The 57,328-nt window shown below is 59.7% G+C and carries 54 protein-coding genes and 1 pseudogene (1 of these 55 cut by a window edge); 11 read left to right on the forward strand and 44 right to left on the reverse strand.

Annotation, left to right across the window (positions count from 1 at the left end; translation table 11 throughout):
- Window positions 1-534: 534 nt before the first annotated feature.
- Both AAAX32_RS07255 and AAAX32_RS07260 read left to right on the forward strand, forming a co-directional pair.
- The gene (locus tag AAAX32_RS07255) at window positions 535-1,188 is read left to right on the forward strand and encodes a DUF1648 domain-containing protein (protein ID WP_349100382.1); all 654 of its coding nucleotides are present in this window, start codon (window positions 535-537) and stop codon (window positions 1,186-1,188) included.
- Between the two features lie 551 nt (window positions 1,189-1,739).
- On the forward strand, window positions 1,740-1,943 hold the full coding sequence (locus tag AAAX32_RS07260) for a ribbon-helix-helix domain-containing protein (RefSeq protein WP_349100383.1): 204 nt from the start codon (window positions 1,740-1,742) through the stop codon (window positions 1,941-1,943).
- Window positions 1,944-1,947: 4 nt separating this feature from the next.
- Here the strand turns inward: AAAX32_RS07260 and AAAX32_RS07265 are convergent, their stop codons facing one another.
- Genes AAAX32_RS07265 through AAAX32_RS07290 form a run of 6 tightly spaced genes read right to left on the reverse strand, consistent with a single transcriptional unit; the run spans window position 1,948 to window position 6,784 of the window.
- Complete coding sequence (locus AAAX32_RS07265) at window positions 1,948-3,345, reverse strand: HAMP domain-containing sensor histidine kinase (protein WP_349100384.1); 1,398 nt, start codon at window positions 3,343-3,345, stop codon at window positions 1,948-1,950.
- 26 nt (window positions 3,346-3,371) lie between these two features.
- The gene (locus AAAX32_RS07270) at window positions 3,372-4,034 is read right to left on the reverse strand and encodes a response regulator transcription factor (RefSeq protein ID WP_316369581.1); all 663 of its coding nucleotides are present in this window, start codon (window positions 4,032-4,034) and stop codon (window positions 3,372-3,374) included.
- 45 nt (window positions 4,035-4,079) lie between these two features.
- Window positions 4,080-4,457 carry a hypothetical protein gene (locus AAAX32_RS07275; protein WP_349100385.1) on the reverse strand — a complete coding sequence of 126 codons (378 nt, stop codon included), beginning with the start codon at window positions 4,455-4,457 and terminating at the stop codon, window positions 4,080-4,082.
- 16 nt (window positions 4,458-4,473) lie between these two features.
- Window positions 4,474-5,289, reverse strand: a complete 816-nt coding sequence (locus AAAX32_RS07280) for a lantibiotic ABC transporter permease (RefSeq protein ID WP_349100386.1) — start codon at window positions 5,287-5,289, stop codon at window positions 4,474-4,476.
- A complete protein-coding gene (locus AAAX32_RS07285; protein ID WP_349100387.1) occupies window positions 5,289-6,059 on the reverse strand; it encodes a hypothetical protein in 771 nt (256 codons plus the stop codon). Before AAAX32_RS07285 ends, AAAX32_RS07280 begins: the two co-directional genes overlap by 1 nt.
- The gene (locus AAAX32_RS07290) at window positions 6,056-6,784 is read right to left on the reverse strand and encodes a lantibiotic protection ABC transporter ATP-binding protein (protein ID WP_138374932.1); all 729 of its coding nucleotides are present in this window, start codon (window positions 6,782-6,784) and stop codon (window positions 6,056-6,058) included. The genes AAAX32_RS07285 and AAAX32_RS07290 overlap by 4 nt, the downstream gene beginning before the upstream one ends.
- Window positions 6,785-7,180: 396 nt before the next feature.
- On the opposite strand from AAAX32_RS07290, the gene AAAX32_RS07295 reads away from it, so the two are divergent.
- The 6 genes from AAAX32_RS07295 (at window position 7,181) to AAAX32_RS07320 (ending at window position 12,037) form a co-directional block, all read left to right on the forward strand.
- A complete protein-coding gene (locus tag AAAX32_RS07295; protein WP_349100388.1) occupies window positions 7,181-7,885 on the forward strand; it encodes a CDP-alcohol phosphatidyltransferase family protein in 705 nt (234 codons plus the stop codon).
- Window positions 7,886-7,951: 66 nt separating this feature from the next.
- Entirely contained in the window at window positions 7,952-8,386 is a 435-nt protein-coding gene (locus tag AAAX32_RS07300) for an FHA domain-containing protein (protein WP_192934514.1), read from the forward strand.
- Between the two features lie 3 nt (window positions 8,387-8,389).
- Complete coding sequence (locus AAAX32_RS07305; RefSeq protein ID WP_349100389.1) at window positions 8,390-9,268, forward strand: MerR family transcriptional regulator; 879 nt, start codon at window positions 8,390-8,392, stop codon at window positions 9,266-9,268.
- A 40-nt stretch (window positions 9,269-9,308) separates the two neighbouring features.
- Window positions 9,309-9,839, forward strand: a complete 531-nt coding sequence (locus AAAX32_RS07310; protein WP_349100390.1) for an adenine phosphoribosyltransferase — start codon at window positions 9,309-9,311, stop codon at window positions 9,837-9,839.
- Between the two features lie 32 nt (window positions 9,840-9,871).
- The gene (locus tag AAAX32_RS07315) at window positions 9,872-10,993 is read left to right on the forward strand and encodes an NlpC/P60 family protein (protein ID WP_349100391.1); all 1,122 of its coding nucleotides are present in this window, start codon (window positions 9,872-9,874) and stop codon (window positions 10,991-10,993) included.
- Between the two features lie 177 nt (window positions 10,994-11,170).
- Window positions 11,171-12,037, forward strand: a complete 867-nt coding sequence (locus AAAX32_RS07320) for a DegV family protein (protein WP_349100392.1) — start codon at window positions 11,171-11,173, stop codon at window positions 12,035-12,037.
- Window positions 12,038-12,092: 55 nt separating this feature from the next.
- Here AAAX32_RS07320 and AAAX32_RS07325 read toward each other — a convergent pair whose 3' ends face one another.
- Both AAAX32_RS07325 and AAAX32_RS07330 read right to left on the reverse strand, forming a co-directional pair.
- The gene (locus AAAX32_RS07325; RefSeq protein ID WP_199411392.1) at window positions 12,093-12,704 is read right to left on the reverse strand and encodes a DUF1836 domain-containing protein; all 612 of its coding nucleotides are present in this window, start codon (window positions 12,702-12,704) and stop codon (window positions 12,093-12,095) included.
- 153 nt (window positions 12,705-12,857) lie between these two features.
- On the reverse strand, window positions 12,858-13,796 hold the full coding sequence (locus AAAX32_RS07330) for an FAD-dependent oxidoreductase (RefSeq protein WP_349091206.1): 939 nt from the start codon (window positions 13,794-13,796) through the stop codon (window positions 12,858-12,860).
- A gap of 117 nt (window positions 13,797-13,913) precedes the next feature.
- Here AAAX32_RS07330 and AAAX32_RS07335 point away from each other — a divergent pair, with 117 nt between their 5' ends.
- Window positions 13,914-15,215: a glycosyltransferase gene (locus tag AAAX32_RS07335; RefSeq protein WP_349100393.1), complete on the forward strand. Its 1,302-nt coding sequence runs from the start codon at window positions 13,914-13,916 to the stop codon at window positions 15,213-15,215.
- 392 nt (window positions 15,216-15,607) lie between these two features.
- Here the strand turns inward: AAAX32_RS07335 and dut are convergent, their stop codons facing one another.
- The 3 genes from dut to AAAX32_RS07350 are packed head-to-tail and all read right to left on the reverse strand — an operon-like array spanning window position 15,608 to window position 17,000.
- On the reverse strand, window positions 15,608-16,051 hold the full coding sequence (gene dut / locus AAAX32_RS07340) for a dUTP diphosphatase (protein ID WP_035138481.1): 444 nt from the start codon (window positions 16,049-16,051) through the stop codon (window positions 15,608-15,610).
- Window positions 16,052-16,055: 4 nt separating this feature from the next.
- Window positions 16,056-16,499 (reverse strand): transcriptional regulator NrdR, encoded by a 444-nt coding sequence (gene nrdR / locus AAAX32_RS07345; protein WP_022093781.1) that lies wholly within the window; start codon window positions 16,497-16,499, stop codon window positions 16,056-16,058.
- Between the two features lie 51 nt (window positions 16,500-16,550).
- Window positions 16,551-17,000, reverse strand: a complete 450-nt coding sequence (locus tag AAAX32_RS07350; RefSeq protein ID WP_349100394.1) for a LysM peptidoglycan-binding domain-containing protein — start codon at window positions 16,998-17,000, stop codon at window positions 16,551-16,553.
- A 163-nt stretch (window positions 17,001-17,163) separates the two neighbouring features.
- On the opposite strand from AAAX32_RS07350, the gene lexA reads away from it, so the two are divergent.
- Both lexA and AAAX32_RS07360 read left to right on the forward strand, forming a co-directional pair.
- Window positions 17,164-17,808, forward strand: coding sequence for a transcriptional repressor LexA (gene lexA, locus AAAX32_RS07355; RefSeq protein WP_040359862.1), 645 nt, complete (start codon window positions 17,164-17,166; stop codon window positions 17,806-17,808).
- A pseudogene (locus tag AAAX32_RS07360) lies at window positions 17,808-18,512 on the forward strand (heparan-alpha-glucosaminide N-acetyltransferase). The gene lexA and the pseudogene AAAX32_RS07360 overlap by 1 nt, the downstream one beginning before the upstream one ends.
- Here the strand turns inward: AAAX32_RS07360 and hflX are convergent.
- From hflX to thiI, 33 genes are all read right to left on the reverse strand, one after another.
- Entirely contained in the window at window positions 18,497-19,786 is a 1,290-nt protein-coding gene (gene hflX, locus AAAX32_RS07365) for a GTPase HflX (RefSeq protein WP_195363354.1), read from the reverse strand. The pseudogene AAAX32_RS07360 and the gene hflX sit on opposite strands and share 16 nt — an antisense overlap.
- Window positions 19,786-20,724, reverse strand: coding sequence for a tRNA (adenosine(37)-N6)-dimethylallyltransferase MiaA (gene miaA / locus AAAX32_RS07370; RefSeq protein ID WP_349100395.1), 939 nt, complete (start codon window positions 20,722-20,724; stop codon window positions 19,786-19,788). The genes hflX and miaA overlap by 1 nt, the downstream gene beginning before the upstream one ends.
- Window positions 20,724-22,094, reverse strand: a complete 1,371-nt coding sequence (miaB, locus tag AAAX32_RS07375) for a tRNA (N6-isopentenyl adenosine(37)-C2)-methylthiotransferase MiaB (RefSeq protein WP_349100396.1) — start codon at window positions 22,092-22,094, stop codon at window positions 20,724-20,726. The genes miaA and miaB overlap by 1 nt, the downstream gene beginning before the upstream one ends.
- 49 nt (window positions 22,095-22,143) lie before the next feature.
- Entirely contained in the window at window positions 22,144-22,461 is a 318-nt protein-coding gene (locus AAAX32_RS07380) for a stage V sporulation protein S (RefSeq protein WP_006235982.1), read from the reverse strand.
- A 74-nt stretch (window positions 22,462-22,535) separates the two neighbouring features.
- Complete coding sequence (locus AAAX32_RS07385) at window positions 22,536-23,621, reverse strand: ATP-binding protein (RefSeq protein WP_349100397.1); 1,086 nt, start codon at window positions 23,619-23,621, stop codon at window positions 22,536-22,538.
- Between the two features lies 1 nt (window position 23,622).
- Window positions 23,623-25,173: a ribonuclease Y gene (rny, locus tag AAAX32_RS07390; protein WP_055309902.1), complete on the reverse strand. Its 1,551-nt coding sequence runs from the start codon at window positions 25,171-25,173 to the stop codon at window positions 23,623-23,625.
- Between the two features lie 257 nt (window positions 25,174-25,430).
- Complete coding sequence (locus tag AAAX32_RS07395) at window positions 25,431-26,123, reverse strand: regulatory protein RecX (RefSeq protein ID WP_082437769.1); 693 nt, start codon at window positions 26,121-26,123, stop codon at window positions 25,431-25,433.
- A gap of 11 nt (window positions 26,124-26,134) precedes the next feature.
- The gene (gene recA, locus AAAX32_RS07400) at window positions 26,135-27,283 is read right to left on the reverse strand and encodes a recombinase RecA (protein WP_022094695.1); all 1,149 of its coding nucleotides are present in this window, start codon (window positions 27,281-27,283) and stop codon (window positions 26,135-26,137) included.
- Between the two features lie 257 nt (window positions 27,284-27,540).
- Window positions 27,541-28,071, reverse strand: a complete 531-nt coding sequence (locus AAAX32_RS07405; RefSeq protein WP_349100398.1) for a CinA family protein — start codon at window positions 28,069-28,071, stop codon at window positions 27,541-27,543.
- Between the two features lie 12 nt (window positions 28,072-28,083).
- Window positions 28,084-28,722 carry a CDP-diacylglycerol--glycerol-3-phosphate 3-phosphatidyltransferase gene (gene pgsA, locus AAAX32_RS07410; RefSeq protein ID WP_349100399.1) on the reverse strand — a complete coding sequence of 213 codons (639 nt, stop codon included), beginning with the start codon at window positions 28,720-28,722 and terminating at the stop codon, window positions 28,084-28,086.
- Between the two features lie 9 nt (window positions 28,723-28,731).
- Window positions 28,732-30,081 carry a 30S ribosomal protein S12 methylthiotransferase RimO gene (gene rimO, locus AAAX32_RS07415; protein WP_349100400.1) on the reverse strand — a complete coding sequence of 450 codons (1,350 nt, stop codon included), beginning with the start codon at window positions 30,079-30,081 and terminating at the stop codon, window positions 28,732-28,734.
- A gap of 27 nt (window positions 30,082-30,108) precedes the next feature.
- Window positions 30,109-30,606 carry a YajQ family cyclic di-GMP-binding protein gene (locus AAAX32_RS07420; protein WP_022094699.1) on the reverse strand — a complete coding sequence of 166 codons (498 nt, stop codon included), beginning with the start codon at window positions 30,604-30,606 and terminating at the stop codon, window positions 30,109-30,111.
- Between the two features lie 26 nt (window positions 30,607-30,632).
- Window positions 30,633-32,144 (reverse strand): RodZ domain-containing protein, encoded by a 1,512-nt coding sequence (locus tag AAAX32_RS07425; RefSeq protein ID WP_349100401.1) that lies wholly within the window; start codon window positions 32,142-32,144, stop codon window positions 30,633-30,635.
- Window positions 32,144-34,921 carry a DNA translocase FtsK 4TM domain-containing protein gene (locus AAAX32_RS07430; RefSeq protein WP_349100402.1) on the reverse strand — a complete coding sequence of 926 codons (2,778 nt, stop codon included), beginning with the start codon at window positions 34,919-34,921 and terminating at the stop codon, window positions 32,144-32,146. The genes AAAX32_RS07425 and AAAX32_RS07430 overlap by 1 nt, the downstream gene beginning before the upstream one ends.
- Window position 34,922: 1 nt before the next feature.
- Window positions 34,923-36,593: a ribonuclease J gene (locus AAAX32_RS07435; protein ID WP_006235967.1), complete on the reverse strand. Its 1,671-nt coding sequence runs from the start codon at window positions 36,591-36,593 to the stop codon at window positions 34,923-34,925.
- Between the two features lie 640 nt (window positions 36,594-37,233).
- On the reverse strand, window positions 37,234-39,465 hold the full coding sequence (locus AAAX32_RS07440) for a polyribonucleotide nucleotidyltransferase (RefSeq protein WP_349100403.1): 2,232 nt from the start codon (window positions 39,463-39,465) through the stop codon (window positions 37,234-37,236).
- A gap of 149 nt (window positions 39,466-39,614) precedes the next feature.
- A complete protein-coding gene (gene rpsO, locus AAAX32_RS07445) occupies window positions 39,615-39,893 on the reverse strand; it encodes a 30S ribosomal protein S15 (protein ID WP_035138510.1) in 279 nt (92 codons plus the stop codon).
- Between the two features lie 138 nt (window positions 39,894-40,031).
- Window positions 40,032-40,781 (reverse strand): DNA repair protein RecO, encoded by a 750-nt coding sequence (gene recO, locus AAAX32_RS07450; protein ID WP_349100404.1) that lies wholly within the window; start codon window positions 40,779-40,781, stop codon window positions 40,032-40,034.
- A 15-nt stretch (window positions 40,782-40,796) separates the two neighbouring features.
- Window positions 40,797-41,864, reverse strand: a complete 1,068-nt coding sequence (era, locus tag AAAX32_RS07455) for a GTPase Era (protein WP_349100405.1) — start codon at window positions 41,862-41,864, stop codon at window positions 40,797-40,799.
- Between the two features lie 12 nt (window positions 41,865-41,876).
- Window positions 41,877-42,254, reverse strand: coding sequence for a diacylglycerol kinase family protein (locus AAAX32_RS07460; protein WP_035138512.1), 378 nt, complete (start codon window positions 42,252-42,254; stop codon window positions 41,877-41,879).
- A gap of 9 nt (window positions 42,255-42,263) precedes the next feature.
- A complete protein-coding gene (gene ybeY / locus AAAX32_RS07465) occupies window positions 42,264-42,773 on the reverse strand; it encodes an rRNA maturation RNase YbeY (RefSeq protein WP_349100406.1) in 510 nt (169 codons plus the stop codon).
- Entirely contained in the window at window positions 42,770-43,756 is a 987-nt protein-coding gene (locus AAAX32_RS07470; protein ID WP_349100407.1) for a PhoH family protein, read from the reverse strand. Before AAAX32_RS07470 ends, ybeY begins: the two co-directional genes overlap by 4 nt.
- Complete coding sequence (locus tag AAAX32_RS07475) at window positions 43,737-45,029, reverse strand: MiaB/RimO family radical SAM methylthiotransferase (RefSeq protein WP_349100408.1); 1,293 nt, start codon at window positions 45,027-45,029, stop codon at window positions 43,737-43,739. Before AAAX32_RS07475 ends, AAAX32_RS07470 begins: the two co-directional genes overlap by 20 nt.
- A 9-nt stretch (window positions 45,030-45,038) precedes the next feature.
- Window positions 45,039-46,187, reverse strand: coding sequence for a molecular chaperone DnaJ (gene dnaJ / locus AAAX32_RS07480; RefSeq protein WP_117635252.1), 1,149 nt, complete (start codon window positions 46,185-46,187; stop codon window positions 45,039-45,041).
- A gap of 81 nt (window positions 46,188-46,268) precedes the next feature.
- Complete coding sequence (locus tag AAAX32_RS07485; protein ID WP_349100409.1) at window positions 46,269-47,372, reverse strand: DnaJ domain-containing protein; 1,104 nt, start codon at window positions 47,370-47,372, stop codon at window positions 46,269-46,271.
- A gap of 58 nt (window positions 47,373-47,430) precedes the next feature.
- Window positions 47,431-48,663 carry a radical SAM family heme chaperone HemW gene (gene hemW / locus AAAX32_RS07490; RefSeq protein ID WP_349100410.1) on the reverse strand — a complete coding sequence of 411 codons (1,233 nt, stop codon included), beginning with the start codon at window positions 48,661-48,663 and terminating at the stop codon, window positions 47,431-47,433.
- Between the two features lie 2 nt (window positions 48,664-48,665).
- On the reverse strand, window positions 48,666-49,709 hold the full coding sequence (gene dusB / locus AAAX32_RS07495; protein WP_349100411.1) for a tRNA dihydrouridine synthase DusB: 1,044 nt from the start codon (window positions 49,707-49,709) through the stop codon (window positions 48,666-48,668).
- A gap of 4 nt (window positions 49,710-49,713) precedes the next feature.
- Window positions 49,714-51,525, reverse strand: coding sequence for a translation elongation factor 4 (gene lepA, locus AAAX32_RS07500; protein ID WP_040359843.1), 1,812 nt, complete (start codon window positions 51,523-51,525; stop codon window positions 49,714-49,716).
- 96 nt (window positions 51,526-51,621) lie between these two features.
- Window positions 51,622-51,888: a 30S ribosomal protein S20 gene (rpsT, locus tag AAAX32_RS07505; RefSeq protein WP_022094714.1), complete on the reverse strand. Its 267-nt coding sequence runs from the start codon at window positions 51,886-51,888 to the stop codon at window positions 51,622-51,624.
- Between the two features lie 133 nt (window positions 51,889-52,021).
- On the reverse strand, window positions 52,022-52,984 hold the full coding sequence (gene holA / locus AAAX32_RS07510) for a DNA polymerase III subunit delta (RefSeq protein WP_349100412.1): 963 nt from the start codon (window positions 52,982-52,984) through the stop codon (window positions 52,022-52,024).
- Window positions 52,985-53,062: 78 nt separating this feature from the next.
- The gene (locus AAAX32_RS07515) at window positions 53,063-55,366 is read right to left on the reverse strand and encodes a DNA internalization-related competence protein ComEC/Rec2 (RefSeq protein ID WP_349100413.1); all 2,304 of its coding nucleotides are present in this window, start codon (window positions 55,364-55,366) and stop codon (window positions 53,063-53,065) included.
- On the reverse strand, window positions 55,363-56,076 hold the full coding sequence (locus tag AAAX32_RS07520) for a helix-hairpin-helix domain-containing protein (RefSeq protein ID WP_349100414.1): 714 nt from the start codon (window positions 56,074-56,076) through the stop codon (window positions 55,363-55,365). Before AAAX32_RS07520 ends, AAAX32_RS07515 begins: the two co-directional genes overlap by 4 nt.
- A gap of 213 nt (window positions 56,077-56,289) precedes the next feature.
- On the reverse strand, window positions 56,290-57,328 hold the 3' portion of the coding sequence (thiI, locus tag AAAX32_RS07525; RefSeq protein ID WP_349100415.1) for a tRNA uracil 4-sulfurtransferase ThiI. 206 nt of this gene lie beyond the right edge of the window; only the last 1,039 of its 1,245 coding nucleotides appear in the window; its start codon lies beyond the right edge, outside the window; its stop codon occupies window positions 56,290-56,292.

Genomic DNA, 57,328 nt, shown 5'->3' on the forward strand with positions numbered 1-57,328 from the left:
GGATGGAGAAGGCTGCAGCGAGAACGAGCGTACAAATCCATACGGCCTTGTCTCTTAGGATTAGTTTGAGAAGAAGTCGACAGTACATTTAGAAGCACCTACGTTCCTCAAAGAATTGTTAGATTAATAATGACAGACCGGATGAAGATACGTGCGACGGGGGCGAGGCGAATGGCTGAACGGTATCGATATGCGGGTTCAACGGAATCACATTGACCACATAGATTATTAACTTGCTTGACTTGTAAACCTAATCGTCCTGTCATCATATTCAACTTCGAAAAAAGGGGAATGAGGGCATCCCGATGCATCGAGTATTACTGGAACCCTGGCGATACGCTGAATGATTTGTGACGAATAGTCATGTCCATCAAGAAGGCTCGACGCTTCGGGCAGCTCGTCAATCGATATATCAATTCTTGGAGACATATATTCCTACCATTTTTAAAGAAACAACGGCGGTAATCGCTATCGCGATTGCGCCAATAATACTGAGCGCCATCTATTTATACTTAATTTAAGGCGGAGTGGAATGTGGGCGCGCAAGGAGATGCGGAATCGATGAGAGCCTCAAAAAAAATTACTGCAGTGTTATCATCTTTCATCCTCTCTATTCTTCCATTTCTGATTCTATGGGCGGCTTGGTCAGTCCTCCCTGATACAATTCCCGCTCATTGGAGTGGGGGTGTGGTTGATCGATGGGGTAATAAGCTTGAATTGCTGGTTGTTCCGCTGTTTTCTCTGATTGGTTCTATTGCAATTTCTGTGTACCTTATTGTTTCCACGCGGCGAAGAGAGTTCGCGGATTTCTCTGTTCGAATGCAACGGGACTTTGTTGCGTGCTATATTTCTAGTCTTCTTTTATCGACAACCTGCTCAGTGATAATTGCCGTTTGGGTTCAGTTGATTCTTACGCAAAACACTGCGGTTGATGGGGGGCTTGGACTATCGATCCTGTATTCCCTTCCCGGGCTATATGTGATCTTGTGCGCTTTGCCGCCTTTTTATGCGAGCGGCGAGAGCAAAAAGGCAGAGCGCCTGATAACAGTTCTTATTGGCGGCGCGGAGATTGTTCTTTGTGGAATAGTGCTTGAAGGTTCGGCTGCCTCTTATGCGATGATTGGACTGATGATTCTGTTCTGTGCGTTTGAGATTGTGTCACAGGTAAGGGATAGCCGGTCCTTATGAGTTGAATTACGCGCGTGCGGATATAAAGGGTGGCATGTTAAATTTGTTGAAAACTCTGACATGCGCTGCCGACTTCATTAAAATCGATTGCCAATCAAGTCTTCCTATATATGCGAGCCCTGGGAAGCTGCGCTGTGAACCTGAGACCGCTATCGATCGGCCCGGTGCACCGGGCCGCTGTCCTCGAGCCGGCATCAGCTTGCCGATCTCAAAACGTATGCCGTCCGGTACGACCAACAGCCGAGTCTTGCGCCCAGTTCGAGCAGCGCCAGAACCCCGTGCCGGAACCCACGCAGCCGATGGCAGGGGAATTCAGCCGCGGCCATCGAGGAGCCGACCCAGGGACGGCGCCCCCAGTCCTCGAAAGATTTCCACCGCCCCCTACAGGCCTGGATTGATTTAACAGTTGATTTAATCCGGCTGAACAAGCCGAGCATGGGCCGGTTGACAAAATGTAAGGTAAAAAAGCAGATACGACCGTACGCCGGTGCGGGGTTCGGGTGATGTGATAGAAAGTAATACACGTATTACATCTAACCGGGAGGTGCATCATGGCAACCGCCACCGCAGCCCTGAGAACCCCCGAGGACCTCGCGAACAGGTACGACCGCCTGGCGAAGTCGACGGGCCGCACGAAAACCTTCTACATGACGGAGGCGCTTGCCGCAGAGATAGGCAGGCTCGAATACGAGTACGGCCTCATGAATTATCCGGGAAGCGTTTGGTTGCGAGGTATGCCACTGTGCGGGGCCTGATTCGTTAGGCCCCGCACAGTGGGACCGCGATGGTGGCCACCGCACCGCCCGAGGGGCCGTTGGCGAGCGAGACGGAGCCCCCGTGGGCGCTCGCGGCCTCGGAGGCGACGTGGAGGCCGAGCCCGTAGTGGCGACCTCCGTCACGCGAGGAGCGGGAGGAGTCGTCCGTGAAGAGGCGCTCGCAGCCGCGTTCGAGGGCGGCGGGAGAAAAGCCCGGTCCGTCGTCGGCAACCTCGATGACGAGGTGCCCGCCCGCGACGTCGCAGGAGACAGCCACGCGCGAGCGTGCGTGCTCGGCGGCGTTGGCCACGAGGTTCGCGGCGGCTCGCGCCAGGGCGGTTCGGTCGAGCGGGGCCTCGGGCGCGCCCGCGACAGCGGGGCCCGTGGCCGCGTCGAGCGTCACGCCTCGCGCCCGGGCGATCTGGGCGGCCTCGGCGAGGACCTGCTCGCAGAGCTCGGCCGGCCGCATGGGGGCCCTCTCCGCCCCGCCGGACCCGCGCGAGGCCTCGATGAGCAAGCGCACGTAGCCGTCGAGCCTTTCGACACTGCCGGCTATGTCGCGCGCGGCGGCCGCGAGGTCGGCGTCTTTCTCGTCTTCCAGCTCCTCCGCCACGAAGTCGGCGTTGGCGCGCAGCACGGTGAGCGGCGTCTTGAGGTCGTGGGCGAGCGACGCCATCTGCTCGCGCTGCCCCCGCTCCGCGGCCCAGCGGGCCTCGAGCGACTCGGCGAGGGAGGCCCGCATGGCGTCCATCGCGGCGAGGACGTCGTTCACCTCGCGCACGTTGGTGCTGCCGACCGCGAAGTCGAGCTCCCCCGCGCCGACGCGCCCCGCCGTCTCCGCGAGCGGCGCCATCTTGCGCGAGATCACGCGGCTCGCGCGGCGCGCCACGAGCGCGAGCGCGAGCGCGCTTCCCGCCGCGGCGCCGACGAGCATGAGGTTCTGCGGGTTGGGAAGCAGGCCGGCGAGATCGCGCGAGACCCACTGCGGCAGGTACTCGCTGACGAGCGCGCATGCCCCGCCGTCCTTGAGCGGGAACGCGGCGTAGGTGAGGCCCGAGCCCCCGCCCTCGATCTCCACTGTGCCCGGATCAGCGGCGAGTGCCGTACGGGCCATTTCCGTCGCGTCCTCGAGCCGCGTGCCCTCGAGGTCTGTCATCAGCACGTATCCGTCCTTGTTCAGGATGAGGTAGCGGTACGCCGTCGGCACGTCCTGCTGCCCGCAGACGTCGTCGCGTGCCAGGCCCTCCGCGACCTCGCGCGCATTGGCCGGCCCCCAGCTCGCCTCGTAGACGAAGCCCACATTGATCGCCGCGGAGAGCGCCATGAACGAGGCGAGCCACGCCGTGGCGACCGCCGCGAACGCGTAGGCGAAGTAGCGCGCGATGACGAAGGAGAGCGGCATGCCCCCGCGACCTCGCGCCCCGGTCCTCAGAGCTGCCACTTGTACCCCATCCCCCAGACGGTCGCGATCGGATCGGCGCCGGCCTCGGAGAGTTTCCTCCGGGCGCGGCTGACCTGCATGGATATGGCCGCGTCGTCGGCGTCGCTCTCCCAGCCGAGCACCGCCTCGCGGATCTGCGCGCGGCTCATGACCTGCCCGGGGTGGCGGGCGAGGTACTCGCAGATGGCGTACTCGGTGGGCGTGAGCGGCACGGCCTCGCCGCCCACGGCGAGGCCGCGCGCCCCGAGGTCGATCCGCACCTCCCCGAAGGAGAGGGCGTGCGAGCGCGGCCGGCGCTCACGGCGTAGATGGGCCGCGACCTTGGCGCGCAGCTCCGCGGCCCCGAAGGGCTTGCGGACGTAGTCGTCGGCGCCCAGGCCGTAGCCGGCCACGGCGTCCTCCTCGGCCACGCGCGCGGTCAGGAAGATGATGGGCCCATCGAAGTCCGGGCGGATCTGCCGCACGAGCTCGAAGCCGTCGAGCCCCGGCATCATGACGTCGCAGAGCACGAGGTCGAAGCGCGAGAGGTCCGTCCCCGGGACCGCCGTCGGGTCCGCTGCCTTGACGACCTCATGGCCGTCGCGGCCGAGGACGCGCGCGAGCGCGTCGAGGATCGCCCGTTCATCATCCACTGCCAGTATCCTCGCCATGTTCGACCTCCTGAAATTCTCGTCGGAATTGTACTAGCGCCGCGCTCAGCGGTCCAGAGCCCTGCGCGCAGCCGCGGGTGCCTCGGCCGCGTCGCACGCGCGGTAGCGCACGCCCGAGCCGCCGCGCGCCTCGATCTCGAGCCAGCCCTCGCCGTCCGACTCCCGCCCGAAGAAGATGAGCTGGAGCTCTCGGACATTGCATCTGTCGTCCGCCGCGTCCACCAGGTAGACGTAGTTTGCCCCCGCCCCGGTGGCGTTGGCGTAGGAGCTCGCGTGACTGCCGGACTCGGGCGCGGGCGCCCACATGACGATCTCAGGGTTGGGCAGCACGCGGTCGGCGATCGAGCGCAGCGCCGACCCCCAGCCGGCGTCGAGCAGGGCATTCCCGCCCAGGACGAGCGCTGCGGAGAGGAGGGCGAGCATGGCGGCGAGCGGCCTCCTACGCATCTGCCCTCCCGTCCTCGAAGCGGCAGAACCAGGCAAGAAGGACGGCGTCGGCTGCCAGGGTGAGCACGAGGCCAGCGAGCGCAGTCGTGAGGAGTGGGCCCGCCGCGCGTGCGGCGTCGATGAAGGCCTCCACCCCGAGCGACCCCAGGCGCGCGGGCCAGGCGAGCGGCACCCAGCTCAGGGGCGTCGCCAGGGCACCGGTGAGCTCGCCGGTCATGAGGCCGTGCGCAAGTCCGCCCACTGAGAAGAACGCGAGGAGCATACCCGCAGCGCCGGCGCCGATGGCGGCGTTGCGGCCGAGGCGCAGGGCCACGCCGAGCCCCAGTGCGTAGAGGGGCAGGCTGCCCAGCACGATGCCCGCCCAGGCGGCTGCAAGCGGAGCGGGCCCGAGCGGCAGGCGCCCGGCGACGGCGAGCACAGCCCCGAACACGCCGAGCGCCACGGCCAGCGCGCCCGCGCCGAGCGCCGCAAGGGCGAGCAGCTTCGCCGCGACGGCCCGCCCGCGCGAGGGGACCGCCGTGAGGTTGGCGAGGCGCCCGGCAGCGCGCTCCTCGTCCACGGCGAGCCCGCAGACGATGGCGGACATGAGCGGCATGAGGGCGCCGAGAAACTGGACGTAGGCGTCCGCGCCCAGCGCCGGGTCCCATCGGGCTATGGAGAAGTACTCGCCGCAGGCAAGACCGGCTGCCAGGCCGCAGACGAGATGCACCGCCGAGAGCGGGGAGCGCGCCAGGCGCAGGGCCTCGGAGAGCAGGGCCCGCGAGAGAGTCATGCGCGGCGTCGGGTCGGAGAGTCGTGTCATGGCCATTACCTCTCCTCGGAGCGCGCGAACCAGGCCGCGCCCGCCGCCGTGAGCGCGGCGAACGCGAGCGCGCTGACCGCAAGGCCCGCCAGTGTGAGCATGCCATCCGCCGCGAGCGCCCCGCCGAGCGCCATGTCCGCCGCGAGTGGCTCACCGCTCGGCAGCACGGGGATGAAGCTCGTGGGGATGACCATGCTCGCCGACGGCGGAAAGAGCTGCGGCAGCGGCACCAACGACCAGGCGAACCCACCCACGAGTTGCGCGGCGAGCGGGCAGAAGATGCCCGCGAGCATGCCGAGCCGCGCCGTGAGGAAGAGCCCTGCGGGGATCATCCACGCCGCGGTCACCGTGTTGACGAACGCGCAGAGGAGCATCGTGAGCGTGCCCGCGACCGTGAGGCCCTGCGAGGAGAACGCCGATCCCGCGAGGTAGATGCCGAAGACCACGAGGTTCGAGAGCGTGCAGAGCGCGAGGCACCAGAGCGCCTTGGCCCACCAGGCGCGCCCGAGCGGGAAGCCCAGGCCCAGCAGCCCCCGCATCCGCGTGCGAGCGTCCGCCCGCGAGACGCACGCCACCACGAGCGAGAGACACACGGGCAGGAAGAGCGCGTACCAGTAGTTCCACGCGCTGAAGATCTGCACGCCCTGGTAGGGTATCGCGCCGAGCAGCGGCATCGGCAGCGCCATGAGCACGGCCAGGCGAACCGGTGCCGCGTGGCGCGACTTCAGGGCCTCGGCGCGCAGGCCCGCGAGCAGGCCGCCTTTCTCGCCCGTCATGCCGCCACCTCCCCGCGCGCTCGTCGCCCCTCCCGGCAGACGCTCATGAAGAGTTCCTCGAGGTCCTGCCCGGGCCGAAGCGCATCCTCGTAGGCGAGGCGCCCCCCGTAGATGATGCCGATGGTGTCAGCCATCTGCTGCACCTCGGAGAGGATGTGGCTCGAAACGATCACCGTCGTACCCGCCGCCGCGAAGCCGCGGATCTGGTCGCGCAACTCCTCGATGCCGATGGGGTCGAGGCCGTTGGTGGGCTCGTCGAGCACGAGTAGGCGTGGCCGGGCGATCAGCGCCAGCGCGAGCCCCAGGCGCTGCCGCATGCCCATCGAGAAGCGCCCGGCGCGCTTCTTCCCGGTGTCCGCGAGGTCCACGGCGGCGAGCACCTCATCTATGCGGCTCTCGGGAAGGCCCAGCAGCGTGGTGCGCACGCGCAGGTTCTCGCGCGCGGTGAGGTTGGGGTAGAGCGGCGCCTCCTCGATGAGGCTGCCGATTGCGTAGAGGTCCTCGCGGCGCCAGGCGTGCCCGGCAAAGAGGATCTCCCCGGCCGTCGGCCGCAGCATCCCGCAGATCATCTTGAGCGTTGTCGACTTGCCGGCGCCGTTGGGGCCGAGCAGCCCGTACACCTCGCCCTCGCGGATATGAAGGCTCACGTCGGCCACGGCGTCCTGCGCCTGGTCGCCGCGGCCGAAGCGCTTGGTGAGCCCGCGCGTCTCGAGCATGTAACCCATGGGTTTATCCTTTCTCCTTCGGAAGCGCGGGCCGAGTCGCCGTGCCCGCGCGCCTTGCCTTTCGGGTTCATCATCCATGGTGGGACGCGTTTCTAACGAAGCCGTAACGGCCGTTGGGTTCTTTTAGCGCCAACCCTTCTCGACCCGCACATCATGATTAATCTGCTTAAGGCAACAACTTTCCCGATCGATGTAATCACCGAATCAAAACGTGTACATCACCCTCCAAAACCGACATTTTTCGGCATGTTTGGAGGCTGATGTACACGAATGTGAAATCCACCGCCGCCCAAAAGCGCCTTCCTCATGTCTGGACTCTCTATGCTTACGCTGGATAGACATCGCCGGAACGGGTATAGTAGCGAAAGTTTTGTCGTTAACCAGCGGGGGAGTCCTGTGGGCATCAAAAAGAAGATCAAAAAGGAGCTTATCGGCACTTCCGATTACCCGTCGAATAAGATCTTTACGATCTCCAATTTCATCACCTTTACGCGCCTGATCCTCACCCTGGTATTTCTGTACCTGTTTGTGACGGATAACAACCGCGTCATCGCCATCGTTATCTACGCCGTTGCCGCCTCTACCGACTGGATGGACGGTCAGATCGCCCGCATGACCAAGACGGTCTCGTGGCTCGGCAAGGTCATGGATCCCATTTGTGACCGTGCGCTGCTGTTCACCGGCGTACTTGGGCTGGTGGTCCGCGGAGAGCTGCCCATCTGGGTCTGCGTGCTCATTATTGGCCGCGACATCTATCTGGGCATCGGCACGCTTATCGTTCGTCATTATCACCGTCGCCCCATCGATGTCGTCTTTCCCGGAAAGATTGCCACTGCACTGCTCATGACCGGCTTCTCACTCATGCTGCTCGGGTTCCCCGTTGTTGGCGGCCTGCACCTTTTACCTCCGACACTCGCGGCCTTCCCGGGTCTCAACGGAAGCTCGGTGCCCCTCGGCATCTTCTTTGTGTATGGCGGCGTGATCTTCTCCATGCTCACCGCTGTCATCTACTCCATTAAGGGCGGAGCGGCCATTAAACAGGCTCTCGCGCATCCCGAGGACGAGGACATCGACTTTCTGAACCCTGAAATCGAAGACTGATTCTTTGGGGTATGATTACGTACGGTTCATTATTTGCGGCTCGTCCGCGATAAGTTAGGGGTTGTCATGGACAACATGGTTAACAATATGCCTCAGAATGATAAGACTGCTGACGCTACCTGCGTATTCCGCGTGCCTTCAAGCGACGTCACCGTTCCCGACCTCATGGCCAACGTGCGCATCACCGCCCCCGTTCTGTCCATCGTCAAGGGTCCGCAGACTGGTGCCGCCTTTGAGCTCGAGGACGACGTGACCACCATCGGCCGCGATCCTGCGAACGGCATCTTCCTCAATGACATGACCGTTTCGCGCAGCCACGCGCGCATTATTCGTGAGGGGCTCCAGGCTCGCATCGAGGACTTGGGCTCGCTCAATGGCACCTGGGTCGACGGTGCCATCGTCAATGCAGCCCCGCTGCACGATGGTTCATCCGTCCAAATCGGTACTTTTACGCTCATCTACCACGAGAGCACGCCGGAGCGCATCGAAACCGGTGAATAGGGCATGGCCGAACGCAACTATCTGAGTATCGGCCAAGTCGTCAACCTTCTTCGAGGCGCATACCCCGATCTTTCGAACTCAAAAATTAGATTTCTAGAGGATGAGGGGCTCATTACCCCTCATCGTACGCCTAAGGGATACCGTCAGTACTCCAAAGAGGACGTTGACCGCCTGGAGGTCATCCTGCACCTGCAGAAGACCCGCTATATGCCGCTCAACGTGATTAAGCAGCGCTTGGAAAACGCCACGGACTTGTCTACGCTCGCCTACGAGGTGGGCCTACTGTCCGATGTTCCGCTCAAGACGGAGCCCAAGGAGACCAAGCAAAAGCTGCATCCCATTGAGACCATTCCCGATATGCTGGGCGTCGAGATTTCGTTTATACGCTCGCTCGCCGAGAACGACCTCATTCGCATCATCAAGAGTCCGCAGAATCGTGAGCTCGTCGATGGTCGCGATTTTCCAATCATCCGCTACTGCTCCGAGCTGTCACGCTTCCATATCGAGCCCCGCAACCTGCGTCAGTACGTGTCTTCCGCCAACCGCGAGTCCTCGATGTTTGAGCAGGTGCTCGTGAGCATGCTCGGAATGGATACCTCCGATGACGAGCGCGACGCCAAGCTCGAGCGTGCGTTTAAGAAGCTTCACGACCTGACGGAAGGTGTGCACACTGCGCTGCTCAAGAACCGCGTTTTTGAGTCGCTCAATGCCGTGGTCGAGGACGCCGACATCGATGCACTCGATGAGGAGATCACTCGCTCCGAGTCCACCAAAGCCAAAAACGAAGAGATAGCCACGCCGGCTTCGCACGAGGATTCTCTCGTAAAGCCGCTCAAGGTCGTCGCCCCTTCGCACTCCGGCACCGCCACGGCGGACAAGTAATCGCTGCCGAAATTTCGGCGACCCATTGAAAGGTCATGCAATGTACGACTTCGAATCTCAAATCGTCGACATCCCCGACTATCCCGAGCCCGGAGTCATCTTTAAAGACATCACGCCGCTCTTTGGCAATCCCGAGGCGCTCAAAGCCATGACCGATTCCCTCGCCGAGCACTTTGCCGGCATGGGAATCACCAAGGTCGTGGGTCCCGAGGCTCGCGGCTTTATGGTTGGCGTACCGGTGGCTGTAGCCCTTGGCGCCGGCTTTGTTCCCGCACGTAAACCGGGCAAGCTGCCGCGCGAGACCGTGAGCCAGAGCTACGAGCTCGAGTACGGAACGGATTCCATTGAGATCCATGCCGACGCTATCAGCTCTAAAGATACCGTGTTGATTCTGGACGACTTGGTCGCGACGGGCGGAACCGTCGAGGCAACAGGTAAACTGGTGCGAGATATGGGCGCAAAGCTTATCGGTTACGGCTGTATCCTTGAGCTTGCGTTTCTCAACCCGCGCGAGAAGCTCACGCCGTCTGATGACGATGTGGAGCTCTTTAGCCTGGTGACGGTGGACTAGCCGTTACCCTTAGTTACTGGAAAGGAAGCTACATGCGCACAGCAAACACGCATAAAAACATGGCACGCTGCGCTGCTACGGCAACCCTCGCTTGTGTTTTGGGCTTGGGCCTCGCGGCTCCTGCCTACGCCGATACCGCATCCGACCTTGCCGCTGCTCGTACGAAGCTCGAGCAGATCGGTACCCAAACCCAGCAAATTCATGAAGAGCTCTCCTCACAGACGCAAGAGCTTGATCAGACTGCAGGCGAGATTACGCAAAAGCAGCAAGAGATTGCGGAGGGTCAGGCAAAGCTTTCGAGCTACGTTGCCGGTGAGTACAAGACCGGCGGTCTGAGTCTCCTTCAGGTTCTGACGGGTGTCGATGACCTGGGCGATATGCTCAACCGTCTCTTCTACTACGGCAAGGTGTCCGACAAGCAGGCCCAAACCATTCAGGAGGTCAAGGAGCTTAAGCAGCAGCTTACCGATAAGCAGACCGAGCAGGAGAAGAACGTCGCTGCGACGCAGAAGAAGGTCGACGAGCTCAATGCCCAGCAGGCTGAGGCCCAGAGTGTCGTGAACTCCCTGGATTCTCAGTTGCAGGCCGAGCTTACTGCCGAGGCCGAGGCCAACGCCGCGCTGCAGGCTGGCATCAATGCCAGTACTGCCGAAAAGGCCACGGTGAGCAACGACACCGCCGGTACGACCGAGAACACCAATAATGGTGGCGGCACGACCAACAATGGTGGCGGCAATACGCCTGCGCCTGCGCCCGCTCCTGCCCCCACGCCCCAGCCCGTGACGCCCGCTCCGGCGCCGACCCCTTCCGCACCGAGCCAGTCCGTTGACGGTGGTACCGTTGTTTCGCGCGCCTACAGCAAGCTCGGTTATGCTTATTCTTGGGGCGGCATTGGACCGAACAGCTTTGACTGCTCCGGTTTTGTAAGCTACTGCCTCACCGGCCGTTATTGCCGCCTTGGCACCACGGGCACCTTTATGGGCTGGACCCGCGTGTCCGATCCCCAGCCTGGTGACGTCGTGGTTAACTCTTACCACACCGGCATCTACATTGGTAACGGCCAGATGATCCATGCTTCCGACTACAAGACGGGCGTTATCATCAGCTCCGTTGCCGCTGGCATGAACAACAATTACATTTTCGTTCGCTACTAAGTGTTGTAACTCAGTAAACGAAGGTGGACCTCGCATCCTTTGGAAGCGAGGTCCATTCTTTTATCTCGACCGCCCGTTTTGCGTATAAGCAACAATCTAGTTTTGAATACTAGATATGCGCAGCATCTTTCCAAAAGATAGCTATAATTGTTGAGGAACAACTAGAAAGGACCCTCAATGAGCTGGGCACTTATCTCCGATTCAAGCTGCAATCTTCGCGATTGGCAACCAACCGCACCCCATACCACCTTTGCATTCGCGCCTCTTAAAATCCGAGTAGGGGAGCGTGAATTCGTCGATGACCTTTCGCTTGATGTTCATGAGCTCAACTGCGCTGTTCAGGCGGAGACGAACGCTTCTTCGAGCGCTTGTCCCAGCGTAGGGGAGTGGGCCGAGCTCTTCAAATTGGCAGACAAGACCATCTGCATGCCGATCTCTGAGGGCGTGTCGGGCAGCTACAACGCGGCAGCCACGGCTCGCGATATGGTTCTTACCGAGGAGCCCGACCGGCAGATTCATCTAGTCAATTCACGCGCAGCTGGCGGCAAAATGGACCTCATTTTCTTGCTGTTCGACCGCTATCTTGTAAGCAATCCGGATGTCGCATTCGAGGACGCTTGCGCATACTTCGATAGCCTTGAACAGAACAGCAAAATCCTCTTCAGTTTGTGCAATTACGAAAACCTCGCCAAAGCCGGACGTATCCCTAAGGCAGCCGGCGTCATTGCCAACAAGCTCAATATCCGCATTTTGGGCACAGCGAGTGAGGCCGGTAAAATCGAACTCGTCGGGCACACGCGTGGCGAAAAGAAGATGCTCAACAAGATCATCGACACTATGGAAGCCGAGGGCTTTACGGGCGGTGAGGTCGTCATCGATCACGTTGAGAACGAAGCTGGAGCCCAGGCGCTTACTGACCGCATAGTCGAGCATTGGCCCGGCTCCAAGACCATCATCATGCCCTGCAACGGCCTGGATTCCTATTACGCCGAGATGCACGGCCTCATCATCGGCTACGGCATGGGCGTAGCTTCGGGCAAATAGAGTCAGGTGGGACAAATTAGTCAGTAATTCTTTGTCCCACCACCTTTCAAATCAATTAACTACTAAACCCGTTGAACTTGAGATAGCTCATCAGGTACGCCTTCGAAACGAAGGACGATACCGCGCTGCGCACAAGCAGCGACTCACGCGTTACCTGATGCGCCGTATCGGGCACGGGAGTCTGCTCGACGGAAAACGCCGCACGAATCGATGCCTCGAGCTGATCGACCACATAATCAAAGGCCGTCGGGGCATCGTAGCTCAATCGCTGAATGTTAAAGAGTGCCTGCACCGCAGCAATAGGTAGCACCTGCTTAAAGATGCAGATAGCGATCAGGCGGGCAATCTGCTCGCGGCCATATTGCTTTTTGACCGGAGCAGGCACCAGGCCAACCTTTACGTAGTTATTGATCATCGATGGCGTAATGATAGGCTGCTCAACGCAAAGGGACAGCGGCTCCATCCACAGCGCAACATACTCAATGACCTGGTCGCGGTAGAGCGTCACATTGGGCAACTGGTCATAGCGCGGCAGGCTCAACGTATTAAGTTTGCGCACGATATCGGACTGAATAAATGCATCGGGCAGCACAGTGGGCTGAATATCCTCAGGCTTAATGCTGACCGACGAATCGGACATCGGAATAACGTGTTTAACGTGGTTCATAAGGTTCCTCCGTTCATTTTCTATATTGTATTCTACGTTATCTAGTTTTGCATACCACATAGCAGACAAGAAAATTGGTGGGACAACGCACTGATGCATCGTCCCACCATTTAGTTAATTGATAACAACCTTACATAAGATATATTATCGTACTTATCCGCGGAGAAACGCGTATGCGCCCGTTGCTGCTATGGCTCCGTCAGAAACGGCGGTCACAACCTGACGTAAGCGCTTGGAACGGATATCGCCAGCAGCAAATAGACCTGGCGTGCGGGTCGCCATGGATTCATCAGTCAGAATGCCGCCATCAGGCGCCAGATCGACAAGATGCTCAACAAGCTCGGTATGGGGTTGCGTCCCGGTAAAGACAAAGATGCCAAACGAGCCAGGCTCAAAGGTCTCAGCATGCGTCTTACCGCTTGCATTGTCCTTGAACGTAATTGTCGTGGGCATCGCTTCACCAGAAAGCTCAACAATACTAGTTTGGTACCTAACTGTAATATTGTCCTTTTTGAGTACTTTCTGAACAACACCATCAGGCGCACGGAACTGGTCGCGGCGCAGCACGATGGTCACACTGCTGGCAATGTCTGACAGGAACAGTGCCTCTTCGCATGCCGAATTGCCACCACCGATTACAAAGACCTGTTTGCCGCGGAAGAACATGCCGTCACATGTTGCGCAATATGAAACGCCACGACCGCGATAGGTATCCTCGCCAGCGAAACCTGCCGGACGCGGCGTGGCACCCATGCAAGCGATAACGCTCGAGGCAAGCGTATCGCCCATATCGTGATGCACCGTAAACAGCGCTGCATCGGCATCGTAATCGATACCCGTAACCATGCTCCATGTAACCTGCGCTCCCAGCCCCTCTGCATGTTGCTGAAAACGCTCGCCGAGTTCGGCGCCACTCAAGAGCGGAATGCCCGGATAGTTCTCGACCTCATTGGTCGTGGCGATCTGTCCACCCGACATGCCCTGCTCAATCACGGTCGTCGTCAGGTTGGCACGCGCAGCGTAAATGGCGGCAGCATAGCCCGCGGGGCCTCCACCGATAATCGCAACATCAATCGGCTGATCGGTAGTCATGAAGAATCCTCTCGTCGAAACGTTGTCGTTCTTTGCGCTCATACCCAAATTTACGTGAACATGACACTCATGCACTACAATGATAAATCGCGTAACAAAGCTGAAGGGGAGTTATCGATGGATCAAACGCAGACGAGCAATAGCGCTCCCCTGCCCATGCAAGCCACTCCCCAACCGGAGCAAATGACCGTTTTACCTGCACAAAAACCCCTGGTAACCATTGTGCACGCATCAGTTGGATCGGGCCACAAAGCCGCCGCCAACGCGATTGCACAAGCATTTGACCTTATCCGCGGCACCAAGGGAATCCCTGAGGATATTGAAATTGAAGTGCTCGATATCCTTGATTTTGGACGTATTAAATTCGACGGCAATAAGACCGCGGCTTCTTTTACGGGAGCAACACGCCCCATTTACGACCTGACCTGGCGATATACGCTTACGGGGCATCTTCTCTGGGGTGGCGGCACGGCATGGTCGCGAATTATGTTCCCCGCCTTCAACGAATATATTCGTCGCCGCAGGCCTATAGCCGTGGTCGCAACGCACATCACAGCAGCCAATGTTGCCGTGGGTGCCCGCGTTATTACGGGTATCGATTATCCGGTCATCTGCGTACCAACAGACTATGAAGTCGAAGGCTTTTGGCCCCACAAGGACACCGACCTGTTCTGCGTGGCCAACGAGTTTATGGCCGAAACGCTGCGCCCCCGCAAAGTTCCCGAGTCAAAGATCCGCATAACGGGCATCCCCATCCGAGCCGGTTTCGATTCAAATTACGATCGCGAGGAAGAGCTGAGCAAGTTCAATCTCCCCATAGACAAAACCGTCGTATTGGTGATGGCCGGCGCCAGTTTGCCCCAACCATACGTGCGTTTCCGTGCCGCGATGGACCACACGCTCCCCTTCTTACGCAGCTTTGAGGACATGCACTTTGTCTTTTTACCGGGCAAGGATAAGGAATACGCCGCCCGACTCAAGACGCTCTTCGACGCCATGAAGCTCGACAACGTCACGGTTCTGGACTACGTGGACGACATGGCGGCCCTCATGCACGGCTGCGACCTGGCAATCCTCAAATCAGGCGGACTCACGGTCACCGAGTGCCTGTGCGCTCATCTGCCGATGATCCTGCTGGGCAAATCATACGGTCAGGAAAAGGCCAACACCACGATGCTTACCGGCATGGGCGCCAGCATGCACGTCACCACCGCACGTGAACTCATCGTAACCCTACGTCACTTGCACGACCATCCCGAATCACTCAAAGCCCTACTCATCAACGGCGAAGTACTACGCCGCCCCCACGCAGCCGAAGACATAGCCATCGCCACCATGGAGCTCGTAGGCAAACCCCAAAAGCGCAAACGAGCCTTCTGCCGCTTCTACTGGGGAGGAAAGCCCGCGCATATCCGCTAGTCGAATGTCCGCCGCTCTGCCGGAGCCGCCCTTATATCATTCCATGCTCAAACATTCTCGCTTCGCTGCGAAACTGCGCGTGGAACGATATAAGGGCGGCTCCGGCAGAGCGGCTGCGTTTACTTACTAGCAGCTACTTCGGTATCCCCTCCATTAGAACCTGCAAAGGTAAAACAGGAAAATATAAATACAGTAAGCCGATGCGACAAAGGGACAGCCCCTTTGTCGCATCGGCTTACTAGAAAAGTAAATATTGTTTCAAGCGAGTAGCCGCCCGCCCGGGGCTTACCTATATCGTTCCACGCGCAGTTTCGCAGCGAGCGAAGCGACGCGAGAATGTTTGAGCATGGAATGATATAGGTAAGCCCCGGGCGGGAGGGATACGAGCGCCCCTAGGCGACGCCGCTGGAGCCGAAGCCTCCGTTGCCTCGGTCGGTTTCGTCTAGTTCTTCTACTTCTATGAGGTTAACCGTGGGGACTTCTTGGATGACGAGTTGGGCTATGCGGTCGCCTTTGTTGATTTGGATGTTGTTTGAGGGGTCCAGGTTGATGAGGATAACCTTGAGTTCTCCTCGGTAGTGGGCGTCGATGAGGCCAGGCGTATTGACTATAGACAGGCCCTGCTTGATGGCGAGACCGCTGCGGGGCTGGACGAAGCCGGCGTAGCCATCGGGCAGGGCGATGGCCAGCCCGGTAGAGACCAGACGACGTTCGAAGGGCTTCAGGACGCAGTCCTCGTTGGAGCGCAGATCCAAGCCGGCATCGGTGGGATGGGCGTATTTGGGAAGCTCGACGGTGGGGTCGAGACGCTTTATGTTGACGGTAATGCAGGACATGGAATCACCTTAGCTTGTCGAGCTCTTGCAGAAACTCATCGACGTCTTTGAAATCGCGGTAGACCGAGGCAAAGCGGATGTACGCCACCTTATCGATCTTGGCCAAGCGCTTGAGCACCATGTCACCCAACTCATGCGACGTGACGGCCGTCAGCGTGCGAGAGCGCAGCTCGACCTCGATATCGTCGATAATCTCATTGAGCTTCTTAGTGTCGATATCGCGCTTGATGGTGGCACGCATCAAGCCGACGAGCAGCTTATTGCGATCGAACCGCTGCTTGGTTCCGTCCGACTTAATGACCTCAATTGGGTCTTCGCATCGCTCGAACGTTGTAAAGCGATAGTTACACGAGCAACATTCACGACGGCGCTTAATGGTGTTATTTGACTCCTGCATACGGGAATCAACGACGCGGGTATGTGCCTTGCCGCATTTGGGACAGCGCATGGTACCTCCTCTTAAACGATAACAAGGGTACCATGCGCAGCGCGATAATGATTACGAACGAGCAGGAACCTTAAGATGCGCACCGGCGGCGAGCGAACCATGCTCCAGATGATTGACGCTACGAATCATGTCGGAAGTCTCTTGCGTGGAAAGGCCTTCGATTGGATATTCCTCGGCAAGCGACCAAAGAGAATCGCCAGGCTGAACGCGAATGGTCTCGTAGGTAACATTGGAAACGGACTCGGCATACGCGGCGTGACGAGCGCTAAAGACCGATGTAGCGAGGACAAAGAAGAGCGTAAGCGCAACGGCAACGGCGACAATCGTCGGAACCTTCAGGGCAACGCGGGCCGGCGCGACTACAGCCTGCTGATTGCGAGCAGGCTTTACGGTCAAAGGCTGAAAGCCGGAGCGGCCACCCTGAACAACCGTAAAAGTGTATTCTGCAGGCGTCTCGAGCTTAAGGGCGAGGTTTCCCTGGACCATATTCGTTGCGTTCATCATGTTCTCCTCTCGCGTGTTTTGCTGAGAACAGTTTTATCAAGCCGCGCGGACAAAAATGTCTAGCGCGAGAACGAATGTTCGGTTATTATTATCTTCGAACAGTTGTTCCTGTCAAGCAAAATTCGAACATTTGTTTGACATGGGTAGAGAGGATGCCCTGATGGCTCGCAAAATTACCAAGCGTCAGCAGCAAATTTACGACTTCATCAAGGAATATCAGCAGGAGAAGGGTTATCCGCCCAGCGTGCGCGAGATGGCTTCTGCTGTGGGCCTTTCCTCCCCCAGCACCGTGCACGCCCATCTATCTGCCCTGGAGGCGCGCGGGCTACTCAAGCGCGATGCCACCAAACCGCGCGCCCTGGAACTCTTTAACGAGGACGGTTCCTCTGTCTCAATTTCTAAATCTGACGAGCCCACCGCACCTCGCGGAACGGTCTCGCTACCGCTCGTTGGTCGCGTCGCGGCTGGGATTCCCATTCTGGCCGAGCAGAATATCGAAGACACTTTTACTATCCCGACCGAAATCGCCACCGATCAGGGTTCCTTTATCCTTGAGGTGCATGGGAGCTCAATGATCAATGTCGGCATCTTCAATGGCGATTACATCATCGTCCGTGAACAAAAGAGTGCCATGAACGGCGAAATTGTCGTGGCCATGATTGATGGTTCAGCGACCGTCAAGACGTTCTACAAGGAGCAGGGACGCGTACGCCTGCAACCCGAGAATGACACCATGGAGCCTATCTATGCAACGAATCCCGTTATCTTGGGCAAAGTCGTCGGCTTGATGCGCCGGTTCTCGTAATGCAAAAACGCATCACCATCTTTGATACCGTCCGCGGGTTTACGATGATTTCAATGACAGGTTTTCACGCTTGCTACGATCTCGCCTACCTGTACGGTTGGGATATGCCCTGGTTTACCCAGACTGTCTTTCAAGACATCTAGCGCGCCAGCATCAGCTGGGTATTCTTGTTTATCGCGGGTTGGATGTGCACTCTTTCGCGCAACAATATCAAACGTGCCGCCAAATACGCCTTAGCAGCACTCGTCGTCTGGTTGGCAACAACACTTGTCTCAGTAGACGATTCGGTTAATTTTGGCATCATCTACTGTATGGCCGCATGTACCGGCATCGTCGCGTTGACCGATCCCGTCCTTAAAAAGATTTCGGCGAGATGGGGCATGTCCCTATGACTTGTGTTGTTCGCCCTCACCTGGAGCATCCCCAAGACGACCTACCCTGTCCCATACCTGGCGTGGCTAGGATTTCCGAGCCCTGGATTTATCTCAGGTGATTACTACCCCATCATCCCGTTTATCTTTATGTATCTTGCAGGATACTTCGCCGCACACATAGCGCAGGGAATCGGTAAGACCGCCCCAAGCTGGGCCTACGCCAACCCCCTGCCGGCGCTCGCCAGCCTTGGACGTCATGCACTCCCCTTTTATCTGCTGCATCAGCCCATCATTCTGGGCATTTTGGAGCTCGCCTACTCGGTGCGGTAACGCTCTAGACGCGGCGCGATTCGGGCCGGCAACTTCGCCACAATGCGAACTCCGTCCTCTAGATATTCCTCATGCAGAAGGGTTCCCTGCTCATGCACCAGCGTGATGAGGGCGCCCTCACGATACGGGATATCAGCGGAGAGCAACACATCGGTGGCAGCCGCCTCACGAGCAATACGGTCGACGAGATCGTCGAGTCCCTCGCCCGTCTGGGCCGAGAACAGAACAGCTTCCGGATAACGACGACGGAAACTCAATCGATCGACGCTATCGAGAAGATCGATTTTATTGAACACCGTAAGCGTTAAACGCTCTCCGGCACCGATCTCATCAAGCACGCGGTCGACAGCCTCAAGCTGTCGCTCATAGTCCTCATCAGACGCATCCACGACTTTGAGAATTAAATCGGCACCCAACACCTCAGACAACGTCGATTTAAAGGCATCGACCAGACCATGCGGCAGCTTTTGAATAAAGCCGACGGTATCGGTAATCGTCATGCCGCGACCGCCGGGCAGGCGATACGAACGCGTCGTCGGGTCGAGCGTAGCAAACAGCTTGTCCTGCGAAAGTACCGTAGAGCCGGTCAGGCGATTGAGCAACGTCGATTTACCGGCATTGGTATAACCGGCTAACGCAACGCGAAACGCCGGTGACTCAATGCGGCTCTTGGACTGGACATCGCGACGCTGTTCAACCTGCTTAAGCTCACGACGAAGCGCGGCAATCTTATTGCGAATCAAGCGACGGTCAACCTCGAGCTGGCTTTCACCCTGGCCAAAGCGCGAACCGATGCCGCCACGCGTCTGCTCCTTGGCAAGATGGCTCCACATGCCGCGCAGACGAGGCAACAGATATTGAAGCTGCGCCAGCTGTACCTGCAGGCGTCCCTCACGCGTCTGAGCATGCAGGCCAAAGATATCCAGAATCAGTGCTGTACGATCGATAATCTTTACCGGCTCGCCCACGGCTTTCTCCAAATAGGATTGCTGCGAGGGCGTCAGGTCGTCGTCGAAGATAACAACATCGACATCCATGCGATGCACCAGGCCGCACAGCTCTTCAACCTTACCGGAACCGATAAACGATTTTGGATACGGCTTAACCAAACGCTGTGACAAACGCGCCACGCACTGGGCGCCAGCCGTATGGGCCAGGCGCTCAAGCTCGTCAAGCGAACGATCGAGCGGCCATGCATTGTCGCGCCACTCAACACCAACTAATATGGCACGCTCGGGCTCGGGCGCCGTGGGAACAAGGGGGAAACGGGCCATTAGGCAGCCTCAATACGATGCAGGATGTCCTCAACGACCTCATCGATCGTAAACTCGTCCATATCAAACCACACGATACGGTCATCGCGCTTAAACCACGAAAGCTGACGTTTGGCATAGCGACGCGAACGCATCTTGATGAGTTCGCGAGCCTCATCCATAGAAATCACGCCATTGAAAGCATCAATGATCTCTTTATAGCCAATTGCCTGCATCGAAGTCAGGGCATCTCCCAGCCCCTGGTCCATAAGACCGCGAACCTCATCGACAAGACCCTGCTCAAACATCATATCGACACGCAGGTTAATGCGCTCGTAGAGCACCTCGCGATTACGCGTCAGACCAAACCATAGGGCATGATAATGCTCGCGCGGAACACTAAACTGACTTTTTTGCTGTGCATAGGAAATACCATCATCATGCATCTCGAGCGCACGAATCACACGGCGCACATTATGGGGATGAATAACAGCAGCCGATTCTGGGTCGCGCTCGGCAAGCAGGGCATGCAGCTCTTCCTCGCCAATACGCTCGGCAAGCTCCTGATAGCCCATACGACGATCGTCCTCAAGTTCACCCGAAGGAAAGTCCATTTCATCGAGGGCGGCCTTGAGATACAGCCCCGTACCTCCGCAAAAAACCGGCAGACAACCCGAACCAAGGAGACGTTCAACATGCGCGCGAGCGTCAGCCTGATAAAGCGCCGCAGAATACGCCACACCCGGCTCTACAATGTCGACGAGACGCAGCGGCGCCGTACACTCATCGGGCGCCATCTTTGCGGTACCGATGTCCATGCCGCGATAGATTTGCATCGCATCGCACGACAGCACTTCGGACGAAAGACGAGCTGCCAAACGGTCGGCAACATCACTCTTACCAACCGCCGTCGGACCGACGATCGCAACGGCGGAAAGACCTGCCCCGGAAGAAACCATTAGCGCGGCTCGCCCACAACGGAGCCGGACAAATACCAGGTCTTGGCAACGTCAACGTCAACATCAACGATCTTGCCAACAAGCTGATCGATGCTGTAACCCTCGGGGATAGGCGCATGCACGGTCTGATTCTTGGGACTCTTGCCCAGCAGGACCGCGTCGTTCTTTTTACTCGTTCCCTCAATGAGCGCCGGAACCACAGTATGAAGTTCACCCTGGTTATACTCATGTGCCGTGGTCTCGATAACCTTAACCAGGCGGTTGAAACGCCCGAGAATAACCTCATGCGGCGTAGGATCGTCAATCTCTGCGGCCGGGGTACCGGCGCGCTTGGAATAGATGAAGGTATAGGCCTGGGCATAGCGGACCGTCTCGGCAAGTGAAAGCGTCTGCTCAAAGTCTTCTTCAGTCTCGCCCGGGAAGCCAACGATAATGTCAGTCGAGAGCGCGATATCGGGCATGCGGTTGCGAATGCGATCGACCAGGCCCAGATAGTCCTCGCGTGTATAACGGCGATTCATCTCTTTGAGGATCCGCGTCGAACCTGACTGGACGGCCAGGTGCAGCTGCGGCATAACAGCAGGCGTCTCGGCCATGGCGTCGATGGTCTCGGGCAGCAGATCCTTGGGATGCGAAGACGTAAAGAAGATGCGCTCCACACCCGTATCGCCCACGGCACGCAGCAAATCGGCAAAACGCGGCTTGCCAAACAGATCGCGACCATATGAGTTAACGTTTTGGCCCAGCAGCGTAATCTCACGCACGCCCTGGCGCACCAAACCGGTCACCTCGTCGACAATCTCCTCGAAGGGGCGGCTCTTTTCGCGACCGCGCACGTACGGCACGATGCAATAGGTGCAGAAATTATTGCAGCCCGTCATGATGGGCACCCAGGCGTGATACTGGGTCTCGCGATGCCACGGCATGCTCATGGCATCCGTATCCTCATGCTCATTGGTGCGGATATGACGCTTGCCGTCAAGGAACGCCTCGGCAATGAGCTCGGCCACATGTGCGATAGAATGCGTGCCAAAGATGACATTGACGTTATCGACGTTGATGAGCAGGCCCTCGCCATCACGCTGCGCAATGCAGCCGCCCACGGCAACCACACGCTTGCCCGAAGGCGAAGGCGGCAGGCTTTTGCAGGAATTGCACTGACCGTACAGGCGAGTATCGGCGGCCTCACGCACACAGCATGTCATGAAGACAACGATATCGGCATGCGCGGGATCGAGCGCCATGAGACAGCCATACGAATCAAGCAGACCGCTCACGCGCTCGGAATCGTGCTGATTCATCTGGCAGCCAAAGGTGCGGATAAAGTAGGTTTTACCGGCAAGAATATCGCGTACGGAACGCTGGTCCATGTGCATAAGTCCTAACGATGGAAGGGAGGCGAATCGAGGCAAGCAGAAGCTATGCCACAGGCTTAACATCATCCATGACGACGTTATCCATAGCGGCTCGATTGATCTGGTGAACGTAGATAGAAAGGCGGATAGCCGTGCGCGACTCCCCGTTAATGAGGATGTCGGAGAACACGGGCGCACAGGAAATATCAAAACCGGTTGGAATCAAAAAACCGCGCGCGATAGCAACGGCCTTAATGGCCTGGTTGACAGCACCGGCACCGACACACTGGATGTTGACGGGTACACCATCCTTGACCATGCCGGCGATGGCGCCGGCAACGGACGCGGGCGATGATTTGCTTGATACCTTCAGGCAATCCATGAAGAAACTCCTGCGTTTAAAAGTACGTTTTAACTGCAATAACTGTATCGTACCGAGTGGACTCGGTAAAGGCACTATTCCTCTTTGGCAAGATCGAAGGTCACAGTGATTCGATCACGCGAAACGCGAATCTTTGGGTCGCCGCAAAGGTTGAGATAGTACCGAGCGGCAAGGTCATTAAAGTCGCGCTCCACAGCACGCGAAAACTGTGCCATGTCATCCTTGGCAATACGAAGCCCGCGACGATCCTTCGCGAGATCGACAGGAGCCGGCGCATGCGAGGACGAATCACGCTCGCGCAGCAGACGCGCGGTCACACCGCGAACGGGCTTAATCTGCCCTGCCAAAATGCGATGTGCCGTGCGCTCGGACATCTCAAGACCCAAACCCGAGCAGATACGAATAAAGTCCTCGGCATCAGAGGCAAGGCCTAAACGATCGACAACCGGAAGCTCGCTCTCGTCATCAATAAACAGGAGACGAGACGTATCGAGCCGACTTGACGCCTGAGCATAAAGGGTCGCGGCAATCTCAGACGGAGAACCAAGATAGACATCGCAACCACGCAGCTCCTCGAGCGCAAACTCACAGGCAGCGCGAATAATATTATGCGGGCCGCGAGCACAGACATAACGTCCGTCCTCATCCTTGACGGCCTGGGGCCAGCTGGACTGATCGGCACGCTCACTGAGGCGGTCGGCTGCAACGCTCACCTTAAAGGCTGAACCAAGATCGACGCCGGACGTGACCACACGGGCCTCGTCGGTGTTCTGCTTGATCGAAAACAATGCCATGCCACGACCGTGAACGCCCCAACGGTCCATCTTCATGCTCTCGAGCTTGGAGGTAACGCGGGCATCGAAGATTCGCTCTTGCATATCCTGCGGAACGCCCGAACCGTTATCCAGAAAGATAAGCGTGCGGACGCCATCTTCCTTGGTCGTGGCGAGATAGACCTTGTCGGCGCCGGCATCGCGAGCATTACGGAGCATTTCGATGACGATATCCTCGACATGCTGAATGTCGTGTTTTGCCTGGCGCCGCTCGGCCTCCGAAACGCGGAGGCGGACATACCCCTCGCCAAGGTTCTCCTCGACGCGAAGGTTGCCCTCCCCCGACATCGACGCGATAAATGAGATGAGCTCGTTCGCGTCGCTCATGTTATTTAGCGATATCGACAGCGCGGCTCTCGCGAATCACGACGACGCGCACCTGACCGGGATACTCCATCTCTTCCTCGATCTGATGGGCGATATCGTGAGCCAGGACCGTGGACTGGGCATCGGAGATCTTGTCCGGCTGAACCATGACGTGGACCTCGCGACCAGCCTGCATGGCATAGGTACGCTCGACGCCTTCATGGGAGTTGGCAATCTCCTCGAGCTTCTCAAGACGCTTGATGTAGTTCTCGGCAGACTCGCGACGGGCACCGGGGCGAGAGGCGGAGACGGCATCGGCGGCCTGTACCAGGACATCGAGCACCGTGTTGGGGTCGACATCGGCATGGTGAGCCTCGATAGCGTGGACGATAACGGGCTTCTCACCATAACGGCGGGCAAGCTCGGCGCCGATGACGGCATGCGGGCCCTCGACGTCGTGGTCGATTGCCTTGCCAAGGTCGTGCAGCAGGCCGGCGCGCTTGGCGGTCACAACGTCCAGGCCAAGCTCGGAAGCCATCACGCCGCACAGGTCAGAGACTTCGAGGGAGTGCTGAAGCACGTTCTGACCAAACGAAGTACGGTAGCGCAGGGCACCAAGGGTCTTGACGATCTCGGGATGCAGGTCGTGAATGCCGGTATCGAAGGCAGCCTGCTCGCCAGCCTCGCGCACGCGCTGCTGAACCAGGTCGGCAGCCTTGTGATACATCTCCTCGATGCGAGCGGGGTGAATGCGGCCGTCGGCGATGAGGTTCTCGAGGGCAACACGAGCGGTCTCACGACGGACCGGGTCGAAGCTCGAAAGAACGACGGTCTCGGGCGTATCGTCGATCACGAGGTTGACACCGGAAACCTGCTCGAAGGTCCGGATGTTGCGACCCTCGCGACCGATGATACGGCCCTTGAGGTCATCAGAGGGAATGTGCACGGAGGTAACGGTGACCTCGGCTGTGTGGTCGGCAGCGCAGCGCTGAATCGCCAGGGACAGAATCTCCTGGGCGGTCTTGTGGCACTCGGCGCGAACCTGCTGCTCGGACTCGCGAATGATCGTGGCGGCCTCGTGGGTGACCTCGCCGCGAACCTTATCGAGGAGCTCCTTGTGGGCGTCCTCGCGGGTAAGGTCGGCAATACGCTCGAGCTCGGAGGTCTGCTTAGTGCAGAGCTCCTCAAGCTCGCGGGAGCGCTTCTCGACCTGACCGGCCTGGCTGGACAGCTGGTGCTCACGCTTGTCGAGAGCGTCGTTTCGGCGATCAAGGGACTCCTCGCGCTGCATCACGCGGTTCTCAAGCGTACGAATCTCGCTCTTACGCTGCTTGTCCTCGGCCTCGGCGGCCTGCTTGTTCTTGATGATCTCCTCTTTAGCCTCGAGCAGAGCCTCTTTTTTGAGGGTCTCGGCCTGACGCTTAGCATCACCGATCAGGGACTCAGCCTGTGCGTGTGCCGACTGGATCTTTTCGTCGGCCTCGTGAAGACTACCCTGCTTGGCGGTGCGCATGTAGGCAATGGCGGCGATGGCACCCAAAACGATGCCAACGAGCGCTGCGATGATAGGCATGCTCACTCCTTTTTATGGATTCGTTACACAACAAAGCGAACCGTCCTTACGAACGGCTCGCGACATTTGAGTAATATGGGCGCAGCTTATGCGGGTCGGATACAGATAATCATATAAACAAACTCATCACAGATGAGCACATATCACAAAGCAAATGACAGTGTTTATCGTACGTTGAACCACAACAACTGTCAAATAAATGGCCCCAGCACGGCGGCTAAAACGCGGTGAACGGCAGGGCAACAAAGCGCATACGCCTAAACTGCACATTCCTCGCGTTCGGCATCGAGACGTGCCTTAACGGCATCGGCGGCGATGTGATACGAGAAGCCCTTGCCCATCAAAAACCGAACCAGTTTTTCGAATCCGCGCGTCTCTGGAACACGACGCTTGGCGAGCAGGGCTGACGCACGCGTCAAATCGTCTTCGACGGCAAAATAATCCTCGGGATAACCGGGAATGTCATCGAGCACGACATGACGTCGCTTGAGCTCGGTCTCGATTTTGCGCTGTCCCCAACCGCGCCGCTTGCGCTCCTCGATAAAGTACGAGCAAAAGCGGCTCTCGTCTAAAAAGCGATACTCGGTGGCGCGCTCGACGGCGAAATCGATCGCAGGCTGGTGAAAGCCGTAGCGAGCCAGCTTGTCACGGACCTCACCCGTCGCATGGTCGCGGCGCGATAACATCTCGGTCACCATGGTAAGTGCACATTTACGCTCAATGAGCTGCACCGCCTCACGGAAGTTGTCCCAATCACAGGGAAGATCGGGGCGGTTTTTGACATACAGCCGCGCGACCCGCACGGGAATCCAAATGGACCGCTCAAAACCGCCCTCAAGCTCACAATCGATATGTGCGCAAGGCTTTTTGGACGCATACCCGCTCGAGAACGAGGAGGCCGCCTTCTTATCGGGAAAGACGACCGTGGCCTCGGTCACCGTATACGACATGAGCGTAACCGCTACTCGTCGTCATCATCGAGCATGGCGGAACCATCGATGGCGTAAAGCTCGTCAAACTCCTCAGGCGCAGGCTGATCGGTCAGCTCGACCTCGGACGGAGCATCGTCATCAAACTCAAGTCCGCAGGCAAGGCGGACCTTATGCTCAATCTCGTCAGCGCAATCGGGGTGTTCGCGCAGGAACGCCTTGGCGGCCTCGCGACCGTTGCCGAGCTTGTCCTCGCCATAGGCAAACCAGGAGCCCATCTTCTTGCAGATGCCGCACTCGACAGCCATGTCCAGAATCGAGCCCTCCTTAGAGATGCCCGTACCGTACATGATGTCGAACTCAGCAGAACGGAACGGAGCTGCCACCTTGTTCTTAACGACCTTGGCGCGCACGCGGTTACCGATAACCTCGTCCTTAAGCTTAATGCTGTCGATACGGCGAATGTCGATACGCACCGAAGAGAAAAACTTAAGGGCGCGGCCGCCCGTCGTAGTCTCGGGGTTGCCGAACATGACGCCGATCTTCTCACGCAGCTGATTAATGAAGATGCACGTCGTGTTGGACTTAGAAAGCGAGCCGGCGAGCTTACGGAGCGCCTGGCTCATCAGGCGAGCCTGAAGACCGACCGTAGTGTCGCCGATTTCTCCCTCGATCTCGGCACGCGGGGTCAGCGCGGCGACAGAGTCGACGACGATGGCATCGATGGCGCCGGAACGCACGAGCATGTCAACGATCTCGAGCGCCTGCTCACCCGTATCGGGCTGGGAAATCAGTACCTCGTCGATATCCACGCCAATGCGCGCGGCATACGTGGGATCGAGCGCATGCTCGGCATCGATAAATGCCACAACGCCACCCATTGCCTGGGCCTCTGCCAAAATCTCGAGCGAAAGCGTCGTCTTACCGGAGGACTCAGGACCGTAAATCTCGACGATACGGCCGCGCGGCACGCCGCCGATACCCAGCGCGGCATCGAGGGCCAGGGCGCCCGTGGGAATGGCCTCGACCTCGAGCTCGGGACCACCGTCGCCGTACCTCATGATGGAACCCTGGCCGAATTTCTTCTCGATCTCGGCCTTGGTGGTGGCGATCATCTCATCGCGCTCTTTACCCGTCGTGCGAGCATGAACGGTACGTACGGGACCTGAATTCTTGGCCATGAATAGCCCTCCTCTTAACAACCTGCATCGATAATAAACGAACGGCTGTTCGTGGTCAACCGTTCAGGCCAATCATATGCAGGCGGTCTTTCCAAAACCCAACCAAACGCCGACCAAACACTGACCAAATGCTTGACCACAAAGGACCAAATATGAACAAGGCAGGCAAAAATACATCTACAACCAGCACAAACGCCAAATGAGCCTAAGGTCCCTATCTCCACAATTAAGGGGCTCGAAGGCCCCTTAAAACACGTCTATTCCATAGAGTTGAGCACAAGGGCAATGCGACCCAATGCCTCCGTGACCGCATGGGCACGAACACACGAACGGTCGCCCTCATAGTGGCAGCGCACAGAGTCCACAACCGGCACGCCCCCATCGGCGGAACGATGCGCCCAGCCAATATAGAAAGTGCCCGCCGGATCGTCCTCAGTGCCACCGCCGGGGCCGGCATAACCCGTTGCGCTCACTGCAATATCGCTCTGGTACAGCTCCAGCGAACCCACCGCCATCTCGCGCGTGGTCTGATGCGACACCGCGGTATAGCGGTCAAGCGTCTCCTGCTCAACACCAAGAACGCGATGCTTAATCTCATCGCAATAGGTCACCGCACCGCCACGCAGCACCGCCGAGGCGCCCGGGATATCGGCAATCGTCGAGGCGATCATACCCGCCGTCAGCGACTCAGCCGTCGAAACCGTCACGCCCCGAGCGCTCGCGCGCTCGACAATATCACGCGCCAGCTCCTCGTTATGTGCGGAAATCTGCTCAAAAGAGTCCGTCATACCCACCAGGACCTAGACCGAAAAGACGATCTTGCGGCAGTTCCAGAAGTACTGGGCGCCCGAGATAACGGTCAGGACAACGGCAACGGCGTACAGGAAGCGCGACACCGAGTAGATGCCGAGCGTTAGCGCCACCGGGCCAAGGTGCAAGCCGGCCATAGCAAAAACGCACAGGCAACCGCAAATGGAGACCATCGTGGTTGCCGTCTTGTACTTGCCGAGCTTATCGGCCGCAACGACCACACCGGCCGCACTCGCGACCATGCGAAGGGCGCTCACCAGAAGCTCACGGAACAGGATAATGAACACGGACCACACGGTCACTGCGCCAAAATCCAAGAACAGCAGCAGGGCCGAGAACACGAGCAGCTTATCGGCGATGGGGTCCAAGAATTTACCGAAGTCGGTGATCTCGTTGCGCGAACGCGCCAGATAACCGTCGACCTTATCGGTGCACGACAGGATCACATACAGAATGAAGGCAGCGGCGGCGAGCGGGCCGTCGAAGGTGCTCCAATCCGTACCGGCAACACTCGTGTGAGAAAGCGCCGACACGATCATGAACACCGGGATAAAGACGATGCGAACGCACGTCACGATGTTGGCGGGCGTCCAGACACTCGTCAGTTCCTTATTACTCTCGTTAGCCACGACGCTCTCCTACTCCACAACATGACCGATAAGCTCGTAGCAGAAGCTATCGGTAAACTCGACGGTCAGAATATCGCCCACGGACGCCTCGCTGGCGTCCAGATGCACCGCGCCATCGGAATCGGGCGCCTGGAACCAGGCATGGCCGATCAGCTCGGCGCCATCCTCGGTCTCTTCGATACCGTCGACGATTACCTGGGCTCGCTCGCCCACATGGGCGGCGGTGGCGGCAAAACCGAGCGACTCGGCCAGGTCCATGGCCTCCTGGGCGCGCTCGAGCTTAACCTCCTCATCGACCTGGCCCTCCATCTTGGCGGCCAGGCTACCTTCCTCACGCGAGTAGGCAAAGACACTCGTGTAGTCAAAGCCGACGGTGTCCATAAAGTCGATAAGGTCGCGGAACTCGTCGTCGGTCTCGGTCGGGAAGCCGACCATGGCCGTGGAACGAATCACGATGCCGGGGATGCGCTCGCGAAGGTCGCGGAACAGATCCTCGAGCTCCTGGCGCGAACCGGAGCGACGCATGGCCTTAAGAATGCACGCGTCGCAGTGCTGCACGGGGATATCGATATAGGGCAGCACCTCGGGCGTATCGCGAATCGTCTCGATGAGTTCGTCAGTCATGCCCTCGGGCTGCAGATAGAGCACGCGGACCCAGACGTTGTGCGGGTGTACGGCCTCGGCGACGGCACGCAGCAGCTGCGCCAGATTGCGCGGCGAGCCATCGGCGACGTCCTCGTCGGCAAAGTCGGTACCCCAGATGCCCGTGTCCTGGCCGATCAGCACGATCTCGCGCACACCGCCGGCAACCAGGTCGCGCACCTCGGAGATGATGCTCTCGGCATTGCGCGAATGATAGCGGCCGCGGATGTAGGGAATCATGCAGAAGCTGCAGAAGCGGTTGCAGCCATCGGAAATCTTGACGTAGGCGACAGCACCCTCGACGGTACGTTTGACCTGCGGGATATAGGCTGCAATCTCACGCTCGACACCCAGCACGCCATCGATGACCGCCACGATGCCGTCTTCCTCGTCGGCCTTCACAAAGGCAGCGACCTCGGGCAGCTCGTCAGGCAGGTCATCGCCATAGCGCGACGGCACGCAGCCGCACATGACGATGGGGCAAGAACGAACGCCGTCCTGAACCTCGTTGGCGAGCTCGAGCGTGGTCTCGATGCTCTCGGACGTTGCGGAGGCGAGGAACGAACATGTATTGACGATGGCGATATCGGCATCCTGCGGGTCGAATGCCTCCTCGTAGCCCGCGGCGGTCAAAAGAGAACGCATGCGGTCGGTGTCAACCTCGTTCTTAGCGCACCCGAGGGTGATGTAGAGCACGGAGCCCAACGGTGTATCCATGTTGGAGAGCGGTCCTTTCGATTGATATTAGCGGTAGTTGGTGAACTGCAGCGGCTGGCCGTAGTCCTGGTCGCGCAGGAACTGGATCACGGTCTGCAACGCGTCCTTCGAAGCAGAGGAAACACGCAGTTTGTCGGCCTCGATGGTCACCTTGACCTTGAGCTTTTGGTCCTTGATGTCCTTGTTGATCTTCTTGGCGGTCGCCTGGTCGATACCCTCGACGATATGGCCGAGCACGCGCACGGTGCCGCCCGACGCCGCCTGCGGAGCATCCCACGAGACAGCCTTGAGGTCGATGCCGCGCTTGATGAGCTTGGAGCTCAACACGTCGATAATCTGTTTGGAGACAAAGTCGGCCGGGGCGTTGATCGTAAAGAGCTTGTCGCCCTTCGAAAGCTCGATCGTGGCGCCAGAATCCTTAAGGTCATAGCGCTGGGAAATCTCGCGCGTGGTCTGCTGGAAGGCGTTGTCGACCTCTTGCATGTTGACCTCGGACACGACGTCGAAGCTGGAATCTTTAGCCATGATGTTTCCTTTCGCGTACGAGCGGCTTAGTAGCTATCGTACGAATAGTCGGTAGAATCGGTGGGCGTCTGACCGTCAGTTGCGGTATCGGCGCCATCCGTGGACTGGGCATCGGTACCGTCGGTGGTATCGGTACCATCGGTGGTGTCGGTACCATCAGAACTTTCACCATTCTCGGAATCAGTCGTCTCCTTCTTGGGAACGGTGATCGTCACACGCGCCACGCCCGAGGTCTTGGTATCGTAACGAACCTTTTCACCGTTCTTGGTAACGGTGACATCGGAAGGCTTGGACGTGGTGATCTCGATCGAGGACTCGGGCGTGTACTCCTGCTCAAAGGGGCCAGTCGCCTGGGCGCCATAGACCGACTTGCCGTCGACCTTGACCTCAATCCACGCGGTCTTTCCCTTGGCAACGGAGACCTTGACCTTCGTTACATCGTTCTCTTCCTTTTTAGCCGTCGTCTTGGTGGCGTCCGAATCGGTCGACTCATCCGTCGCCTCATCGGTGTCTTCGTCCTCGTCAACCGTTTCGGTCTTCTTAGAAGACTTCTTGGTCGTCATCTTGGTAGCAGTGGGCGTCTCGGGCGTGTTCTCGGGCGCCGAAGATGCGCAACCGCGCAGAAGCACCACGATAAGCACAATCAACAGCAGCGCAACGGCGCCGATGCCGGCGTAGACGATACGCGGATCGAGCCCGTTGTTTTGAGGAGTACGTGATCCGCCGCGTCCACGACCGGAACTGCTGCGGCCGCTTCCCTGAGACATACGACCGCGATTGCTATCGGAACGGCCGCGATAGCCGCCCTGGCCCTGAAGGCTGCGCTGACCCGAGCGGGGCGCAAGTTCACCGCGGCCTTGATAGCCACGCTGGCCCGAACGCGAAGCCGAGGAGCGCTGGCCATACGGTTGTGATTGAGAGCGAAGACGCGGCGTCACCTGCGTGGTATCGGCATCCGCATAGCCACCGCGAGAGCGTCCCACAGAGGCACCACGGTAACCGCGATCGGAATAGCCACCGTCGCCGTAGCCGGCACGAGGGTCACGCGCCACGCCGCGGGCAGCGGGAAGCGCACGGTCCTCGGGCATCGGCGTACTGCGGAACCGGTCACGCTGTGAGCGAATCTCCTCGCCTGAACCCGTCTCGGTAATATAACCGGCCTGCTGAGGACGCTGTCCATAGCGGGTCGAACGACCGCCCTGAACCATCAGGAAGCGCCCGTTGTCCACCGAGGAACGCGAATTGACGTAGCCGGCGGCGTCCTGAAAACGACCGCCCTGCTGGGACGTCTCGCGTTCGTATGCCATCAGGTCGTCAAAGTAGGCATTGACGACCTCGCGCGGATTGAGGCCCAAAAAGCGAGCATAGCTCGAAATCATGCCCTGCGCATAGCCGCGCGGCGGCATCGAAGCAAAGTTACCAGTCTCGAAAAACTCGATGATCTGCGGCCTGATTTTGATGGTGTTGGCGACTTGCTGAATGGAAAGGCCCATTCGGCGACGCTGCTCGAGCAGCATGTCACCAAAGCGTGCAGCCATCAGAATCCTCCAAACTCACGATCTTCACGTGCCATCTCGGCGTCGACAGATTCCAGCGCGGCAAGCCCCTCCTCGTCCAGCAGGACCTCGCGCGGCTTGGAACCGTCGGGCGGACCGACGACACCCTTTTCTTCCAGCATGTCCATAATACGCCCGGCGCGCGCATAGCCAACCTTAAGGCGGCGTTGCAGGCCAGATGTGGAGCCCAGCTGCGATTCCACCACAATATGGGCGGCTTCCCAAATGAGCGGATCATCGTCTTGCGGCTCGGCAACTCCGGTGCGGACAATGCCGCCACCCGCCATGGACATGGAAGCGGGCGCCACAGCCGACAGGATCTCCTCATGGTAGTCGGGCTCGCTTTGCGACTTGACGAACTCGACAATCTCGTTGATTTCATCGTCCGAGACAAAGCAGCCCTGAATACGGCGAGGCTTGCCCCAGTCGACCTTGGAGAACAGCATGTCGCCCAAACCGGTGAGCTTTTCGGCACCCATCTGGTCGATGATGACGCGCGAGTCGATGCCCGTGGCGACGTTAAAGGCGATGCGGTTGGTGATGTTGGCCTTAATGAGGCCCGTCACCACGTTGGAGCTCGGGCGCTGCGTGGCCACGATAAGGTGGATACCGGCGGCACGGCCCAGCTGAGCAATACGCACGATCGAGGCCTCGACATCCTTACCGGCGACCATCATCAGGTCCGAGAGCTCGTCGATGATAATGACCAGATAGGGCATCTTTTGCGGCGGGTTATCGTAATGTTCAAACTCGCCGGCGGCCTGCTTTTCGTTATAGGTCGAGATCTTACGTACATTGAGACGCTCGAAGACCTTCAGGCGACGCTCCATCTCGGACACGGCCCATTGCAGAGCGCTCGCGGCCTGCTTGGGCTCGGTCACTACAGGCACGTAAAGATGCGGCAGACCGTTATAGCCCGCAAGCTCGACGCGCTTGGGGTCGACCATGATCAGGCGAACGTCCTCGGGAAGCGCGCGCATGAGCAGGGTCGTGATGATGGAGTTGATCATCACCGACTTACCAGAACCGGTCGTGCCGGCGATCAGCAGGTGGGGCATCTTGGCGAGGTCGGCGACGACCGGCGTACCCTCGGCATCGCGACCGATGGCCAGCTCGAGCGGACCGCCCTTCACATAGGGCAGCACGTCGCCCAGGTTGACGTTCTGGCGCTTGCGATTGGGGATCTCGATACCCACGAGCGACGTGCCGGGGATCGGGGCAAAGATACGTACCGACTGGGCAGCGAGCGAAAGCGCGATATCGTCCTCGAGGCTCGAAATCTTGCTCACGCGCTCGCCCTCACCAGGTTGCAGCTTAAAGGTCGTCACCGTGGGGCCGGCGATCCAGCCGACCACGCGGGCACTGCGGCCAAACTCAAGCAAGGTGGATTGCAGTGACTCAGCGGTCTGCTCCAACTCCTTGTCCGAAGACGCGGCGGAAGCCGACTGCGGGTTGGCATGCAGGATTTCGAGCGGCGGAAGCTTGAGGCCGTCCTCTTCTTCGCCCTCGTTATCTGCGGCGCCACCGTCCGCTCCCCCATCGCTAGCCGCAGCCGATTCGACGGCACTCGAGGCAGGCGCATCGGCAACCTTGGGATGCTTCAAGAAGTCGGGAATCTGAGGTGCTGCCGAGACAGGATTCACGGCAAACGGCGGCTCGAACTCGTCGATCTTATCGGGGTCGTCTTCCATCGAAAGCTGGCCGGTTACCTGGTCGCGCTTTGCATGGCGACGCGGCAGCAAAGTTGTCTTTGCGGTCTCAATCGGAGCCTCGTCGTCCTCGTCATCGCCCTCGGTGAGCTCAATCTCGCTATCGGACCAAGACGGGTCGGGCTCGCTTGTATTGAGCTTAGGCGCAGCCTTGCCCTTCTTGGCATGGCGGCGCGGCAGCAGCGTCGTCTTAGCGCGCTCAACCTCAACCGACTCGGACACGTCGACAAACGGATTCTCGTCCTCGTCGTCATCGTCCAAAACCGGGTCCACATCGTTGTCCATGACCGTGGTCACGGCAGCATCGGAGCCCTTTTGACGAAGAATGCTCAGGTGCGGACGGGCAACGCCGGGCACCGACAGGGCTTCGTCGTCACCCCACGGGCTGGCGTTGACATCGGCACGACGGCGCTCGGCAAAATCGGCCGCACGGTCGCGAGCAGAGCGCAGCACGCCACCCACCGAAAAGCCGATGATGACCAAGCCCACGACGACAAGGCCCAACAGGACTACCATCGCGATAGGCTTACCCAGGGCATTCTGCAGCGCACTCGCAATAAACGCACCGATGTAGCCACCCGAGGCGGACAAATTTTGCGGCGTGAACATAAGGTCACACGAGACACTCGTACCCGGCACCATCAGCGAAAGAATGGAGACGACGGCGATAAAGACCACGGCTCCGCCCGCAACAGAGCGCACGTTGAGCGGCGAGTCCTCGCCTAAAAAGAGCGTGGCGGCAAACAGCAAAATAACGATCGGCAGCACGTAGGCGCCCAGACCAAAGCCCAGGTGGTAGAAACCGGCAACCGCAGCCGTAACGGGTGCAGTCGCCGGCGAAATCACGGCAATGAAGGACGCAATCGCCAAAACGGCGATGACCACGCCGGCGATATCGCGGTTGGCCGAGGGCTCGACCAGGGGCTCAAAATCGTCGAAGTCGGTCTCGTGGCCCTTATTGGCACGAAGATGGGAACCGGCACCCTTAGCAGATGCCGGTTGGTTGTTGGCTTTATTGCCTTTGGCGTTTTGTGCAGATCCGCGCGCCAAACTAAACCTCCATGACGACCGGGATGATCATCGGACGAGTGCGCGTACGACTCCAGATAAAGTTAGAGAGCGAGTCGCGCACGGCCTTGCGAATGGCATCGGAACCGCTGCTCGTAAAGCTGAACTTGCCCTTCTCAATCGTCTTCATAATAGACGCGGAGGCATCCTCGGAGAACTGGTCGTCGATGGCAAACGAGACGCCGCGGCCCGAGAACTCGATGGCCTCAATCTTCTTGTGCTTGAGCGAGACGATGGCGACGGCCGTGACCATACCGTCATTGGCGAGCTTCTGGCGATCGCGCAGGACGATGGGGTCGGTATCGCCGATACGCAGGCCGTCGACGTAGACGACGCCGGACTCGACGGGCGTACCACGCTTGACGATACCACCGCGCATCTCGAGCGTGTCGCCGTTATCGAGGATAAAGATGTGATCATCCTTGATGCCCATCTTGCGGGCCAGCTGGGCATGGGCGCGCAGATGCACGGCCTCACCGTGAACCGGCATAAAGTACGTGGGCTTGGCCATGGCCATCAGGAGCTTAAGCTCCTCCTGGCTACCGTGACCGGAAACGTGAACGAGAGCGCGGTTCTTATCCCACACGTCGCAGCCGAGCTTGGCCAGGCTGTTGACGACCTGCTGGACGGCTTTCTCATTGCCGGGAACAGGAGTTGCCGAGAGGATAACGGTATCGCCCTCGTGGATGGAGAGCGTCTTGTGCTCGCCATTGGCCATGCGGGACAGGGCCGACAGCGGCTCGCCCTGCGAACCGGTGCACATGACGACAATCTTGTCGTCAGGCAGGTTATCAATGTCAAAGGCATCGATGATATCGGCGTCGTCGATGTTGAGGTAGCCAAGCTCGCGCGCCACGCGGGTGTTAGTGAGCATGGAGCGACCGGTCACAACGACCTTACGGCCGCACTTGCGGGCGGCATCGCAGATCTGCTGCAAACGATGGATGTGGCTCGAGAACGACGCGACGAACACGCGACCCGGGGCGTTCTTGATGGCGTGCAGCAGGTTGGGACCAACCTCGGCCTCTGACTTGGTAAAGCCGGGAACCGTGGCATTGGTGGAGTCGGAAAGCAGTAGGTCGATGCCCTGCTTAGCAAAGCGGCTGATAGCGGCATAGTCGGGCGTGACGCCATCGATGGGCGTCTGGTCGAGCTTAAAGTCGCCGGTGTGCATAACGGTGCCCTGATTTGTGCGGATGAACACGCCCAGAGCGCCGGGGATGGAGTGCGTCATCGAGAAGAAGTCGAGCGAGATGCCGCCGAGGTTGACATGGCTGCCGCCCTTGACCTCGCGGAACTTGGGTGCGCGGATGCGGAACTCAGAAAGCTTGCCCTCGATAAAGCCAAGCGTCAGCTTGCTCGAGAAGATGGGCACCTTATTGTTGAGGTCCTGCAGCAGGTACGGAAGCGAACCGGTGTGGTCCTCGTGGCCGTGGGTGACGACGATACCGCGGAGCTTCTCCTCGTTCTCCAGAACATAGGTGTAGTCGGGAAGCACCAGATCGATACCAGGCTGGGAGTCATCCGGGAACATGAGACCGGCGTCGACGAGCACCATGTCGTCGCCGCACTCGAAGACCGTCATGTTCTTGCCGATGCCGTCAAGGCCGCCGAGCGGAATGATCTTCAAGGGAGATGATTTTTTAGCTGCCATAGGTTAGTGTGGTTTCCTTTCTTCGAAACGGGTCTGGAACAACCGACGGGGCGCTTCTGGCAAACCGACCGCCGGGAACGTACAAACATGCATCACAGAGTCGACGCAGTAACCACAGTATGATACCCATTTGCCCACCAACAGACCACCCATGCATCAAAGCCCCATCTGAACTGGTCCATCCCGCCGGTTTCCCGTGGGGCGGGCACTGATGAAGTTTCCTGCTCTACAGTCCTGCTCACGACGGAGGCCACATTAAGTGGCCTCCTGTTCGTGCGGAACTCGCGATAAACTTCATCAGTGCCCGCCCCACGGGAAACCTGCCAAATAGAGACAGATTTATTTTGGTCGGTTTTATCTGGGAAGATGCTGCTGCGGTTATCTACAGATCTGTAATCTGACTACTGAATAGACTGTCTAACTAAATAGCGAGCGGCATTAACCAGCCCTTTTGCTTGCGCCCGGGAGGGACGCATATGAAGTTTATCGCGAGTTCCGCACGCAAAGGAAAGCACTTAATGTGCTTTCCGTCTTGCGCAGGACTGAAGAGCAGGAAACTTCATATGCGTCCCTCCCGGGCGCAAGCAAAAGGGCGACCCCATTGCGGAGTCGCCCTTGTTGAACTGCTTATGTGGAGCTGCTACTCGGCGTCGTGGTGACGGCGGGGCTTGCGGCCTCCGTTGTCGCCGGGACGGCGCGGACGGTCGCTACGCTCGGAGCGCTCACGACGCTGGAAGTGCTCGCCGTCGCCCTCGGAGGCACCCTCGGCGCGAGCCGGGGCCTCGGGCTTGTCAAGACGATCGAGCGAGATCTTGCCGCGATCGTCGACCTCGATGACAACGACCTTGACCTCGTCGCCCACGTTGAGGACGTCCTCGACCTTCTCCACGCGGCCCTTGGCGACGCGGGAGATGTGCAGCAGGCCGTCCTTACCGGGCAGCAGGTTAACGAAGGCGCCGAAGGGCTGGATGGAGACCACGCGACCGGTGTACTCCTCGCCCGGCTCGGGAACCTTGATGATGAGCTTGATGCGCTCGACGGCCTGGTCGACGGACTCGCCGGTGCCGCCGACAAAGACGGTGCCGTCCTCCTGGATGTCGACCGAAGCGCCGGTCTCATCCTGGATACCACGGATGACCTTACCGCCGGAACCTATGACGTCGCGGATCTTGTCGGTCGGAACCTGGATGGAAACGATGCGCGGAGCGGTGCTGCGCGTAGTGTGGCGCGGCTCGGGGATAACATCGAGCATCTTCTGCAGGATGAAGGCGCGACCCTCCTTGGCCTGCTGCAGAGCGCGGGCCAGGATATCGAAGGTGAGGCCGGTGGCCTTGTTGTCCATCTGCAGGGCGGTGATGCCCTCGGTGGTGCCGGTGACCTTAAAGTCCATGTCGCCCAGGAAGTCCTCGAGACCCTGGATGTCGGACAGGACCACGGTCTTGCCCTCCTCCTGGATCAGGCCCATGGCGATACCGGAGACCGGGCGCTTAATGGGCACGCCGCCGTCCATAAGGGCGAGCGTGGAACCGCAGGTCGAAGCCATCGAAGAGGAGCCGTTGGACTCCATGACCTCGGAGACCACGCGGATGGCGTAGGGGAACTCGTTCTCGTCGGGAAGCACCGGAAGCAGAGCGCGCTCAGCCAGGTTGCCGTGACCGATCTCGCGGCGCTTGGGGCTGCCCATGCGGCCGGTCTCGCCGGTGCAAAACGGCGGGAAGTTGTAGTGGTGCATGTAGCGCTTGCCCTCGGTGGGCTCGATGGTATCCAGACGCTGGCCCTCGTTGAGCATACCGAGCGACAGGACGGAGAGCACCTGAGTCTGACCGCGCTGGAACAGGCCGGAGCCGTGAACGAGCGGCAGGTAGTTGTCCTTCACCATGATAGGACGGATCTCGTCGGCGGCACGGCCGTCGACGCGCTCGCCGGTCTCGACGACCATGGTGCGCATGGCCTTCTTCTCGAGCTTCTTGAGCGCCACGGGGATCTCGCGCTCCCAAGCAGCCTGCTCCTCCTCGGTGAACTCGGCGCGGATGGACTCCTTCAGAGCCTCGACCTTGCCGATACGGGAGAGCTTGTCGGCGTCGCGCAAGGCGGCTGCCATCTCGTCGTAGTGGGCGAAGATGCGCTCCTGGACCTCCTCGACGGGCTGGTCGAGCGGGTACTCCTTCTTGACGATGGGGCCGTTGACCTGCTCCCACTCGGCGACGAACTCATCCTGAGCCTGGCAGAAGCCAGCAAGGGCCTCCTGGCCAAACTTCATGGCGGCGAGCATGTCGTCCTCAGAGATCTCCTCGGCGCCGGCCTCGACCATCGAGATGAAGTCGGCGGAGCCGCCCAGCTCCAAGTCCAGATCGGAGTTCTCGCGCTCCTCGTAGGTGGGGTTGACGATAAACTCGCCGGTCTCCACGTTACGGCCGATGCGCACGCAGGCAAGCGGGCCCTCGAAGGGCACGCCGCCGAGCGTCATGGCCAGGGAAGCACCCATGACGTTGATGACGTCAAAGGGGTTGACCTGGTCGGCGACAAGCGAGGTAGCGACGATGTGCACCTCGTTGCGGAAGCCGTCCGGGAAGCTCGGGCGAATCGGACGGTCGATCATGCGCGCGGTGAGCGTGGCCTTCTCGCTGGGACGGCCCTCACGCTTGAGGTAGCCACCCGGGATGCGGCCGGCAGCGTACATCTTCTCGTTGAAGTCGACGGTCAGCGGGAAGAAGTCATAGTTCTTGCGCTCCTTGGAGACGACCACGGTATCGAGCATCGTGGTGTCGCCCTGCTTGACCAGGCAGGCGCCGGTGGCCTGCTTGGCAAGCTCGCCCGACTCAAAGGTGTAGGTCTTGCCGTACAGCTCAAAGGTCTTGGATACGAGTGTCATTGTTCTCCTTTACCCCACAGGCCCCTTGCCTGCGGGCTTCTCATGTGACGCGGACCCCCTGCCCCCGCCACGCTTCAGAGCGTGATTGTTCGCGCCCTTACACAAAAAGAGCGCCCCGCTGCGCAGGACGCTCTTAGCATGTACAAATCCTACTGGATGTTGTCGCGGATGCCCAGAGCCTTGATGAGCTCACGGTACTCGACGATGTCGTTCTTCTTGATGTAGGAGAGAAGACGACGACGACGACCGACGAGCATGAGCAGACCACGACGGGTGTGGAAGTCCTTCTGGTGGGACTTCATGTGCTCGGTCAGCTCCTTGATGCGCTCGGACAGGATGGCGACCTGAACCTTGGGGTTGCCGGTGTCGACCGGGGTGTTACCGAACTGGGCAGTCAGCTCCGCCTTGCGCTCTTTGGAAACAGTCATTGTTTCACCTTTCTTTTTGCGTCGCCATCGGGCGACTCGATTCGCCTCGGACTGGGAAGCCGCCGGTGGAGCGAGCAACCAAGGTCGAGGTACCAACAGGTCGGTATGTTACCACAAGCAGCCCGCGCCTGCGCATCATCACCGACCCAACATGAATTCCATCGCACGGAGGCGCTGATCGGTGTGCGTCGCAGCCCAAACATGCGAAAGCCCCAGCAAAAAGGCTGCGGTATGCGGGTCGATTCGCTCGGCCAAAAGCGCATCGAAGGTCATGGACATGAGGGCGCGCAGCCATGCGGCCTCACCGGTCGACACCAGTTCGGCACCTGGAACGCTCGACGCGCACGACCCGCACATGAGGCCGCCCGCCTGGGGCGAAAAATACGACAGCATGGGGTCTCCGCACAGCACGCAGGCCGAAAAATCGGGTCGATAGCCAACGTGCGACAACAGCTTAAAGACATATGCCGCCACGAGCAGGTCCATATGCGCCGCGTCGAGCCCGCTGCCGACAAGTGTGAGCGCCCGCTGCGTGATGGCAAAGGTAAACGGGTCCTCGGCGTCCTCAAACGAGCACACGCGCGCGACCTCGGCAATCGCGCTTGCGGCGCAAGTCGTCTCGTAATCGGGCGCAGCGCCGAGCGGCGCTTCCATAAGCTCGGCCTGGGAAACCACGTCGAGTGACCGTCCGTGCGCGAGCAGCATATCGACGGTACAGAACAGCTCGCAGCGCGCAGCCAGGCGTCCACCGGGTTTGCGGGCGCCCTTTGCCACGGCACGAACCTGCCGACCCCGCTCGTCAAGCATCGTCAGGATCAGGTCCGTCTCTTTGAGCTTCGTCTTATCGAGGACGAGCACCTTCGTGCGATATGTCCGGGAGCCTGCCATGCGCGCCGCGCGTCCTTAGTCCTCGGCGTTATAGCCAAAGCGGCGAATCTGGGCCTCGTCGTCACGCCAGCCGGCCTTGACCTTCACGTCCAGCTCCAAAAAGACCTGCGTGCCAAAAATGCGCTCAAGATCGCGACGGGCGTCGATACCGATATGCTTGATCATCTCGCCGCCCTTGCCGATGATGATGCCCTTCTGGCCCTCACGCTCAACGTAAATGGTGGCGTGCACGCGCAGTACCTTCTTGGTCTGCTCGAGCGCATCGCAGATCACGCCAACGGAGTGCGGAATCTCATCACGGGTGCGGCGCAAGACCTTCTCGCGCACAAACTCGGCAACGAGCGTCTCATCGGAAGCGTCGGTACCCATGTCCTCGGGGAACCAACGCGGACCCTCGGGCAAAAAGTGCGCAACGGTCTCGATAAAGGCATCGACATTGAAGTTCTTAACCGACGACGTCACGATCTCGTCGTCATATTCCATGAGCTCGTGGGCAGCCTTAAGCTGCTCCATGACCTGTGCGGGGTCGGCCTCATCGGCCTTAGTGAGCACCAGGACCTTCTTGGAACGGGCGCATCTGACGCGCTCGGCAACCCAGGCGTCTCCCCTGCCGATCGGTTTGGTGGCATCAATCAAAAACGCGACGACATCGACATCGTTCAGCTCGAACAACGCGCTCTTGTTGAGCTCGGATCCCAGACCGTCCTTGGGCTTGTGGATACCCGGGGTATCGACAAAGACCAGCTGGTAGCCGGGACGGTTGACGACGGCGCGCATGCGGCGGCGGGTCGTCTGGGCCACCGGCGAGGTGATGGCGACCTTTTTGCCATAGCAGGCATTAAGCAGCGTGGACTTGCCGGCGTTGGGACGACCGACCAGCGCCACAAAACCGCTGCGGAAACCGGGCTCCACGTCACCAAAGCCCGCGAGGCTATCGCCCTCGTCGCACAGGGCGTCGAGCTCCTCGTCGCTCATGCCCTCAAACGGGTCGAACTCCTCGACATCCTCGAGCCCCTCGGTATCCACCGCGTCCAAAGTCTCGTCGTCCAGGATCTCATCGGTAGGCTGCATATTGTCGGACATGGGAATCCCTTTCTAAATAAAGCCAAGCGCGTGGGCAAATACCAGCACGCCCACAATCGCGGCGGTGATGGAAAGAATGTATACAGAGGCGGCGGCGATGTCCTTCGCACGCTTGGCCAGCGGATGGAGCTCCTGGGTCGCCAGGTCGACGATAGCCTCCATAGCGGTGTTGCACAGCTCGCCGTGAATCACCAGGCCACAACAGATGATAATCGTGGCCCACTCGGCAATGTCGAGACCCACGATACAGCCGGCAATGACGGTGCACACGCCCGCCACGAGCATGACCTTAATGTTGCGCTCGGTCTTGACGGCGGTGACGAAGCCCTCCATGGCGTAGGAAAACGACTTTAAGAAGGACGGATGGTCCTTGTTCGATCCGGGAATCATAGACGGCTCCTAGTCGTGGGCGTGGTTGGTGATGGGGCCGACGTGGACTAGCTTGGGGTCCTCGCCGCGCTCGAACGCCAGATCGCGCAGGATGGCGTCCTCGCGGGCCTCCATGACCTCGGCCTCGTCGTCCTCGATATGGTCATAGCCCAGCAAGTGCAGCATGCCGTGTACGAGCATCAGACGACACTCGTCAGCGGGGCTATTGCCAAAACCGGGGGCCTGACGGGCAATAACCTGCGGGGCCAAGATGATATCGCCGAGCTCGAGCGTCTCGTCGGCGGGAATATCCTCGTCAAAGGCCGAGTCGCATTCAAACGAGAGCACATCGGTGGTGCGGTCGATACCGCGCCACTCGTGGTTGAGCTCATGCATCTCGTCCTCGTCGACATACGAAAGGGAAATCTCGACTTCACGCTCAACGCCCTCGGCGGCAAGCACAACCTCGCAGATGTGCTCCACCTCCTGCGCGTCGAGCAGCGTATCGAGCTCGGCATCGTTGCTGATCAATACACTCAACGGGACTCCTTTCGGTCACGTACGCGCTTCTCGCGCACATCATCATAAGTATCGTATGCCTCGACGATACGACCCACCAGGGCATGGCGCACCACGTCGGCACGCTCGAGGTGCGAAAATGCGACATCATCGACACGGCCCAAAATCTTCTCGACATCCGCCAAGCCACCACGACGACCCACCAGGTCACGCTGGCTCAGGTCGCCGGTAATCACGAACTTGGAGTTGAATCCCAGGCGCGTCAGGAACATCTTCATCTGCTCGGGCGTGGTATTTTGCGCCTCGTCGAGCACCACGAAGGCATCACTCAGCGTGCGGCCGCGCATGTAGGCAAGCGGGGCGATCTCGATCACGCCGCGGTCCATAAGCTCATCGGTGCGCTCGCGATCCATCATGTCAAAAAGGGCGTCGTAAAGCGGACGCATGTAGGGATCGATCTTTTCCTCGAGGGTGCCGGGCAAAAAGCCCAGATTCTCCCCCGCCTCGACAACCGGACGCGCCAAGATCAGACGGCCCACCTCGTGACGCTTGAGCGCGGCAACGGCGAGCGCCATAGCCAGATAGGTCTTACCGGTACCGGCAGGACCCAAGCCAAACGTGATGGTATGCGAGCGGATGGCATCCACATAGCGCTTTTGCCCGAGCGTCTTGGGGCGAATGACGCGGCCGCGATACGAAAGCAGCACGTCATCGCGAAGCGACGTAGCCTCGTGCTCACCGTCGCGCAAGACGGCCAGGCAGCGAGAGACATCGTCGGCAGACAGCGTGCGCCCGGCGGCCGCCTCGCGAAAAGCGTGCTCGAAAAAGCGCGCCACGAGTTCGACCTCGTCCGGGTCGCCGCTCACGGAGATGCTATCGCCACGGGCGACCACATGGGCGCGAACCAAGCTCTCAAGCGCACGAAGGACGCCGTCGCCGGCGCCCAAAACGCGCGAGGGATCAATTCCCTCGGGAACGGTAAGTCTAATCTTCGAGGCTTCCATGAACCTCCCTGCGTGCATGGACCAAGCCGGAATCATCGACTCCGATGATAGCAACATCGAGCAGGCACGGGGCTGTAAGTCCACAGGTATCGTCAAGACGGGCATGATGGAACGAGCCGAGCGTCAGGTTGTCACCATACTCGAGCACGGCACGCTCGACCGTGCCCACGCGACGACGAGCGTCGGCAATGGCAAGCTCCTGCGCCGCGGCTCGCATACGACGACTGCGCTCGGCCATAACCTCAGGCGGCACCTGGTCGGGCATGTCGGCAGCAAGGGTACCGGGACGCCTGCTGTAGCGAAACACGTGCATACGCGAAAAGCCCACGCGGCGGCACAGCGCCAGCGACTCCTCAAACTCCTCGTCCGTCTCGCCGGGAAAACCGACGATGACATCGCACGAAAGGGACGCCTGGGGCAAGATGGCACGAATCATACGCACCGTGTCCACAAAGGCCTCGGCACTATAGGGACGACCCATGCGATGCAGCGTCGCCGTACAGCCGGACTGTACGGGCAGGTGCAAAAACGGGGCAATACGCTGCGGATAGCGCGCCATAACCTTAAGCAGGCGCTCAGAGATATCCATGGGTTCGACCGAGGAAATGCGCACATGCGCAATAGTCGTGCGCTCCATGATGGCCTCGAGCAGCTCATCGATTTCGACATGCTCGTCGGTCGCGCTCTTGCCATCGTAGGCACCCAGGTTCACACCGGTCAGCACCACCTCGGGCACGCCGGCCTCCTGGGCCTCGCGAACTTGCTCAAGCACGGACTCGACGGGCACGGAACGCTCGGGACCGCGGGCCTTCCACACGATGCAATAGGTGCAACGGTGGTTGCAGCCATCCTGGATCTTCACGCCCAGGCGAGAGCGACCGAGCGCATCGACCACCTCGCCATCGCTGCAGGCGGGAACGCTATCGGACTCAACGCCCAGCACCTCGCAGACACGTTCGGCGACATCGATCTTGGACGGCTCGGCGATCACGCGATCCGAAAGCTCCAACAGCTCCTCGGGATGCAAATTGACCACGCAACCGGTCACGAGCACATAGGGCTCATTTGGATGGGCCAGCGCATGACGGACGGCCTTACGGGTCTTGGCCTCGGCCTCGCCCGTAACGGCACAGGTGTTAATGACGATCAGATCGGCATCCTGGGGCTCCACAATAGCAAAGCCCAGGCGCATAAGATCGGCAGTGATACGGTCAGACTCAACCCGGTTGACACGGCAGCCGAGGTTGACGACGGAAATATGGGGTGCGAGCACGCGGGCTCCTTAATCGAGGATATCGTCGAGGGCACTCTTGATACGGTCGGTCACCGACTTCTTACCGGAAGCGACGTCATCGCCCATCTCATCGGCAAAAGCACGGAGCAGCTCGCGTTGCTTATTGGAAAGATTGGTGGGAACGACCACGCGCAGTTGCACGATCAGGCGGCCACGCGAACCGCCACCGCCAATGCGCGGCATGCCGTAATTATTGACGCTCACGGTGTCGCCGTACTGGGCGCCGGCGGGAACCGTCACCTTAACGACCTCGTCGGGCATAATGCCCTCGACCTCGATCTCGCAGCCGAGCGCAGCCTGCGCAATCGAGATATCGCTCACCAGGTACAGGTCGTCACCGTTGCGCTTAAAGCGCTCATGGTCGGCGACGCGCACGTTGACAATCAGGTCGCCCGAAGGCTCGCCGCGAAGGCCGGCCTCGCCAAAGCCGCTCACACGCAGCTGGCGACCGGTCGAAACGCCGGCGGGAATATCGATGTCGATCTTTTCGTGCGAAGGCGTGCGGCCCTGACCGTCGCAGGTCTCGCAGGGATGGTCGATAACCGTGCCCTCGCCATGGCAGTCAGGGCAAGGCGAGGAAGACTGAACCTGGCCCAAAAACGATCGCTGAACCGTCGTGACGTAGCCCGTACCGTGGCAGCGACTGCACTGCTTTTCCTGTGCACCCTCGGCCCTACCGGTACCGTTGCAGTCCTCGCAAGGAGCAAGGCGGTCATAGCTGATCGTCTTTTTGCAACCGAGCGCCGCCTCCTCGAGCGTCACCGAAAGCGAGATGGCCATGTCGCGTCCGCGACGACGCTCACGACGGCTGCGGGCACCACCACCGGCACCGCCGCCAAAAAACGACGAGAACAGGTCGTCCATGCCCATGCCACCAAAGATATCGTTGATGTCGACATAGCCCGAACCACCAGGACCGTCGGCAGTGCCGTAACGGTCGTAGTTAGCACGCTTCTGCTCATCGGAAAGAACGGAATAGGCCTCGTTGAGCTCCTTGAACTTGGCCTCGGCCTCGGGATCGTCCGAAACATCCGGATGTACGGTACGGGCCTTCTTTAAAAACGCACGCTTAATCGTCCGCGCGTCGGCATCCCTGTCGACGCCAAGCACCTCGTAGTAATCCCTATTTTCCGACACGACCGAATCCTTCCGACTTTCATTATTGTCACAGTGCGTCCTATACCCAAGCTGGGCCGACCGCAAACAAAGGGTTTGATGTTATTGCATTTGATACGGCGAAAGCATGGCCCGTTGCGAGCAGCTCGCGAACCAAACCGACACGAGCGCGAACATGAAGCCGTTGGCAAAACCGTTGGCAAACTGCATCGCACCGCGCTTCCACCACAGCAGGCTGCGATGAAGCACACCGTCCGAAAGCACCATGAACAGGCCCATGGTAAACGGAATAAAGCACATCACGGCAAAGGCCGAGAACACTCCCGAGATGGCCGACAGCACCAAAAACGGCGCCACAATGCCCATCAGGTAAAAGCCAGTACGAGCTTTGCCTTCCAAGCGCTCGGCCTCAACATGGGCGCGGCCGACCAGGTCGCCGCCCGCGGCACCGTTAGTGCCAGCATGGCCCATGCCGCTAATGCGGACCTCGTCGCCATCGTGCGTGCCGGCAGGAAACTCAATCGTCTGTTCGGAGGTCACACGGGTTCGCCCGCTGCCACCGCAATCGGGGCAGGGGTCGGCCACGACCTTACCGGAACCGCCGCACTCGGGGCAGACCGACTGGAACGTGCCCGCACCAAACAGGAAGGACAGGTCGACGTCGATGTGGCCGCGGCCACCGCAGCTCGGGCAGGTATGGGCATGCTCAGACGAAACGGAGCCCGAGCCGCCGCAGTTGCTACAGGTATCGAAGCGCGTGTAGCGGACGGTCTTGCGGGCACCGCCCTTGGCCTCCTTGGCGTCGAGTTTGATATCGACGACCACGTTGGCGCCGTTCTCGGGATTGTAGGCAGCCTGGCCGCGACGCTGCTGGCCCCAGGCGCCACCAAAGGGAAAGCCGCCCTCAAAGGGATTGCCATAGCCCGTGCTGCCGGCGTAGCCGCCACCATAGGGCGAAGCCGTAGGAGCACCGGCAAAGGGATTGCTAGAACGCATGGCGTCGTAGCGCGCACGTTTTTGCTCATCCGAAAGCACGGCGTAGGCCTCGGAAACCTCTTTAAACTTTTCCTCGGCATCCGGCTCTTTATTGACGTCCGGATGGAGCTTACGGGCCTTTTGCTGGAAGGCCTTTTGAATATCACGCGAGGTGGCGTCCTTGGAGACACCCAGAATCTCGTAGTAATCTTTTTCGTTCATCGTCGCCATGCGCGGCAACCTCCTGCTCACAGCAGCGTATATATTCCGGTAATTCTACCCGAGCGGCCTAAGCTAGATCCCAAAACAGCTCGAACAGAACATTTCCATCGAGCCAGCCCAAGTGAGTGGGCGCTAAACGAGCACGGACGCGACCTGCGATAACGTCTTTCGAGGTGACGCGCCCCGCATGTCCTTCAATATGATCGGGCACCCAGGTGGCAAGGCCCAACTCGACCGCACGGTCGCAGGCCGCCGCCAACTCATCTGCAGCGATCACGCTTGCCGAGCGAACCAACAGATCGGGCCCAATGCCACGCGTCATGCGACAGGCAAGCATCAAATCCTCGGCCGCCGCCTCGCGCTGCGACAGATACTCGGCATCAAACGTCGTCGCGGCATCGTCGCGTTGCACCAAGCGCACGCGATACGCATCGCCGCGAGCAAGCACGTCGGGAAACAGCCCAGCCAAGCGATCGAAATCCTCGGCGTCGAGCATACCGGCGGCAGAGCGGCCCAAACCCAGATAGCCCTGTCCGGTCCAATAGGCAATGTTGTGGGCGCACTCATGGCCGTCGAGCGCGTAGCTTGCCACCTCATACGGGTGATAGCCGGCCGCACTCAGGCGCTCACGCGCCGCATCCATGCATGCAGCCTGAAAATCCTCGTCGGGCTCGAGCGACTCGTCGCGACACGCCATGCGATAGAGCGGCGTGCCCTCCTCGAGCGTGAGCGGGTACACCGACACATGATGCGGCGCCGCCGCCAACACGCCATCGAGTGTGCGCTGCCAGCTTAGGTCGGTCTGCCCGGGAAGGCCGCACATCAGGTCGCACGACACGACAAGCCCAGCGTCCTTGACCGTCGTGATGGCAGCGAGCGCCCGATCGGCATCGTGAATGCGGCCGATGGCGGTAAGTTCGGCGTTATCGAGCGTTTGCACGCCCAGAGAGACGCGCGTGACACCCACCCCGGCAAGCGCAGTGGCAAGCTCTGCGGTCAGCGATTCGGGATTGGCCTCGCAGGTAAACTCAACAGGCTTGCACCACGCAGAGATACGCCGGGCAAATTCTACCAAACGCTCCCCCGCCAGCGACGGCGTGCCGCCGCCAACATAGACGGTGCGGATCTGTGCAAGCGCGCCTGCGTCGCCAAAAGCATCGAGGCGCGCATACAACTGCTCAAAATAGGTATCGAGCGCAACGCTCATGTTGCACGGAGCAAAACTGCGTGAGTCAAAGTCACAGTACCGGCATTTTTGGGCGCAAAACGGCACATGCACGTACAGCGCGGTAACGGCCACCGTTAGGCCTCCAACGGATGAGCGGGCACCGACTCGCCGGCGGCAAGTGCGGCCTCACAGGCCACCACATCGTGCTCGATATCATCGACCAGTGCCATGAACTCCTCGTATGTGGAGCAACGCACCACCTGAGCGCGCCAGGCGGCAGCATGGGGCATGCCCTTTAGATACCAGCTTGCGTACGTGCGGGCACGCGACATGAGCGGCAACAGCTCGTGCGTGAGCGTCAGGTGCTCGCGCAGGGCATCCAGGCGCTCAACCGAGGAGCGAGAAGGAACCGGCGTGCCATCGAGTGCAAGGGCTCGGGCATCGCCGAACACCCATGGATTGCCGTAGATGCCGCGCGCGATAAACACCGCGCTGGCACCCGAGCTTTGCAGATGCTCAGCAGCGTCCTCTGCCGAGAACACATCGCCCGAACCGATAACGGGAATCTCGACGGCGTCGGCCACCTCATCGACGACCGACCAATCGGCCTGGCCCGTATAGAGCTGCGTGGCGCAGCGACCATGTACCGCCACCGCGGCGGCCCCTGCTCCCTCAAGCATCTGGGCAAACGTCGCGGCGTTGCGGTCTTCGGCGTAAAAGCCCTTACGGATTTTTACGGTCACGGGCACATGCGCCGCACCCACCGCCGCCTCGACGATCTGCTCGGCCAGATCGGGAGTGCGCATAAGCGCCGAGCCCTCGCCCTTGGTGACGACCTTGCGAGCCGGGCAGGCCATGTTGATATCGATCAGCGACAGGCGATCGCCCACACGCTCCTCGACGGCAGCAACAGCGCTCGCAAACTGATCGGGCTTGGAGCCAAAGAGCTGCACGCAGATCTGCTGCTCCTCATCGGCCGGCAGTACCAGGCGCCACGTCTTATTGCTGGCATAGGCAAGGCCCGCCACGCTCACCATCTCGCTATAGGCAAGATGGGCACCGCGACGGCGGCACATGATGCGATAGGCGGGATCGGTCACGCCCGCCATGGGAGCCATAAGGAACGGCTGCTCGGCATAGGCGCCAAGCAACAGCTTGCTGTATTCAGAAAGTGCCATGGACCTACTCGTCCACCTTGAGAATCGCCATAAAGGCCTCCTGCGGAACCTCGACCGAGCCGATGGCCTTCATGCGCTTTTTGCCCTCTTTCTGCTTCTCGAGCAGCTTGCGCTTTCGCGAGATATCGCCGCCATAACACTTGGCCAGCACGTCCTTGCGGCGCGCTTTGACGGTAGAGCGGGCAATGATCTTGTTGCCGATGGCGCCCTGGATAGGCACCTCGAACAGCTGGCGCGGAATGATTTCCTTGAGCTTGTCGCACAGACCGCGGGCCAGGCCATAGGCCTTGTCCTTGTGCACGATAAACGACAGCGCATCCACCTCGTCGCCAGAAAGCAAGATATCGAGCTTAACGAGCTCGGAAGGACGATACTCGTTGAACTCGTAGTCGAGCGAGGCATAGCCCTTAGTGCGGCTCTTGAGCTGGTCAAAGAAGTCCAAGATGAGCTCGGCAAGCGGCATATCGAAGCGCATCTCGACCGATTTGCTCGTCAGGTGGATCATGTCGGTCGTAACGCCGCGGTGCTCGATGGCGAGCTGCATGACGGCGCCCGTGTACTCAGGTGGGCAGATGATCTTTGCCTTGAGGTAGGGTTCCTCGATACGCTCGATGCGCGTGGCCTCGGGAAGGTCCTGCGGGCTGCGGACATCGATCATTTCGCCGTCGGTCTTGTAGACGTGATAGTCGACCGAGGGACTCGTGGCAATGAGGTCCAGGTTGAACTCGCGCTCCAGGCGTTCCTTGACGACTTCCATGTGCAGCAGACCCAGGAAGCCCACGCGGAAGCCAAAGCCGAGCGCCACGGACGTCTCGGGCTCCCACACCAACGAGGGGTCGTTAACGTGGAGCTTATCGAGTGCGTCACGCAGGTTCTCGTAGTCCTTGTTATCGATCGGGAACAGGCCCGTATAGACCATGGGCTTGGCCTCGCGGTAACCGGGAAGCGGCTCGGGGCAGGGGTTCGACGCCCACGTAAGGGTATCGCCCACGCGAACGGCCTCGGGGTCCTTCAGACCCGTGACCACGTAGCCCACCTCGCCGACCGTCAGCGCATCGACCGGGGTCTCGGCGGGACGCTTGACTCCCACGCCATCGACCAAAAAGTCGCCCTTTGCCTGCATCATGCGCAGGGTATCGCCCTTCTTGATGGAGCCGTCAAAGACACGGACCGTGGCAACGACGCCGCGGTACTCATCGAAATACGAGTCCAGGATGAGCGCTTTGAGCGGCGCGTTTGCATCGCCCTTGGGCGGCGAGATCAAAAAGACAATAGACTCCAGCAGATCGTGAATGCCCTCGCCGGTCTTGCCCGATACGCATACGGCATCGTCGGCAGGGATCGCCAGGTCATCCTCGATCTCGGTCTTAACCTCGTCGGGATGAGCCGAGGGCAGGTCGATCTTGTTGATGGCCGGCACAATGTCCAGATTGGCGTTCATGGCAAGCGTCGCGTTGGAGACGGTCTGTGCCTCGACGCCCTGTGTGGCGTCGACAACGAGCACCGCGCCCTCACAGGCTGCCAGCGAGCGCGAGACCTCATAGGTAAAGTCCACGTGGCCCGGCGTATCGATCAGATTGAACTGATACGTCTCGCCATCGTCGGCGTCATAGGACACGCGAACAGCATTGGACTTGATCGTGATGCCGCGCTCGCGCTCGATATCCATGGTGTCGAGCAGCTGCGACTCCATGTCGCGTTCGTCGACGGTATGGGTGAGCTCGAGGATGCGATCGCTGATCGTGGACTTGCCATGGTCGATGTGCGCAACGATTGAGAAGTTGCGGATGTGGGAAATGTCAATTGAAGTATTCATGCGGACTATCTTACCCGAGCGGTACAAAAAATGGAGCCTGTTCCATAAAACAGGCTCCATTTATGCGCGTAATCTGTGTGGTGTGAAATTTACAACTTAAGCGTTGATGCTGTTCACGAGCTTGGCAAGACCGGACTTGCGGTTGGAAGCCTGGTTCTTGTGGATAACATGCTTGGCGGCAGCCATGTCGAGACGCTTGGTGACGGTCTTGAGGGCAGCCTGGGCCTTCTCGGCGTCGCCCTCGGCGACGGCGGACTGGACGTGCTTGGTCAGCGTCTTGAGCTCGGACTTGACAGCCTTGTTACGCATGCGAGCTGCCTCATTGGTGCGGATACGCTTCTTCTGAGACTTGATGTTTGCCACTTCTGGAGTTCCTTTCGAGTTCCTTGCAAAAAATGTATGACACCTCTGAGACACGGTGAGGTCATGCAAGCGCCTACTATAGCACGCTCCCCCTCAAAGGGATAGAACGAATTTGTCAAATAGGCAGGTATCATCACGATTTTCTCAAGATGTTCGTAATCCAGAGCAAAAGCGCGGTCTGAGAATCGGCCGAACCCTTGAGCGCGAGCTCCACATCAACGGCACCCTCGAGCGCTGCGACGAGCTCTGTCATCGAAAAGCGACGTGCCCAGGTCAGGTGATTCTTGACCTGCCAGGACTGGAGTTTGAGCGTTGCGGCCAGCTCACGACCCTGTCCGCGCGCATCGAGCGCCTTGGCAACGATAAGCTCGCGAATGCGGCCGCACAGCAATGTGTACGTCCACACGTAGCTCTTGGCGGGCATTAGATTGAAGAGCTCGAGCGAACGGCGCATGTCACGGGCCGAGACCGCATTGAGAAAGTCCCAGGGTTGAACCTCGGCCGTACGTACAATCCAGCGCTCAACGTCGGCAAGCTCAATCTGGGGCGCCTCGACCATCTGGGCAAGCTTAGCCAAGTCGTTATCGAGCATGCGAGTGTTTTCACCCGAACGCGAGACGAGCTCCTCGGCGGCCGCCGTCGAGATCGACTTGCCGTGCTGCGTCGCCATCTGTTGCACGCGGCGCGGTAACTCCCAGCGCTTGGTGCCGGAGCAATCGATCACGGCCTTCTTGTCGATTTTGGCGATCGCCTTATACAGGCGCGTGTTCTTGGCAAGCGAGTCGGCGATGATGAGGCAGACCGTCGTGGGGCTGGGACTCGCCAGATAGTCGACAAGCGGCTCCGAGACCGCCTTAGCGAGCTTTGAGCAGCCATCAAGGATTACCAAGCGAAACTCGCTGCCCATCGGAAAGGTGTTAAGCGATCCGATAATGGACTCGATATCGGGGTCCTTGGTCATGTCGCGCTCGTCGAGGTTGAACTCGACCATTCCCGACTTTTCCAGACGCGCCTTCATACGCGAGACGGCGTGATCGCGCTTGACGCCGTCGGTACCGACGATCAGATATGCCGGCAGCAGACCGGTTTCGGACATTACGCTCCCCTCCCGCAGGCCTTCGTATTCGTTCCGTGCCATTCTAGCCCAGGGGCCCACCACACGCCATCGACGTCGTCACGGTCGCTGGCATCGCATCGCAAAGCCCTTTGCGGTCGGGCTGATGGTGATATCACCGTGTTCGATGGTGCATGCGAACGCACCGCCCGCTTCCTGAACGGCATCGATGCAGGCATCCGACGGATGACCGTATCGATTCCCCTTGCCGGCGCTCGCGAGGGAAAGCTCGGGTCTCAGGACATCCAGCAACTCACCATCGACTGAAACCTTGGAGCCGTGATGCCCAAGTTTAAGGACATCGATATCCCCCACCTCCTGCACGAATTCCCGTTCTTGGTCGAGCTCGGCATCACCAGTGAGGAGCATACGCAGGCTCTTGCCTTCCTGAACATAAGAGAGTAGCAGGACAAGCGAGTCCTCATTTCCCTCGCCATCTACGGACTCGAACGGCCACATCACGCGGGCACAAAATGAGCCGATGTCGACCGTATCCCCACGGCGCACCTGCCGATACTCAACGCCAGGTCGATTCAATACCTCGGCAGGAGCATCCTCCAACGCATCCGCCGCCACGGCAATCGTTCCGACCGAAAACTGTTCGAGCACGGCAGGTAGACCACCCCAGTGATCCTCATCCCAATGCGTCACAAAGACGGCATCGATATGGTGCACGTTATTGCGAACCAACGCCGCTACCACGCGCTCATCGAGCCCGCAGTCGACGAGTGCTAATGCGTCGCCCTGGCGGATAAGAATCGCATCCGCCTGGCCCACATCGAGCACCGTCACCGAAGGCGGAACGAATCGATCCCAGTAGACGTACGGAATCGCAGCCAAGAGCACCAGACATGAAAGCCCCACCGCCATAGGACGTGCACGGGGACGCGGCCACCAGACCAACAGAACCGCCAGCAAACACGGCACTAGGTAAATCCACATGCTATCGGGCGGCACACTCACAGATGCACCAGGCACGGCGGCAAACAGCTGCTCGAAGAACAGTGCGCAACGGGCGGCAACCATGGGCACAACGAGCGCCCAAATCCGCAACGGTTCCACGAGCGAAAAGGGAACCAGCACGATCGACACAGCAAGCAGTACGCTCACCACCGGACCGATGACTGCATTTGCCAGCGGAGCAATGAGCGAGAACGTACCGAAGGCAGGAATGGTAATGGGAAGTGTTGCCAGTTGCGAGCACAGCGTGACGGAAAGTATGTTGGCAACGCCCGATGGCACACCCAGCTCACCCAAAGCGTAGGTCGCATAGGGGCAAAAGCACAGAATGGCTAAGACGCTGGCACATGAAAGCTGAAAGCCCATCTCGAACAGCACCGTCGGTCGCAGTAGCACAAAGATGGACATGGTTACGAAGAGCGCCGATGCGCCGTGCCGGCGACGCCCCGCGCCGTTTACAACAAGCGTAGCGAACACCATGCAGCACGCGCGCACGGCCGAGGGAGACGCGCCCGTAAAGGCAGCGTAGCCCACAAGCGCCATCGCCAATATCGCCCGCTGAACACCACGTGAGCAGCGAGTTTTTTGCAATACACCCTCGATTACAAATCCCACGATAGCCAAATGGCTGCCGGAGACGGCTATAAGATGCGCCGTTCCCGTCACCGAAAACCAGTCGCCCGCCGGCTGGGCGCGTAGCTCGGCGGAACGACCGCAGACGACACCGGCTATGAGCGCACGCGCCGGGTCGGTCGCAGGCGCGATGGACGCTAGCAGCCCATTTCGCAGCCGAAGCAGCGGCCCCGGAGAGCCCTCATCGACCGGCACAATCCGAACGGCTTGAACCTTGCGCACCTCGCCTCGGAGCACGCGCGATCGTCCATATGCATCGTTCTCAAAACGTGAAACGCGACCGATAACACGCACGTGCGCCCCGGCCTTGAGCTCGCGGTCACACGACAGGCGAACCGTTGCCAAGTTCTTACCGTCCGCGCGCGCCTCGCAGGTATAGGAATACACGTCGTCGTTTATGGATGAATCACCCTGCACGACAAACTCGAGGCTGCTTGCCGCTCGACCGTCGAGCGCCTTCGAGGCGCCTAGCGTGCCCACAGCCCACCACGCCGAGACGACCGCTCCCGCCACGAGACCGACGGACGCGGCATACAGCCACCACTTCAAAGGGGCAAGCCGCGCACAAGATTGAGCCAGCACAACGAATACCGCCGCCGCAACGGGAATGGCCCATAGCAGCCCGACCGCCGGCGCCTGCTCCCTCAGCAGCGCATCAGCGGCCACGTTGAGCACCAAGGCGCAGCTCATGCACATGCCGGCACACAGGGTCATCGTCCACGGCATCAGGGGCCGCGGAGGCATCACATGTTCGCGCTCGGTCGCACTCATACGCAGATGCAATCTTTGATTTTGGCAAGCTTCTTCTCGCCGATTCCCGACACACGCATCAGATCGTCAACCGAGGCAAAAGCACCGTTCTTTGTACGCTCATCGATAATCGACTGTGCCATGGAGGGACCGATGCCCGAGAGCGTCTGCAGCTCTGCCGCGCTTGCCGTATTGATGTTGACTAGGCCCGTTGCGCCACTCACGCCCAATGATGCGGAAGCCCCACCATCAACACCGGCTTCCGCAATGGACGCCTGCTGCTCCCCCACCGTTGGAACGTGAATCTTCTGCCCATCGACGACCTTGGATGCCCGATTGAGCCCCGTAACGTCTGCCTCGGGCGCCAGCCCGCCGGCGGCATCTATCGCCTGAGCCACCCGCGCGCCGTCCTTGACGCGATATACACCGGGCGACACAACGGCACCATCAACATCGACATAAACCTCTGCCGCGGCAGACGCCTTAGACGAAGAGCCTTCGGATGTCTTTCCGCTCGAGGCATCGCCGGATCCCGGCTCCACTAACGAGCCCGAACCATCAGTGCGCTCAAACGACACGCCGCCAGTACCGCCGCCAAGGGTCGCCATCGCCAAGCCGCTCGCCATCGCAATGACGACCAGTATCGCCATCACCACTGCCTTGTGACCGAGCAGCTTGTCCGCCCAGCGGTCCATCTTTTTGACCCGTTCGTGTTGTTCGCGCTGCGCCATAGCAAAACCTCCCAACACCATCGTGTCAGGAAAAAAGCCCTGCAACAGCCACGCTCCAAAACCGGTTTTAGCGGTCAAACCAAATACCGACCAAAACCTTGCACAAATCTGTCCATTTATTCAGGCACACGTCAGCAAATGAACACTTAGCCGCAAAAAGCCCAGATAGCAAAAGACCGACGATGCAGGCGCATCGTCGGTCTATGCACAAATTTACTCGTGATCTTGGTAAATCTCACGCGGAGCAAGCTCCGAATGTTTGCGTTTTAAGGTCTTGGGGGCCTTATACGTGTTGCTTTCGAAGTCGATGTACTCAGTCTGCTTGAGTAGGCGCTCGATCATCTCCTCGTGATCGAACAACTCCCAGGCCTCATGCACGGCATCGAGTTTAGCGTGCGTCTCGGGACGACGCGGCATAAACAGCGTGCAGCAGTCGGGAGCGACCTCAGTCGAGATATCGAACGTACCAATCTCCTCGGCGCGCGCGATGATCTCCTGCTTGTCCGAACCGATGAGAGGACGGAACACGGGAATCTTCACGGCCTCGTTAACGGCCATGATATTCTCAAGCGTTTGGGAGGCAACCTGTCCAAGCGATTCGCCCGTCACGATGGCCTTGGCGCCCTCGATGTGTGCAATGCGCTCGGCAACCGAATACATAATGCGGCGATACATGATCACGCGCAGGTTGCTGGGACAGGTGACCGAAATCTCACGCTGGCAGTCGCCAAACGGCACCACGTACAGGCGGCCGATCTGGACACCCGGCTCAAGCGCACGGATGATGTCCTGCACCAAATACTCGCTCGTGTCGGGCGTCTGCGGACGACCTGAGAAATGTACCGGCACGCACACCGCGCCGCGACGCGCGAGCATCCAGGTTGCCACCGGAGAATCAATACCCGACGACAGCAGCGTCACGACCTTGCCGGCAGAACCCACCGGCAGACCGCCCACGCCGCGCTCGGAGCGCGCGTACACATAAACGCTACCCTGGACCACCAGTACGTGCACCATCGCATCGGGGTCGTGCATTTGAACCTTTTTATCGGGGAAGGCCTCACACAACACCTCGCCCACCTGACGATTGATATCAATCGAGGTGAGCTCATAGTCGGTATTGGAGCGCTTGGCGTGCACCTTAAACGAATCGAAGGAACCAAACTCGCGCAGCGCCTTCACGGCGGCGGCACAGTACTCCTGAGGGTCGCGATTGGTGTGATACGCCAAAGACACACGAGCAACACCGGGA

The sequence above is a fragment of the Collinsella sp. CLA-ER-H3 genome, assembly GCF_040092425.1.
Lineage (GTDB): Bacteria > Actinomycetota > Coriobacteriia > Coriobacteriales > Coriobacteriaceae > Collinsella.

What these genes read in the sequence shown, in the direction of transcription:
- AAAX32_RS07260 (WP_349100383.1), top strand. Translation starts at nt 1,740, where the DNA reads ATGGCAACCGCCACCGCAGCCCTGAGAACCCCCGAGGACCTCGCGAAC.
- AAAX32_RS07265 (WP_349100384.1), bottom strand. Translation starts at nt 3,345, where the DNA reads ATGCCGCTCTCCTTCGTCATCGCGCGCTACTTCGCCTACGCGTTCGCG.
- AAAX32_RS07270 (WP_316369581.1), bottom strand. Translation starts at nt 4,034, where the DNA reads ATGGCGAGGATACTGGCAGTGGATGATGAACGGGCGATCCTCGACGCG.
- AAAX32_RS07275 (WP_349100385.1), bottom strand. Translation starts at nt 4,457, where the DNA reads ATGCTCGCCCTCCTCTCCGCAGCGCTCGTCCTGGGCGGGAATGCCCTG.
- AAAX32_RS07280 (WP_349100386.1), bottom strand. Translation starts at nt 5,289, where the DNA reads ATGGCCATGACACGACTCTCCGACCCGACGCCGCGCATGACTCTCTCG.
- AAAX32_RS07285 (WP_349100387.1), bottom strand. Translation starts at nt 6,059, where the DNA reads ATGACGGGCGAGAAAGGCGGCCTGCTCGCGGGCCTGCGCGCCGAGGCC.
- AAAX32_RS07290 (WP_138374932.1), bottom strand. Translation starts at nt 6,784, where the DNA reads ATGGGTTACATGCTCGAGACGCGCGGGCTCACCAAGCGCTTCGGCCGC.
- AAAX32_RS07300 (WP_192934514.1), top strand. Translation starts at nt 7,952, where the DNA reads ATGGACAACATGGTTAACAATATGCCTCAGAATGATAAGACTGCTGAC.
- AAAX32_RS07305 (WP_349100389.1), top strand. Translation starts at nt 8,390, where the DNA reads ATGGCCGAACGCAACTATCTGAGTATCGGCCAAGTCGTCAACCTTCTT.
- AAAX32_RS07310 (WP_349100390.1), top strand. Translation starts at nt 9,309, where the DNA reads ATGTACGACTTCGAATCTCAAATCGTCGACATCCCCGACTATCCCGAG.
- AAAX32_RS07315 (WP_349100391.1), top strand. Translation starts at nt 9,872, where the DNA reads ATGCGCACAGCAAACACGCATAAAAACATGGCACGCTGCGCTGCTACG.
- AAAX32_RS07320 (WP_349100392.1), top strand. Translation starts at nt 11,171, where the DNA reads ATGAGCTGGGCACTTATCTCCGATTCAAGCTGCAATCTTCGCGATTGG.
- AAAX32_RS07325 (WP_199411392.1), bottom strand. Translation starts at nt 12,704, where the DNA reads ATGAACCACGTTAAACACGTTATTCCGATGTCCGATTCGTCGGTCAGC.
- AAAX32_RS07330 (WP_349091206.1), bottom strand. Translation starts at nt 13,796, where the DNA reads ATGACTACCGATCAGCCGATTGATGTTGCGATTATCGGTGGAGGCCCC.
- AAAX32_RS07335 (WP_349100393.1), top strand. Translation starts at nt 13,914, where the DNA reads ATGGATCAAACGCAGACGAGCAATAGCGCTCCCCTGCCCATGCAAGCC.
- dut (WP_035138481.1), bottom strand. Translation starts at nt 16,051, where the DNA reads ATGTCCTGCATTACCGTCAACATAAAGCGTCTCGACCCCACCGTCGAG.
- nrdR (WP_022093781.1), bottom strand. Translation starts at nt 16,499, where the DNA reads ATGCGCTGTCCCAAATGCGGCAAGGCACATACCCGCGTCGTTGATTCC.
- AAAX32_RS07350 (WP_349100394.1), bottom strand. Translation starts at nt 17,000, where the DNA reads ATGAACGCAACGAATATGGTCCAGGGAAACCTCGCCCTTAAGCTCGAG.
- lexA (WP_040359862.1), top strand. Translation starts at nt 17,164, where the DNA reads ATGGCTCGCAAAATTACCAAGCGTCAGCAGCAAATTTACGACTTCATC.
- hflX (WP_195363354.1), bottom strand. Translation starts at nt 19,786, where the DNA reads ATGGCCCGTTTCCCCCTTGTTCCCACGGCGCCCGAGCCCGAGCGTGCC.
- miaA (WP_349100395.1), bottom strand. Translation starts at nt 20,724, where the DNA reads ATGGTTTCTTCCGGGGCAGGTCTTTCCGCCGTTGCGATCGTCGGTCCG.
- miaB (WP_349100396.1), bottom strand. Translation starts at nt 22,094, where the DNA reads ATGGACCAGCGTTCCGTACGCGATATTCTTGCCGGTAAAACCTACTTT.
- AAAX32_RS07380 (WP_006235982.1), bottom strand. Translation starts at nt 22,461, where the DNA reads ATGGATTGCCTGAAGGTATCAAGCAAATCATCGCCCGCGTCCGTTGCC.
- AAAX32_RS07385 (WP_349100397.1), bottom strand. Translation starts at nt 23,621, where the DNA reads ATGAGCGACGCGAACGAGCTCATCTCATTTATCGCGTCGATGTCGGGG.
- rny (WP_055309902.1), bottom strand. Translation starts at nt 25,173, where the DNA reads ATGCCTATCATCGCAGCGCTCGTTGGCATCGTTTTGGGTGCCATCGCC.
- AAAX32_RS07395 (WP_082437769.1), bottom strand. Translation starts at nt 26,123, where the DNA reads ATGTCGTATACGGTGACCGAGGCCACGGTCGTCTTTCCCGATAAGAAG.
- recA (WP_022094695.1), bottom strand. Translation starts at nt 27,283, where the DNA reads ATGGCCAAGAATTCAGGTCCCGTACGTACCGTTCATGCTCGCACGACG.
- AAAX32_RS07405 (WP_349100398.1), bottom strand. Translation starts at nt 28,071, where the DNA reads ATGACGGACTCTTTTGAGCAGATTTCCGCACATAACGAGGAGCTGGCG.
- rimO (WP_349100400.1), bottom strand. Translation starts at nt 30,081, where the DNA reads ATGGATACACCGTTGGGCTCCGTGCTCTACATCACCCTCGGGTGCGCT.
- AAAX32_RS07420 (WP_022094699.1), bottom strand. Translation starts at nt 30,606, where the DNA reads ATGGCTAAAGATTCCAGCTTCGACGTCGTGTCCGAGGTCAACATGCAA.
- AAAX32_RS07425 (WP_349100401.1), bottom strand. Translation starts at nt 32,144, where the DNA reads ATGGCTGCACGCTTTGGTGACATGCTGCTCGAGCAGCGTCGCCGAATG.
- AAAX32_RS07435 (WP_006235967.1), bottom strand. Translation starts at nt 36,593, where the DNA reads ATGGCAGCTAAAAAATCATCTCCCTTGAAGATCATTCCGCTCGGCGGC.
- AAAX32_RS07440 (WP_349100403.1), bottom strand. Translation starts at nt 39,465, where the DNA reads ATGACACTCGTATCCAAGACCTTTGAGCTGTACGGCAAGACCTACACC.
- rpsO (WP_035138510.1), bottom strand. Translation starts at nt 39,893, where the DNA reads ATGACTGTTTCCAAAGAGCGCAAGGCGGAGCTGACTGCCCAGTTCGGT.
- recO (WP_349100404.1), bottom strand. Translation starts at nt 40,781, where the DNA reads ATGGCAGGCTCCCGGACATATCGCACGAAGGTGCTCGTCCTCGATAAG.
- era (WP_349100405.1), bottom strand. Translation starts at nt 41,864, where the DNA reads ATGTCCGACAATATGCAGCCTACCGATGAGATCCTGGACGACGAGACT.
- AAAX32_RS07460 (WP_035138512.1), bottom strand. Translation starts at nt 42,254, where the DNA reads ATGATTCCCGGATCGAACAAGGACCATCCGTCCTTCTTAAAGTCGTTT.
- AAAX32_RS07470 (WP_349100407.1), bottom strand. Translation starts at nt 43,756, where the DNA reads ATGGAAGCCTCGAAGATTAGACTTACCGTTCCCGAGGGAATTGATCCC.
- AAAX32_RS07485 (WP_349100409.1), bottom strand. Translation starts at nt 47,372, where the DNA reads ATGGCGACGATGAACGAAAAAGATTACTACGAGATTCTGGGTGTCTCC.
- dusB (WP_349100411.1), bottom strand. Translation starts at nt 49,709, where the DNA reads ATGGCACTTTCTGAATACAGCAAGCTGTTGCTTGGCGCCTATGCCGAG.
- lepA (WP_040359843.1), bottom strand. Translation starts at nt 51,525, where the DNA reads ATGAATACTTCAATTGACATTTCCCACATCCGCAACTTCTCAATCGTT.
- holA (WP_349100412.1), bottom strand. Translation starts at nt 52,984, where the DNA reads ATGTCCGAAACCGGTCTGCTGCCGGCATATCTGATCGTCGGTACCGAC.
- AAAX32_RS07515 (WP_349100413.1), bottom strand. Translation starts at nt 55,366, where the DNA reads ATGAGTGCGACCGAGCGCGAACATGTGATGCCTCCGCGGCCCCTGATG.
- AAAX32_RS07520 (WP_349100414.1), bottom strand. Translation starts at nt 56,076, where the DNA reads ATGGCGCAGCGCGAACAACACGAACGGGTCAAAAAGATGGACCGCTGG.